Here is a 57,671-nt window from a genome sequence, read left to right on the forward strand (position 1 = left end):
CCGGGGGTGAAAAAAAATCGTCGCGGTTTTTTTTGGCCGGGCGGCGTTCGGTGGGCCCGCGCGGGGTGGAATCCGGATCGGACGCGGCCAGCCCTTTACGTTTGTATCCTTTTTGAGATCTGGGACCCGCTGATTTTTGATTGCATGAATCCTCCTAGGGGAAACACTGGGTATCGATTTTTCTTCCGCAGAGGACTAAACGAGCATGGCAAAAAGTTTCAAACAATTAGACGCCCAGCTCTCCGAATACATCCTCAGCCGCTCCCGCATCTCCGTTCAATCTTCCAGAATGAATTCCAAATTGGAAAAATACGTTCTTCGTATTCTAACAGAAGTTCTGGAAAAATTAGGCCAATCAAGATACATCGAAATGTTGTATACGATCACCAAAGAAATGGCGATCAACGGCGTTAAAGCCAACCAAAAGCGGGTTTTCTTCGAAGACCTGGGTTTGGATATTCGGAATCTTGATCATTATGACCAAGGTCTGGCCCAGTTCAAACAGAACTTCTCCGAGAAAATGGCTGACGAATACGGGAAGCGTTGTCTTGCCAGAGGCGTTTTTGTCAAAATTACAGTAACCTACACTATCGAAGGTTTGGTAGTCGAAGTAGTGAATAATACTCCTGTGATCGAGATCGAGGAATCTCGTATGAGGGAGAAAATGAAGAAGGCGATGGAATACAATGATATCGCCGAGTTCTATATGGATAATATGGACAATACAGAAGGAGCAGGTCTTGGGATCGCTCTTATCATGATCCTTCTCAAAAGTGAGAATATTGATCCGAACTTATTCAGAATCCAAACGGACGTCGGTGAAACTACAGCAAGGGTAGAAATCCCTTTCACCGACAATTACGTAACCATTAGAAGTAAGGAAATCAACCAAGTTGGAAATAACAAATAAGACTGCCGTAATCACCGGTTCCGCCGGAGGTTTAGGCAAAGAGATGGCCCTTCATTTTGCAAAATTGGGAGCCAATATCGTTCTATCGGATATCTCTGCAGACAAACTTGCAGAAGCCAAAAAAGACATCGAAGCACTCGGCACTAAGGTAATCGCAGTTCCTACAGACGTTTCTAAGGAAAAAGACGCTGTTGCACTTATGGAACAAGCGGTTTCCGCCTTCGGTTCCGTGAATATCGCAGTTTTGAACGCAGGGATCTTAAGAGATGGTCTCTTAATCAAGGCGGATAAACAAACTGGTAAAGTTGCCTCCAAGATGTCTTTGGCAGAATGGCAGGCTGTGATCGACGTTAACCTAACTGGAGTATTCTTAACAGGTAGAGAAGCAGCGGTCCAAATGGTAAATAACGGTACCAAAGGGGTAATCATCCCTATCGCTTCGGTTTCTATGCACGGTAACCCTGGTCAGACCAATTATTCCGCTGCAAAAGCGGGAGTAGCAGCTATGACCAGACTTTGGGCCAAAGAGCTCAGTCGTTATGGCATCCGAGTTGCGGGTATTGCACCTGGATTCATCGCTACAGAAATGGTAATGAAAGACATGAATCCGGAAGCTCTCAAAAAATGGGAGTCCCAAATCCCGATCGGCAGATTGGGTAGACCGGATGAAATTGCAAACACTGCGGTATTCATCGCTCAAAACGATCTGGTAGACGGAGTCGTTTTGGAAATTTCAGGAGGGGTCAAAATTTGACCCCTTTGTTTCTTCTATTCCCTTCTTCAGTCCATTAGTTTTCCTTAATTCTTCCACACTTTTGCCTTCAATACTTCCATTTCGCCTATCTTGGTTAAGCTGAAAGTTTGCCTATTCTTCTACACGTTTTCTTGAATTAGAATTCCGGCAAATTCGAAGTTTATAATAGTACGTTTTTCGTTTATTGTTAAATTCGAATATTGAGTTTTTGGGATCTTCTAAACGTAAGAGGGTTCTAATATTCGAAGGATTGAAAGTTATAATATTCAATATATATAAGCTTTAGAGGTTAATAATTCTACAATTGGTAATAAATTATTTTCCATTTTATTTACATAATTATATCATAATTTACACGAATTATAATTTTACAAAAAATAGAGATAGTTTTCGGAAATCCTTGTAAATTTCAAAGGTTATGTTAGAGTGGATTCAAATACAACAGAAGGCAGATTATGGCAGCCCAAAAGTTAGACATTAAAAAAACTCATCTGGATTCTACGATCCGCGGACTTAAAGCAGTAGCTCATCCTGATAGATTAAAAATCCTTCTCCATCTTTCTAAAAAAGAACACAGCGTGGGAGAACTTGTAGACGCACTTGGTATCAGCCAATCAGCTGCTTCCCAACACTTAAGCAAAATGAAAGAAGCAGGATACTTAGGAAGCAAAAAAGTTTCCAATCAAGTATTCTACTCTATCAAAGACGCAAAATTTAAAGCATTCGCAAAATCTTTACTTCAGATCTTTTCTAAGTAATTAATAGCTGTGGGGGGTTCTTAGGGGCCCCTTTTATTGTTCTTCTTTTTTAATCAAATCCACGTAATCCGCAATCGCAGTTTCCAAATCAGTAAATCCTTCTTTGTAACCGCTGGAGATCAATTTCTGGGTCTCAGCTTTTGTGTAATATTGGTATTTTGCCTTTAAACTCTCAGGCATTTCCATATATTCTATGTTTTCGGGTTTTCCCATCGCTTTGAACAATGCGGAAGCAAGTGCTTTCCATGTCTCTGCCTGTCCCCTGCCCACATTATATAAACCGAATTTACGATTTTCTAACAGATATAGGCTGATCTTGGCCGCGTCCTTAACATAGAGGAAGTCTCTCTTTTGTTCTCCATCCTTATAGTCAGGACGGTAGGATTTGAATAATTTTAATTTTCCTTCGGAAGAAATCTGTTCGTATCCTTTTAATACTACCGATCTCATATCTTCCTTATGAGCCTCTCCGAATCCGAAGATATTGAAATATTTTACTCCAGTGATCTTATCCAAGAACCCTTTTTTTAAGGCATATAGATCAAACATATGTTTTGAATATCCGTACATATTCAAAGGTTTGAGAGAATGGATCGGGGCCTTATCGTCATATCCGAATTGCCCGTCTCCATAAGTAGCTGCAGAAGATGCGTATAAGAATTGAATCTTTCTACGCAAAGACTCTTCCGCTAAGATCTTAGTATATTCATAATTGTTTCGAATTAAATAAGAAGCATCCGTCTCCGTTGTAGAAGAACAAGCGCCCAAATGAAAGATATGAGAATAATCTTTTAATATGTCAGTGGTTTGAACATTTTTCAGGAAGTCCTCTTTTTCGGAATAATCCGTATATTCCAATCCCCTTAGGTTTTTCCATTTGGAAGAAGTACCCAAATGGTCTACGACTAGGATATCTGAAATCCCTTGTTCGTTTAAAAGTCTAACTATATTACTTCCGATCAGTCCGGCCCCGCCGGTAACGATTACTCGTTTCATTCCCATTCTTCCATTCGATTATAACGAATCCAAAAGTCTACCAAATCTATTCTCCACTTGTTTAGAGATTTTAGGATCTTCTTCCAGAACAGGAGGATACCAAGTTTTTAATCTAGCATCCACGAGTATCGGGCCTTGGAAAGAGATATGATTTCGGATCACTGTAGAATCACCATGAATATCAGCTGCAGGTTCGAATCGAGTGAATACATTCCAAATAAAATCGTGATCGGATTTAGTTGCTTCTTCCGAGTTATCCACTAGGAATACGAATAAAAATCCTTGGGCAATCACCTCTTTACGAAGTAACTCTAAGGCTCCGTCTCCTTTTTTATATTTTGGTCCGGAAACCACTAATACTCCGGGACAATATACTTTCGGATTTTTGAATTTAGAATTTTTAATATTAGAAGTGATCTTTGGTTTTAGTTTTTGGGTTTTAGGTCCAACTCCAAGTAAAACCGCCTTACTTCCTTCGTTTACTTTTGGTCCCGTATAATCCAATGTATCCTGGGAAATATTAGAAAAGATATGTAAGTCTGTCTCCGGTTTGAATCTTTCTAGTGCGGCGATGAAAGTAGTTTTAAAATCCATCAAAGGAATATCTTGGTCAGTTACGATCAGGAATTTGGTAAGAGATAATTGTCCTTCTCCCAAAATTCGAAGAGCTCCCATAAATGCTTCTTTTTTGTATCTTTCTTTTACGATGGCTGCCGCTAAAGAATGAACTCCGGATTCTTCATAGGCCCAAATTCCCTTCACCTGAGGCATAACGATTGGGAACATGGGAGATAATAGATGTTGTAAATATTCTGCGATCCAATGATCTTCTTGTGGAGGACGTCCAACTACTGTTGCAGGCCAAATAGCGTCTTTACGAGTATAAATTTTATCCACTTCGAATACTGGATAATCATGTTTTAAAGCATAATATCCATAATGATCTCCGAAAGGTCCTTCCGGCTTTCTGATCCTTGGAGGAATTTTCCCGATCAATGCAAAATCTGCATCCGCAACAATAGGAAGAGGACTGATCTTTTTGTTTTTTAGTACCTTTAATCTTTCGCCAAGCAAAAGTGATGCGAGAAGAAATTCACTGATCTCTTCCGGTAAAGGAGCCACCGCAGAAATTGTAAGTGCAGGCGGACCTCCTACATAGATATGCGCTGGCAGCGCATTCCCCTCCGCTTCCGCCTCGGAATAATGAAAACCTCCACCTCTATGGATCTGTATATGCATCCCAGTAAGTTTAGGTTCGTGGAATTGGATACGATACATTCCCAAATTCCCTTTCCCGGTTTTGGGACTTTCGGTATATACCAAGGGTAATGTGATAAATCTTCCGGCGTCTTTAGGCCATGATTTTAAGGCAGGCAATTCATCTAAACTTTGCAATTCAGAATCTAAAACAGGAGCCTTGGTTACTTTTCTAAGACCTACTTTTAATGCGGTCCAGGCAAGAGATCTCGCTTCCCATACTTTTTTGGGAGTGGGAGGCATAAGATGTTTTGCAGTATATGCTATTTTTTGAATAAACTTTACCGGATCTTCTCCGAATGCGATCTTGATCCTGTTCTCCGAACCGTATAAATTGGTCGCAACTGAAAATTTGGATCCTTTTACATTCGAAAACAAAAGTGCGGGGCCTCTTTTAGCGACTACCCTTCTCTGGATCTCTGCTATCTCCAGGATAGGATCCACTTCTTCTTTGATCTCCAAAAGTTCTCCTTTTTTAGAAAGTTCTTTTACGAATTCTGAAGTGGATCGAATGTTCATGGCTTTCCTTTTGAATAAAAGTTTAATTTTCCAAACCCGGCAGGACAGTTCCGTCTTTAACGAAGGTTTGTTTGATCTTTTTTGCAATGGAAGAAGGGAATTCCGTCTCTAAATTTTTCCAATTGCAATATTTAATCTCTATAGAAGGACGAATCTTACGAAAATGATTCAGGATATTCTTTTCCGATTTTTGGTCCAGTTCCGTTTCAGAAACAAAACCTTGGATTTTATGATGAGTGATCGTATGTTTAAATTTGATTCCAAGGTCAGATGGTTTTAAATTCCAATCTAAAACAGGATCTGCATCATAAGGGTGTTTCCCTTCGAAAGAAAAAGGCAGGGAATAGATTGTTTTGAAAAATCTTCTCTCCGGATAACGAACAAGAAGTATACCTTGTTTAGTCTTTAGAATATAAAAACGGATATTTAAAGGGATTTCCTTTTTTTTCTTTTCCATCTCCGGAATACTTTCCTGTAATCCGTTCCGGTAAGCCAAACAATCATTTTGTAAAGGACATTCCGTACATAAAGGTTTTGGAATACAAATACGTGCGCCTAATTCCATAACCGCTTCATTATGATCTCCGGGAAATTCCAGATTTAAAAATAAATCCGCAATCCTTTGTAAAGCAGGGTCAGCTTTAGGTCCCGACTCTTTAAATAAGACCAAACGAGAAAGAACTCTTTTTGCATTTCCATCTAAAACAGCAAAAGATAAATTATAAGAAATAGAAAGAATTGCTCGTGCAGTATAAGGTCCTATACCTGGAAGTGAAAGAGCCTCATCCAAGGTTCTAGGAAATTTTCCGCCGAACTCGTTGACTAAGATCCGAACTCCAGCCAAAAGATTTTTTGCTCTGGAGTAATAGCCTAGTCCTTGCCAATAACGAAATACTTCCTCTTCTTCGGCATCCGCAAGATCCTCCGGTTTTGGAAATCTATCCATAAACTTTTCGTAAAGAGGAAGCATTGCTGCAACCCTAGTCTGTTGCAGCATGATCTCACTCACCCAAGTAGAATAAGGAGTTCTATTTTTTCGAAATGCCAGGTCTCTTTTTTCTTTTAGGAACCAATTTCTAAGCTTTAAATTCGTTTTAGGATCGAATTCATAACTTGATTGATCGGTTTCTTTTTGTTTCAGACCCGCGCGCATGTATCTGACTATCCAAGCCTCCGACTCCAGGGAGAAAAGGAGTATTTGTTGGAATTCCTACAAAATTGTTTAGAGCGCCCCACCCTTATTCTGGGTGGGGGCTGGTCGGTGGTACAAGATTCAAAACTTCGATCCAAGTTTTTCGGGATATTTCATCTATAATCTCGTTTGACCTTACGGTCACCGACTCGTCTAAAACGGTCGTCTTCTCACTCCCTACGGGTCGCTACGAAGGGGGGCTGGTCGGTGGTACAAGATTCAAAACTTCGATCCAATCGCCTTATCACAAAACATTTAAACCAACAAGCATATTCCCAACCACGGACTTTGTAGGAACTCCAACACGCGACAAGGATGCGAAGGGGAAGTCCGAAGTGACCGAAGCGCTAGCGTAGCCCGAAGCAGCCTGGTTTTCGCGAAGCGAAAAGTCGCCCCGCAAAACCTTTTAAAATCACTAAAGCAAAAATCCTCCCGAAACCTCCAAGTCCTGAGCGGTCACCCAAGAGAATTCGTCGGATAAAAGATTCACAATCACCTTGGCAATATCGTCGGGACTTCCGATCCTTCCAAGAGCAGTCTGGTCCGCTAACGGTTGGATATATTCTGGATATTTATCAAATGCGCCTCCTCCCAGGTTCGTGTGAGTTGGACCAGGAGAGACTGCATTCACTCTGATCTTTCTAGGAGAAAGTTCTTTTGCCAAATACTTTGTCCACGAAGTCAACGCCGCTTTCGAAGCCCCATACGCTGAATATCCTACAAAAGATCCGTGACTGGAAGAACTGGATGTATTCACGATCCTTCCGTTATCTTCCATAAATTTAACGAGTTGTTGAGTTATGAAGAACGGACCTTTAAAATTCGTATTCAATATCTGATCGAAATATTCTTCCGTGATTTCAGCGAATGGCATTCCTCCGCCAATACCTCCGTTGTTCACCAGATAATCGAAAGTTTTTCTCTTCCAAATTTCTTCCAGATTCCTTTTTGCAAGTTCGGCAAAACTTTCAAAAGAAGATTTTTGGCTTAGGTCTAATTTAAGGCAAACAGCCTTTGAACCATTCTTCTCAACTTCCTTTACTACCTCTTCGGCACCTTTTTTATCCGAATGATAAGTAAGGATTACGCCGACTCCTTTTTTTCCCAATTCGATCGCGGTATTTTTCCCGATCCCATTACTTGCTCCTGTGACGATTGCTATTTTCATAACGTCCTCCAATAGATTGATAGTAGAGGATTTTATAAATATCGTAAAGATCGGATCATGCCGATTGATTGCCTAATCCTACCTCACCATTATTAATTTGAAATATTCTTCGGATTTTTCTTTTTAAAATACAGTTCTATTGTATTATGTTATAAAATGAAGGAAATCCTAAAAGAGATTGCGGAACTTACAATTCAAGCAACAACAAAACCGACTAAAACGGAACTTCCCAAAGTATTGCTCATAAAGGGAGAAGTATCCGAACATCAACTTGCGGCAGTATATGAGCCTATGATCGGATTAGTTGTTCAAGGAGGTAAAATAATCTCGATAGGAGATCAAACTATTCACTTAAAAGCTCCTTCTTACTTCGTAATTTCCGCAGATATCCCTGCCACAGGAAAGGTAAAACAAGGTAAAACCGGACCGTATATTTCATTAGGACTAGAACTGGATCAAGATTCCATTTTAGATTTATTAAATGACCTTCCGAAAGATCCTTCGGAAGAAAATACGAATAATGAATTCATAGCTTGCGAAGCTTCTACTGAATTTCTGGAAGCTTGGATCAGAATGCTTCGACTTCTGAAAACTCCGGAGCATATACCTGCACTTGCGCCTATTTACGAGAGAGAAATATTATATAGAGTCCTTCTCGGTCCGCAAGGATGGCGTTTGAGAAAATTCTGCCAGACCCAAGGAAAAGGACCGACTATTTATCCTGCAATTCGTTGGATCAGAGAAAATTACACAGCTTCCATGGAAATAAAACGTTTAGCCGATAAATCTAGATTAGGTGTTACCACATTTCATAGACAATTTAAACAGATCACTGGACTTAGTCCTATCCAATTTCAAAAGCAACTTAGATTGCTCGAAGCAAGAAAACTTCTGGTCTATAGTGCCTACTCCGCTTCCCGTGCTGCATTTGAAGTCGGATACGAAAGTGTAACTCAGTTCAATCGAGAATATTCCAGATTTTTCGGAGATTCTCCTGCGCGAGATGCTTCTAACGTGAGAGAAAAAATAGCATTGACGAACTCCTAAAACTTATAAGAATCCAGCGGATCTATTTTGGTGAAGAGAAAAAAAATCAAATGCAAACTTTCAAACTCAATCTTATTCTAGCCCGCTTAGTATTTGTATCTACCGCTCTGATTTGTTTTGTAGGTGTTCTATTAGAACTATGGTATGCCTACCATCATACATCTTCTCTTCCGCCAAACGCGGGTTTTACTCGAACATTCGGCCCTGGATTTGATAGTTTATTCAATCAATTTTCATTTTTTACGACCCAATCCAATTTGATCTTGGGGTTTACTACACTACTTCTTGCATTCAATTTGGATCGTAGTTCTTCTTCTTTTCATATTTGGCGTTTGATAGGAATCATAGATATCATAATCACTGGGATCGTTTTTAATTTCGTTCTGCAGACTGTGCCCAAGAATGATATCATTGCGGATACTGCCAGCCAATTAGAACATAATATTGCTCCTCTTATTGCAGTACTTGGTTGGATTATTTTCGGACCCGCTAAAACAGTTACTCTGCGCAGAATATTATTAGCGGCGATTCTTCCCGTCGCGTATGCAATATTCACGTTAACAAGAGGTGCTATTCAGGAATGGTATCCATATAATATTATGGATGTTCCTCGTTTAGGTTATTCCGGAGTGGCAATTAATATTGTAGGGATCTTTGTTCTATTTTTATTGATCGCGGGATTTTTGGCTTTGGTGGATAAACTTTTGTCTTCAAGATTTGGAAGAATCTCTTTCCCAAACAGTTAAGTTTCTTCTCATTTGTTTGTAGGAAATTCTACTGACTGCGGAATCCCGGAAATACGTTTTAAATTCTTTTTCATCCAGATCCGAGAGATTTTCTTTTTTGAAAAAATCTCGGATCTTAAATTCACCCATCTCTGTCTTCCAACCCTTCTTGCGAGCCTTTACTTGATTCCAAGGACAGATCTCCTGGCAAATATCACAACCATATACCCAGCCGTGTAAAGAATCCACATTCTCAGATCTATCTTCTATCGTTTTATAAGAAATACATTTTCGAGCATCAATTTTGTAAGGCTCTAATGCGCCAGTAGGACAAGAATCTATACAGGCTCTACATGTACCACATCTGTCCTTTGCTTGGACGGAAACGAAACTCAAAGGAAGATCCGTAAAAATCAAACTAATAAAGAAGAAGGATCCATATTCTTCATGGATCAAATTTGTATTTTTTCCGATCCATCCTAAACCGGCTTCTCTTGCTAAAATTTTTTCAGGAACAGGAAGAGAGTCTACTCCTTGTCTGAATTTCTGGTTCGGAAACTTCTTCTTTAGGAACTCTAGTAAACCGGAAGCTTTTTTACGAAGAACGGAATGATAATCTTCTCCCATCGCATACCTGGAAAAACGATAAGGTAGATCCAGATTTTCGTATTCAGGATCATTATATAAGGCGCCTAACGCGATTACCGATTCGGGTTTGAACCCGAGCCCTTCCAACTCCAATCGAAGGTTCATGTTTTTAGGATACCAATCCATATTTCCATGACGACCTTCCCCGACCCAATGAAGGATATTTTCCTTGTCTTCGGATGGAACAGAGGCCGGACCTACTCCGAATAACTGGAACCCATTCGTCTCCGTGATATCCTTTAGTTCATCCAGAAGTTCTTTACTTTCAAGAAGCATATCTTATTCTTTCATTATGCAGGAAGGAGAAGAAACATCCTTATATTCTATATCGGGAGGAATTCCTCTCCAGGAACTTTTAAGTGCGGCAAAAGAAGCCGGCTTGGATCTTCCTAAAGAAAGAACAAGACCCTTGGGTAGAATCTTACTCGCAGGACTTTTGGGAGCACTCCGAGGATTTGCAGAAAGAGGACTTTCTCCCTTCTTACCAACTCATAAATACATCTTTGCCGAGATCGTTTCGGATCTGACGGAAGCCTATTCTATCCTATCCCAAGAGTCGGATGAAAAAATGATTTTACAAGCAGCTTGTGACTTTGGGATCAAAAAAGTTTATCATCTGGAATGGAAATTATACTCTTCCAACGACTTATTCTAATTTCAAACCGCAAAAAATATAATAGCAGAGAAGGACACAAGCACAACCGCTTCCAAAAGCCCCGCTCCGAAATTTTGATCCCTTTCTATTTCTTCTTTCAATGTGGAACCGGGAAGAACAACCCAATCTGCAAAAAAATGTAAAATAGGAATGATCAAGAATGCAAGCCCCAGATCTAGAAGTAATAAGATTCCTGTTTGGAATAAGGATTCAAATTCTCTAAATAATGCTCTTGTGAGTAAGATCCCGATCGCAAGCAATGCACCTGCAAATGCGGTTCCAGCAGCAAGATTCTGTTTTTCTTCCAATTCGATTCGGAGTTTGTAAGGGATCCAAAGTTTATAATATACTGAAAATAAAATCATTCCGATCTGTCCTACAGAAAAGAATATCACGGAAATAATGGATCCAATGATCGTTTTTTCCACAAGTGGAGAAACTGCTATTCCCAAACCTTGAGGAAATACTTTTTCCCCTATATCTCCATTCAATGCGGCAGCGATAAAAAAGGAACTTGCGATTGTTCCTCCGAATAATACGGAAGCTACCGCTAGATTTCTTTTTTCATATATTTCTTCGATTGCATCAATCCCGCCTAGGATCAATCCATCGTTGATCTTTTGGGATAGAAGAAGAAGTATCACTCCTAAAATCGAAAAGGAAGACACTTGGAAAAGATCTCCGAGTAACTCTCCCTTTTCTCCAGGATGGGAAACTATAGTGATAAATAATATAATGACCCCGATATAATAGCCGGATAAGCTTAGGGCGAGCGCACTATTGTCGGATTTTACTAATTCCTCGTCTAACTTGCGAGGTTCCGTCCAGTCCTTAAGTTTTTTGCCGATGTAAAAGACTAGAAAGCCTAAAACGAAAAAGGCAAAATCCTTACCTAGTAAAGAAATATATTTCCAAACGAAATCCATGCACGACAGAATACTATGCTTGGGTTAAAATTTCATAGCCTTTTTCAGTGACTAGAATGGTATGTTCGAACTGAGCGGACCATTTTCCGTCCCTTGTGGTCACAGTCCATCCATCCTTTTTAGAAAATAGCACTTCCCAGGTTCCTAAATTCACCATCGGTTCTATAGTGAATGTCATTCCGGGCTCTAGTTTGGCTAGTTTACGGCCGGAGCGGTAATGAGGAATTTGAGGTTCTTCATGAAAACCCTTTCCTATTCCGTGACCCATTAGATCTCTAACGATTCCGTAACCTTTCGGAGTCAGGTAGTCATCGATTGCATTTGCAATATCGCTTACACGATTTCCTGGTTTTACCTGTTCTATCCCCACCCACATGGCACGTTCCGCATCTTTAACTAAACGTTCCACTTCGGGAGAAGTTTTACCGCCTACGATAAAAGTACGAGAACTATCCCCATGATATCCATCTACGATAGGAGTCACGTCTACGTTGACGATATCTCCTTCTTTCAGAACATCAATCGCCTTGGGAATCCCGTGGCAAACGACTTCGTTGATAGAAGTACAAACGGATTTCGGAAAACCCTTGTAACCAAGAGGCGCTGACTTGCCCCCATTTTTTTTAGTGAACTCTTCGCAGAGATCATTGATTGCAAGAGTACTAATACCGGGCTGAATAAACCCGGATATATAGTTCAGAAGCGCGGCGGCTAATTTGCCCGCCGCCCTCATTTTCTCGATTTCAGTCTTGTTCTTGATGTAGATCAAGAATGGATTAGAAGTCGGTTGGTCTAACCGTAGTGCGTTTGTTCGCCTCGGTACGTTTTAAAGCATCGTCGATCAGTCCGTACAACTTTTCATTCAAGCCATCGACCGCGTCTCCGGAAGTCATAAAGCCTTTAGATTTGATATAAGCTTTTACCTTGCTTGCGACGATGAGGGTATCCTTTTCAGCGCTTTGAGCCATGGAATTCTTCCTCTTAACAGTAGTTTTCTTTTTTTGTACCATACGAACGAGCTTTGGGAGCATCTCCTTAATTTCATCCCGAGACTTTGCCGGAACGTGTCAAATTACTGTGATACGTTTCCAGATGCCTCGAAAAAAGGAATCATTTTCGGAATGCTACCCTACAATTTCAGTTTTTTATTAAAAACAGAAGGTTCTCCCTATAGGATTTTTTGCATGTCGTATAATACAAGTGGGAACGAGACATATTGGGGGAAAACATTCGGGTCAAGAAAAAAATCATCCCTTTTTCACCGTCTCGTTTTGAATGATAGTCTGGACCAAAGAAGTTTCGAGCCCTAATTTCTCAGCGATCGTCTCTGGTTGCCAATGAAAATTATGAAATAAATTCAACACTGTTGCTTTCTTTCTAGCTACTAGGGGATCTTGGCCTTGGGTCTTACCGGATTTTCCCACTCCGGTCTTAGACATATTGGTTTGGACTACATCCATGAATGTAGAAAGTTTTTCAAAGGTATCTTCCGCTTCGGAAAGTAATCCTTCTAGGTCGTCCTTAACGGATAGAGCACCTTCTTTCATATCATCTAATCTTTGCTGGAGAGTACTGATCTGTTTATGACGCTCTCCTAACTCAGACATTAGGTCTTCTATCTTATCGAACTTAGCTTCTACTGAAAGTATTTCTTCTTTTCTACCGGCGAGAGTCTCTAGTCTGTCGTCGGTTTTCCTGAGAGTTTCTGCGACTTCTCTTTCTCTAGCTTCTATTACGGAGATCTCTTTTTCCATCTCACGTATCTTTTGAGCTAACTTGAAGGAGTTTTCTTTATGACCTTGGCTATCTTGGTCTAATGATTTGATTTCTTCTCTAACCGATATGACTCTACCCAAACGATCTTCCAAATCCAAGAAGCGGGATTCCATTTCGAATGCCCTTTCTCCTGCTTCGACCAACTTGCGATGAGTATCGTTCCACTGAGAAGATTCTTCCATAATTCTTTCGAATTCTTCTTTTAAAACTTCTGCTTTTTCTTCTATGGAAAGAATCTCCGAACTTCTCTCTTCTGCCTGAGAAATACGGGTTTCTAGATCTTCTTGTACTTTTTTGATCCGAACTAAGTTTTGGTCCAGATCCTCATACGTTTTTTCTGTATGGTTTGCGTCTTCCAGAGCTTCTTTCATCTCTGAGACGAATTCTTCGGAACGTTCTATAATTTCTTTTACATCCAAGAAGAGTGCAGAACGTTTTTCTGCGTCCAGGATCCTTTCCGAAATCTCGTCTACGGAAGAACGTAATTTTTCCGCTTCTTCTTCCAATTCGGAGAATAGGGACCGTTTTGCATCTTGGATCTCTTCTAAATCTTTGCGAAGATCAATTTGTAGCACACGATATTCTTTTTGTGCCTTCTGGAATTCTTCTCTTCCGGTTTTTAGGAATTCTTCCGAAGATTCTTCGGTTTCTTTCAGCAGGTATTTTACCTGATTTTGAAATTCCTTCATCTGGCTTTCGCTTTCTTTGATCCCTGAATCTAAAGCATCTTCCAGATGTAGTTTTACGTCCGCTAAATGTTTCGCGATCCTTTCTTCCAATTGGCTGAGCTGGACCTGACCCTTATCTAAGAGTGCGGATAATTGTCTGTTGATCTTGGAATCGATTGTATCGTTTAGACGATCTATTTTTTCTTCCTGTCTTTCGAAGAAATCTTGTCCCGATTCTTTCAGTCTGTCCAGAACGACTCTTGCCTGTTCTCCCGCTTTTTCCAATTGAGATTCGGTAGAAGTACGGATCTTTTCCGCCTGCATTTCTAAAAGTTTTTCGTTCTTGCGCAGAAGATTTTCGAATCTTTCTCCGGCCGCAGAATATTCAACTTTTACGTTTTCAGCGCTTGTAAATGCTTCTGCTTTCAGATCTTTAAAACGAGAAACGAGTTCTTCTCTGACCTCTTCTCCCTCTTTCTGGAAGTTTGTCTTATATTTGGATACGAATTCTTCGATCTTATCTTTTTGTTCCGCATAAGATTTAGAGAATTCTTGTAAATATTCAGCGCCTTTAAAATGAATCTGTCCCAGTCTTTCTTCCAATCCACGGATCGCATCCATGGTATGATTTTTCTGGGATTGGACTTCTTCTTCCCAAGAACGAGAGAAGTGTTCGAATCTTCTGTCCATTTTGCGGAACTCGTCCTCGATAGACAGTCCTATCTCACTCACCTTGGATTCGGTTTCCGCTAAAATATCTCCGGCTGTTCCTTCTAAGGCTTCTCGGATATCTTTTACATAAGAATCCATTTCTTTCATCCGGGTAGAAACCTGGACGTCGAAAATTTTTACATTCTCTCGGATAGAATCCCATTCAGAACGGAAACGATCCGAATGAGAAGCATGTAATGCGCCTACTTCTTCTTCTAAAGAACCTTTTAGTTCTTTTACAGAAACTTCTATCTCTTTCATTCGAGTAGAAATTTGAGAAGAATATTCCTTAACGTTTTCCTTAATATTCTCCCAGTCTGCACGGAATTTTTCCGCCTGAGAAGATTGGAGAACTTTTAATTCTTCCTCTAAGGATTCTCTGATCTGGTCCAGTTTCAGTTTGGATTTTCTTTCTTCTTCAGATCGAGAAGATTCTAGAGCGGAATGGAATTCTTTTAGTCCGGAAAGGATTTCCTTTCTCAGATCTTCTGCTTCTATTCTTAGGCTGCTGGAGATACGATTGAATTCATCTTCGAAAGAATCTATCTGACGCATCAGATCCGCTTTACGAGAATCCGCCTGCTTGAGTAATTTGTTCTCTGCTTCCAGATATTTTTCTTGGAAAATATTGATAGAGTCGTTGATCCCTTCTGCCTGGCGTCTGGTCTCGTTTAAGATCTCGTCACGTCTAGTCAGTGTTTCCAGGCTCATTCCTTCTATTTCTTTACGAATTGCCTCGATCTCTATTCGAACTCCGTTTAAGAATGCTTCTTTAGAATGAACTACTTGTTCTAATACTTGGTCGTATTTTTGACGAATGACTGATTCATTACGGGAGAAGGTTTCTTCTAATTTACGATCCGCAAGTTCCGCCTTCTCATCTACTCTAGTTTCTAAACGATCTATTTTTTCGGAAACGGATAAGAATGCAGTCTGCATACGATCCGTTCTGGCATCCAGGTCTTCTTCTTTTACTTTTACGGATTCCAGAAGAGATTGAACTTCTTCGCGAGCGTTATCTACTTTGCCCACGGTTTCATGATATAATGATTTGGTTTGGGCTTCTAGTCTTTGGCGGAATGCTTCTCCCAATTCTTCCAGACCAGATTCGATACGGTCCGCTTTCACTTCTAATAATCCTTCTAACTCTACAATTTTAGAAGCGAGAGACTGTAAAATATCATCTGAACGGAAATTTAATTTTTCCTGGAATGCTTCGAGTAGAACTTCTGCCTCGGAACGAAGTTCTTGGATACGATTTCCGATCCCGTAGACTTCTTTTTTGCCCAACTCCAATCTTTGCAATCCATCCTGGATAGACTGGGATTCTTGGCGAATATCGGAAGAAAGATGGACCACTTCTTTTAGATCCAAAGTAACCGCGTTCAAAAAATCCCGATTGGAACGAATTGTTTCCAATAACTGTTTGGATTCTTCGTTGAGACCTCTTACCTCTTCCGCGAGTTTTCTGGTCTGCTTTAAACTGATCTCTAATTCGATTCCGGAATCTTTTACAGACTGGATTTTTTCTAAAGCAATCTCTTGTAATTCTTCCTGGAGTTTGCCAGTATATCTTTTGATCTGACTGAGCTTATAATTCGACTTGTCCATCCTGCGAAGGAGGATAGTAATGCCTACACTGGCTAAAAAGGGTAAAAGTAGTTCTAGGCCCATACTTAGAGTTTCACGAAGATTCGTTGAAGAAAACCCTTCAAAGAATTATGTCGCATCAAATGGATAGGAATACTCGCGAGCAGGGGAATAAATCAAGAATTATTTCTCCAATCCCCAAAAAAAGGCCTTATACTGCGTTTGCAGGCATTTATGACGGGGTCATGAAACGGGCCCCTTATTCCGACTGGGCCAAGATGATTTTGGAATCTTACCAAATCGGAACCCAAAAAATCCATCCAAAACTTGCCTTGGATTTGGGCTGCGGCACCTGTAAAATTTGGAAATTTCTACCTTCTTCTACGGAGCTTTGGGGAATCGATAATTCTCCTGAAATGCTTCAAATCGCCGATTCTCAGCAGATTAAAGGGGTTCGAAAATTAGGGGACCTTCTATCCTTCCCCCCACTTGGTAAATCATTTGATCTGGTTTTTTCGGTTCATGACACACTAAATTATTTCCAAAGAGAAGAAGAACTCTCTCAGGTGTTTTTACAGGTTTCAGGTGTTTTGGAGAAGAAAGGAGTCTTCTTTTTCGATGTAAGCACTGCCGAAAATTTTCGAAAAAATTTTCAGAACAAGGTCCTAAAAGAGACCCACGGGAAGACAAAACTCCTCTGGAAGAATGAATTTGATCCAAAAACTTCCGTGCTCAAGACCAGTTTGGAATTTTCAGGACCCGGAATTTCAGAGTTAGAGGAGCACTATCACAGAGCTTACCCTCTCGAAACTTGGTCGAAGCTACTACAAAATTCGGGCTTGGAAATCCTAGGAATTGGGTCGGATTATGAGGCCTGGGAAATTTTTCCCAAGGCAAATTATTGGAATTTTATGTGCCGAAAAATGTAGGTGGCTTGTTTTGAAAATAGCGGGCACCCTAGGAATGTTTTATTTGTTGGGATGGCCTGGTTTTAGGAGTCTATTTCAGTAAACAAGCTTGTTACTTATGGCCAAATTAACGATACAAAATAAACACGGAATCGTTCGTTTCGAAAATCAACTTCTGGACGGATACGAAAAAGTTTTCGATGAAATTTCGGAACAGGCTTCTAGGGCTCATATTCAAAATCTGACCCTGGACATGACCCCAACCAAAAAAATCACTTCTAGCGGCGTTGCTAAATTACTCACTCTTAGAAACCTTTTGGATCATTTCGGAGTAAAACTAGAGGTGGTAAATCTTCAACCCACTCTAATGGATGTTCTTCGCAAGTTCAAAGTGGATACTATGCTTCGTATCAAAGCGTAATCTCCGGGGAAAAGAAGTTGCATAGGTCTTTAGGCCCGAAAGAATAACTTTCGTGGCCTCTCTCCAGGTATCCGATCTTTCTAAATCCTATTTCGGGAAGGTTGCGATTTCCAATTTAAATTTTTCCATTCCTAAAAATAGGATTACCGGTTTACTCGGACCGAATGGTGCAGGTAAAACAACCGTGCTTAGAATACTTACCGGATTCGTGCAACCGGATCAAGGTTCCGTTCTTTTAGACGGAGTATCTTTAAAAAAAGATCCTCAAACTATAAAACAGAGATTAGGTTATCTTCCTGAATCTTCCGCAATCTATCCGGAAATGACTGCGGGAGAATATTTGGATTTCCTTGGAAACGCAAGAGGAATGGAATCTTCCTTCTTTAAAAAAAGAAAAAAAGAAGTATTAGATATTTGTGATCTAAAATCCCAAACTTTCTCATTAACGGGAATTTTATCCAAAGGTACAAGACAAAGATTGGCTTTGGCTGGCGCACTATTACACGATCCTGATTGGGTCGTTTTAGACGAGCCTAGCTCGGGCTTAGATCCCATCCAAATTTCTCATTTTAGAGAAATAGTCCGTAATTTAGGAAAAGATAAAATAGTTTTATTATCCACTCATATACTTTCGGAAGTGGAAGAAACCTGCGATCATGCCTTGGTTCTGCATAAAGGAAATTTAGTTGCAGATCTTCCCGTTTCGGAATTCAAACGATCCGATTCGGTTCTTTTAAGCGCAAAAACGGAAAAAGAAACCTTGGAAAAAATTTTTGAAGGTAAGAATATTCGAATTCTTTCTTCGGAAAAAGAAGGAGAATATTCGAAGTTCAGATTGGAATCTTCTTCTTTGAAACCTGAAGAAATTTTTGAGATCGTCCGAAAGGAGCCTTTTCCGATCTTAGAATTTAAAATTTCCCAAAAATCATTGGAATCCGTTTTTCAGGACCTGGTTTCCCGTTAAGATATGAAACTTCTCACCTTACCTCCCGGACTTGTCGCTGTTTTTAAAAAAGAATGGGCCAGTTATTTTAATACTCCGATTGGTTACGTTTTCTCAATCCTTTACTTATTCTTATCTTCCTTCTTATTCTTCTACGGATTGGGAGAAGGTTCTTTCTGGGATAGAAAGGTAGCCGGGATGGAAGAATACTTCGTATGGACCCCACTTCTATTCGTTGTATTTGTTCCTGCGATCACAATGAGGCTTTGGTCCGAAGAAAAAAGATCCGGAAGTTTAGAGATCTTATTCACTTTGCCAATCTCTAAATGGGAAATTGTCGGTGCGAAATTTTTAGCTGCTTGGGTATTTTTAGGATTCACTGTTTGTTTAAGTGCCTCCATCCCGTTTTTTATCTGGGCATTCGGAGATCTGGATCTAGGGATCGTATTTGCAGGATACTTAGGTTGTATATTGCTTGGCGGAGCTTATATCAGTCTCGGGATCTTTCTTTCTTCTTTTGGCAGAGATCAGATCAGTTCTTATATTCTAACAGTCCTTGTTTGCCTTTTCTTTTTTCTATTAGGGACTCAACCCGTTCTGAAATTTTTCGGGAGCAGCCCTTCTGGATTCGCGTATTTATTCGCTCTATCTTCCCATTTTGAATCCTTTCGTTTAGGAATTTTAGATCTTTCGGATACACTTTACTTTTTTAGTTTTATCTCAGGAAATCTTGCAGGAAACGTTTTTTTTCTCAGGAGAAATTATCCATGAGAGAATTATTCCGTCCTCTATTAGAAATTTCTAAATCTCCTTGGTTTGGACTCACAAACGGGATTTTACTTTTTATTTTGTTGAACGGAATTTTCTCCACAATTCCTTGTAAGTCGGATCTTTCTAGGTCCGGAAGATTTCAAATCACATCCAGCGCAATAAAAGTCCTAAAAGAATTGGATGATCCTCTCTATATAGATGCTTTTTATTCTTCGGAAATCCCTGGAGAATACAAGGCAAGAGCCGAACTCAGTAAAGAACTCTTGAAAGAGATTTCTAAGATCGGAAAGGAAAATGTTTCTCTGAGGTTTTATGATCCTTCTTCCTCGGAAGAAGACGCAAGAAAAGCTATGGAGTTAGGATTAGAACCTCAGATCTTACAACAAACTTCTAGGGACTCCGCCTCGGTCAAACAAGCGTTTATGGGAGTCGTTCTGACCTTAGGCCATAAAACGGAAATTTTATCTTTTGCATTCTTCACAGAAGACTTAGAATACCAGATCTTAAATTCAATTCGTAAGATGCAAAGACAGGATAAGGACTCGGGTATTGTTCTTTTAAAATCAGAAGGAAATCTTTCCTTCCAAGAACAGGTTCCCCCGAAAGATAGGATAGAAATTTTTGCTAAAAGAGTTCTAAGAGGCGAATACGGTCCGATCTTAGAATTGGATCTGGAAACAGAAGATCTTCCTCCCGAAACTGAAATTGTGCTCTCGATAGGCGGTGGCCTTCTTCCTAAAAACGCAGAGAGAAAGTTAGACAAGTTTATTACAGAAGGAGGAAGTTTACTCCTTCTCGCCAAAACAATGGAATTCAAAACAAACTCGGAAAGAGGAAGTTTTGGTCTTCTCTCTGGTGATCTTGGAGCAGGACTTGCTCAGAAAAATCCTGACTCAGAAGAGATGATCCGATTTTTAGAACATTATGGAATTCGAATAAATCATGATATTGTTTTAGAACCGGATCATTCTCTTCCAATGGGCTCTGTAATCGAAATTGAGCCTGGAGTTTTAGGAAAATATCCTTACCCACCTTGGATTGTTCCAGACCAAAAATCCGGAAGTTTAGATCCAAATAGCCCCTTTACTAAAAACCAAGAGAGTCTTTTAATTCCTTGGTCTTCTAGTCTGAACGTTCTACCCGAAAAACAGAAAGACGTACAATTTACCATATTAGCGAAAAGTGGCCCGGACGCAGAATCCAGGACGGAGCCGATTTCCTTAGGAGAAAAACAAATCCTTTCTACTCCGATCCAACCGAACGGTGGACCATTTCTTTTAGGAGTTATTGCAGAAGGAAAATTTACTTCTTATTTCTCTGATCAAAAAGTAGGGTTTAAAAACTCAAATGTACCTGCCAAAAACAGACCAGCTAAAACCGGCAGAATTTTAGTATTCGGTTCTCCTTATCTAGTTTCCGATCTTTTGGCATTTCCTGAATTTTCGGAAATTCTAAAAAACTCCAATATTCCATTTTTATTAAATTCGATCGATATACTCAGAGGAGAGACTGACCTTTTAGAAGTTCGTTCCAAACAGTCTGCTGTCCTAAAGCTGAAACCTTTGCCCTTCTTCTTAGAGACTACAATCAGCTTATTTCATTTATTCCTGGTTCCGGGTTTATTAGCTCTTTATGCTTTTCGAAGATTAAAAAGAAGGAACGGATGATGGATTTTTCAAAATATTCGAACCTTCTCCGCAACACCCACAAAGAAAATCCGCAAATCCTATTATTTTTCGGGAATATATTACTAGCCATTCTACTTTTGATCGCAAAGGATCCTTGGGATTGGTTCAAAAAGACTTATCAAAATTCAGAAAGTTTCTACAAGATCAAATCGGAAGAGATCCAGACGATTATCAGCGGAAGAAAAGGACAAGAAAGTATCCTGAACCGAAATCTGGACGGATGGACTGTTCAGTTACCTTCTCAGTTAGTACTGCCGGGAGATTCCGCAAGAATTGAAGAATTGATCCAAACTTGTTTACATTTACGTAAATTTACTTTGCTCTCCGAATCCAATTCAGTCTCTAAAGAAGAATTCGGATTAGGTGGAGATGAACCCATATTAGAACTTAAAGATGTTTCCGGAAATTCTCTAGGAAAAATTTTAGTAGGCGCTCCAGTCAGAAAAGGTTCCGGGACCTATGTTTTGGATGACAAGAACCAAATTTGGTTGGTAAAGGAAAATTTAAAATCGGTTACAGGAGGAGGAAAATTAGATTTTTTCCTGAGTAGATCCTTAGTTCCGCCCTTCCCTATGAGAGAGAAAGTTTCAGAGATACGAATCTCAGGACTTTCTTCCATAAATTTCACATTAAGTAAACAAGCTGAAAATTGGATCTTAAAAACTTCCGGTGGGCAGATTATAGCGTCTTCAGAAGAAGTAGAAAACTATTTAGAAGAGATCAAAAAACTAAGCGCAGACGAAGTTCTTTTGGGGAGGTCGGAAGAATATTCTGCAGTTCCAAAAGATCGGAATTTTAAAATAGAGATCGTTACCGTAACGGATCGTTACGTAGTTTCTCCCATTGGACTGACCAAATTAGGAAGTTATGTTTTTCAGAGAGAAGGTTTAAGTTACAGATTGGTCTTGGATCCCTGGAATCTGGAAAGGATCCTACAAAAAGATCTTGCCGACTTTTCTAGCAGGTTTCCTTCTCCCTAATCACCTCTGAATCAATGGTTGACACTCCGAGGGGATAAAAGTTTCCTTCCTTAATACTATAACCTATAAGGAATTCGTATGGCATTAATCGAAGAATTGGATCAGCAGGGGAATTTTCTATTTCGCTGGAGATCTTATATACCGGGATTTATTCTTCTTCTTTGTCTATACTCCTTAAGCAAATTCGAATTTTTAGAAGATTCTTACGAGACTAACCTATACTATGCAGCGGCTTGTTTCGTGGTAAGTTTACTCGGTCTAGCGGTTCGTTGTTTTGTGATCGGTTACGCTCCAGCCCGCACTTCCGGTAGAAATACCAAAGAACAAGTAGCGGATGTGGTCAACCAAGAGGGAATTTATTCTCTCGTTCGCCACCCTCTTTACTTAGGAAATTTCCTAATGTATTTAGGACCGGTCCTGTACTTCAGAGATGTACCTTTACTTATAGTTTTCTCTTTATTTTTCGGATTCTATTATGAAAGAATAATGTTCGCAGAAGAAAAATTCTTAAGAGATAAGTTCGGACAGGATTATCTTAATTGGGCAGATAAGATCCCTGCATTCATTCCTAAATTTTCAGGTTATGTAAAACCTAAACTTGGTTTTTCTTTCAGAAACATTCTAAAAAGAGAATATCCGAGCTTATTCGGAATTTTAGTGATCTTCGTTATATTCGACTATGCTGCAAGTTTCAAAATTGGATTCGGAGATTGGAAAGAGCCTTGGGCAGTGATTACTGAGCCTCAGATCTGGGCATTCGGCATAGGGGCAGCATTCTATACAATTGTTAGAATTATAGTAAAGACCACCAAGTGGCTCGTGGTAGAAGGCAGATAATTTACTACCTTCTCTTCTTCTTAAGCGTTAGAAGTATATTCCAGATAAGATTTGAATTTTTCCCCGTCCTTGGTCAAAAAGATCGGGGTCGGGTATTCTCTTTTTAAAGGAAGTAATGCAAAACCTTGGTCGTAAAAAACGATCTTCTCCACTTCATTCAGTTTATAACTAAATTCTGAATTTCTAGCCTGGAAAGTAAATCCACCTGGAATTTCTCTAATACTTCCCTTTCCCATTCTTCTAAAACCTTTTAAAGTTTCTGGACGGATCTTTTCTTGTAATGCCTCGTAAGGTAATCTTCCGGAAAGGTCTAGGAATAATACTCCTTCCATAGACCATTCTTCTTCTTTAGGGATTCTAGGTTGGGTGCGCTCAGGTTCGGTTACCATTTCCAAAATTTCTCCCCTTTTTGTTTCTTCCCAAATTTCAGTTCCTGATTCTTCTTGCTCGAAAGTCTCTGGCTCCGCCTTTTCAGCTTCCATTCTTTGTCTTTCGGAAAGAGGACGAATTTTTCTTTCTTCTGCGAATGCAGAATCCATTTGAGAATAGGATTCCGAACGCCCTTGTCTTTTCAGAGAAGCTAAAGATCCTTCAGAAATTTTTTTCTCTCTTACAGGAGGAAGGTTTCCTTTGGGATATGAGCCAGCACTAAACTCTTTTTTAGAATTTGGCTGGAAGGAAACATAAATAAAGCAGAGGATTCCTACTAAAATAAGTGCTAAGGCGATATAGAGCATCATTATATGTATCTATCGGATTCGTCCGTTTCTGAAGCATTTTTCGGGCGGTTTTTCTCCTTTACAGATTCCAGGCGCGGCCCAGTCTTCCTTGTGAACGTAGTTTTATGACAAATCCAGACGGAATTTCAATTAGAGATATTTTATTCAAAGTCGGATCGGCAGTTTTTTTAGGAATTCTTGTCCTGATGCTGATCATCATGCTTTTAAAGCCGGATGTGGAACAAGTAGGTATAGATATGCTCGCCGGAAAGGCAAGCATCACCATGGGAAGTATTGACGACCAAAGTGTCCCAATAGACTCATTCAATGCAGCTAAAAGATTTTGTATCCAGATGTACCAAGGACAAGGCTCCGAGGCACTTTGGGCAGACTGTGCCTTCCAATCTTTAAAAGGCCAATATATCTTCCGCAAGATTGGAAATGCGGTAGGTTTCACGATTACTGAAGAATCCGAACGCACGGCTCTATGGGAAGAAGCTAAAAAAGTTTCTAAAAATTCTCTCCAAGGCGCAGGATATTCCGAAGAAGACCTGAAAAAACCGGAAGAAATTTATCGTCAGTTCCTCCAGCAGGCACCTCTACGCTTTAGGATTGATTATAAAGTGTCCCAGGCTCTTTTCCAAAACTTTCTTCCGACTGAGATCCGACGCACGGACGGAGAATTAAATATACTCTCCGAAACTTCCGGTGCCAGAGTGGACCTGGACGCAGTTTTATATACTGAAGAAGACCTAGTCAAAGCTTCCGAAAGAAATCTGGAACCTACAGACGTACAACTAAAAGAGTTGTACGATAAAGAATCCTCGGATCCGAACACCCTAAAAGGAAAAGACGGCAAACCGGTTCCGTTTGAAGAAAGAAAAACCGTTTTAAGAAGTAAGTTTTTATTAGAAGCACGCAAAAACTCTTTAGAGTCATTAAAATCAAAACTAGTCGCTCTACAAAACGAGCCTGACGGTTTACAAAAGATCGCTACACTTTTAGGAAGACAAACTGTTTCACTTAGAAACAAGTCTCTTTCCGATCTGAAAAAAATCAGCGTTGGTAAAGATGTATTCTCTTTGAGTTCCGACAAAAAATTCTTACAGGATTTGAGCCTTCCAGGTTTGACCCAAAAGAAAAACATCGGACCATACAGAGAGGGAGAAAAATACGCGATTGTTTCCTTCTCCGGAGTCAAATTAGGAACTCCTGATCCAACATTCCTGAGAACCAGGGACAGTGGACCAATACTTACTGCAATACTCATGGAAATTCCACAATCCCTAGAGGAAAGTATCAAAGTCGAACGAGCATCCGTTAGATCCGTTTCGGAGGAATAATGCAAATCCGCGCCGAGTTAGTAAACCCTTTCCTGGAAGCAGCTACAATCGTCTTCCGGGATATATTACAGACCGACCTGATCCGTGGAAAGATCGGGATCAAAGACACTCCGGAAACCAATCTGGAACTTGCGATCATCATTGGAGTTTTAGGAACGTTTAACGGAGAAGTGATCTACGGTTTAAACTACGACGCGGCTTATAAAATTTCCAAAAAGCTGATGCCCGGTATGAGTGACGACGATATCAAAAATGAATATAAAGATATCTTAGGTGAGATCGCAAACATGACCACAGGTAACGCGATGAATATTTTCGCAACCGCAGGTCAGTCTATTGAAATCACCGCTCCGAATATCGTGGATGCAAAAAATGAAACGATCAAGATCCCTAAAAAACAAGCTCTTGGGATCAGTCTATTTTCCAAATTCGGAAAATTAGAAGTAAACGTAGCCTTAACTTAAAGATCGCTTTTCGCGAAAGATTCCATTTCCGTTCTCAAGGGGGAAAACACTCCTTGGGATTCGGAATGTGACTTATCCAAATATTTTTTCAAAAAACGTTTAGCCCATTCCCCTTCCCCCGCCTTATAGCTGGATTTAAAGAGTAAATAAGCTCCCAGTTCCTTTTCTTCTCTTTGTCTTTTGAATTCCCTGGAGTTTGCATCTTCCGCATTCGGAAAAGTTTTACCAAAACGATTCCAAAAATCCATAAGATAACCACGAGCATCCGAATATCTTCCCATCCTAAAAAGCATATCACCTAATTGTAATAACGCCCGGGATTTATATTCTCCTTCACCTTCTGTTGCGGTTCTGAGCAGAATAGACTCTGCTTCCGAATTTTTTCCCTGAGCCCTAAGCGATCTTGCAGTCTCTAGAGAAGTTTTCCATCTGGAATCGTCTTCTGCCGGAGCTTCCGCATTCGACTCGAGAGCCTTTGTATTTTCTAATTTAGATAATTCTAATTTTGCCTGAGAGCTTGCAGTTCCTTCTGTAGAAGCAGCCTTTCCGAATTCTTCTTTGGCTGCGTCTTTTTGTCCGTTTCTAAGACGTAAAAGTCCTCTTTCATAAGCAGCACGACTCGGATCGCTGACTTCCTTCTTCTTGCCGTTCTTTTTATCTTTTTTCTCTGTAAGATTCGGAAGTTTTGTTTTCCTTTCTTTTGCAGGTTCAGTAAAAATTTGTTTTGTTTCTGCGACCTTTGGCTCTTCACCTGCAACAGTCATATTTTCAGAAACTATTTCTGGTCCAGTCGTTTGTTCCGATTTTTCTTCCGAGACTACGGAACTCGCATCAATCGGAGGAAGTGGTTCGTCCGGAGAAGTTCTGCTAGAGGAAAAACTTCCCTCAGCCGGTTCTGGGATGGGCAGAGGAAAATCCGCTGCCAGATTTCCCGCGAAAAGTAGAATACTTAAAGAAATTAGAATATATTTCATCTCATTCTCCCCTAGGCCTTTGTTCTTTTCTTGGAGGGCGACTGAGTCTGGATTCTTCCTTTTCTGCAGGAAGCTCTCTATTAGGCTGTTTTGTACTCGGTTCCAAACGAGGAGAATCAGATCCTTTATCATTCGGAGCAACATCCTCTCGAGCAGGTCTTTCGTTTTCTGTTGGGAAGAAAACTCTCGAATCTCCATCTTTCATTTTAGAATTACGGATCGTGTCCGACTCTTCTAATTCAGGTTTCGGGGAAGAAGGTTCCGTCTTCGGTTTATCCAAAGAATATCTTTCAATGTCTAGAGAAGAACTCCCAGTCTCTGAATAAGAAGGATCGCTCCATCTTACGTCCTTTCTTTTCCGATTATATTCTCTTTCTATATCTTCTAAAAATAATGCCTTACGATCCAGTTCTTTGGCCTGGTCCTCTTCTCCCGCCATCGCCAAACCTTTTTGGAAACTAAACCAAGCTAAGACGACTCCAACGAGGACTGCCAAAGCAAGCGCTGCATTACCGATCGTCTTTACCACTTTTGGAGGAAGATTTCCCAGAACCTGGTCTATAGATACCCTGATATTGGTTAAAATGGAGAATGGGTTGAATGCCATAGTATTACCCTAGGATCATCGGTCGTTTCGCCCGGTTTTTCAAGGACATAATTTTTGAAAAAAGGAAGGGAAATTTGAAGTTTGTAGTAACTTCGACAAACCTGAGCTGGTCTGAAAATAAGCCAATTTAGGAGTTTTTTTCATCCTCAGGCATTAAGTCTTTTTACAGGTTTTCGATTGTAAAAAATAGGATGGGACTTACTCTCCAACAACGGCCCCCCAGGATGAGCGACTCAATCCGCAATTATACAGAATCCCTAATAAAAGATTTAGAAGAGAACGAAAACGGGTTTTTCAAAGTAGAAAATCTGGACGGTCTCGCCTATCTTACCCTCTTTCCCGCCGGAAAAAAGGGAAAGGAAGTAGAATATCGCGAAATTCTAAAACGATTGGATGTATTTAAAATTTCAGGAGTCTCGGAAGAAGAAGTAAAACGTATCTTAAAGTCCAAAGACTCAGAACCTCATCTGATCGGAAAATGGCCAGGTAAACCGGAGGCCTCTAGTCTGGACCTAAAAATTTCAGAAGATAAAATGGCAGTCCATGGGATACTGCATCCTCCAAAATTCGGCGGAAAATTATTAACTAGGGATGAGATACTTTCCCAGCTGCAGTCCAACGGAATCGTTTTCGGGATTATAGAAGAATCAATACTCAAACTTTCCCAGGCCGAAGATTACGGAAAAAGAATATTAGTTTCTCAAGGAGAATCCCCTGTCCCAGGAAAAGACGGAGATATACGTATTTTATTCCAACATCCCGGTATGCCTACCTTAGAAGAAGATGAATTCGGAAGAGTGGACTTTAAGAATATACAGATCATCCAAAGTGTGAAGAAGAACCAGAAACTTGCCGAAAAAGTTTCTCCATCACCAGGCAAACCTGGCAAAAACGTAAAAGGAGAAGTCCTAGCATTTGAAGAAGGAAAAATTGCCGAATGGAAACTAGGTCCTAACGTTAAAATTTCCGAAGATGGAAATTTAGTACAGTCTCTGATAGACGGCCGACCTCTAATCGATCGTTTCGGTACCATTCGTGTGGACGAGGTTTGTTTATTGGAGAATGTAGACTTCTCCACAGGGAACATCAATTTTCCGGGCACAATTATCGTAGAAGAATCCATCGCGGACGGTTTTACTCTGGAAACAGACGGATCCATTATAGTAAAAAAATCCGTAGGTAAAGTTTTCCTAAAAGCAAAAGGAGATATCGTTCTTTCCGGAGGATTTATGGGAAGAAACGGCGGAATGATAGAATCAGGCTCCGATATCTACGCAAAATTCGTAGAACAAGGAAAGATGATCGCTAAAAATTCGATCTTCATCGAGGAAGCAGCGATGCATTCGGAGCTGATCGCTGGAGAATCCGTCGTTGTTAGAGGAGGAAGAGGAGAAATTATAGGCGGTCAATCTGTAGCAGGAAAAATGATTACTTGCACTAAGTTAGGCGCCATCGTAGAAACCAGAACGATACTGAGCTGCGGTATGCCTCCCGAACTTCTTTCCGAATTAGAAGGTTTAAAGAACGAGATCCGTAAAAACCAAGATATATTAAAAAAAGTAGATACTAGTATCCAAAAATTAAGCGACGATTCCCAAAGAAGAAGTCTTAGTCCGGAAGAAAAAGATAGTTTACCGAAACTACAGGCGATCCGTCAAAAATACAGTTCAATTCTGGAAAACCTATTTGCTCAGGAACAGTCCGCAATCTTATCCTTCGATCCGGATAAAAATTCTTTCGTGGAAGTAGAGAGAGAAATTTTCCCGGGGGTAGAAGTAAACCTGGGCAGAAATAAAAAATTCAGCGTAAAATTAAAAGAGATCCCTGGACCTTCTTTCTTATACTTAGGAGGAGATGGACAGATCGCCCATTCTAAGGTAAAACCGAAACGACTAGGACTTTTACAGGAAGAATCTTCGGACTCCGAATCTTCTGGAGATTAAAGATTTAGGATATGCCTATACAGGCGGCCTTCAACCGATATTTTTTTAACCCCCATCCGGGAACAAATCCCTACAAGATGGGATTCCGCCTGCCTGCTCCATTTCGGAACAAGGAGTCTTGAGAAGATCGTCCATACATCTTTTGATTTTTTCGATCTGCTGATCGGTGATTTTTTCATAATCGTCGGTAAGAATGGACTGGTTACTTTGTTCCGCCATACATTGGTCCAAGGAAGAGAATCCGGACTTTGCGGCGTTCTGCTCTCCGGTAGGAAGAGATTCCAGATATTGGGCGGAACATTCTAAATTCTTTTTACACAACTCTTTAATATAGTTTTGACTGAGTCCTTTTACTTCCTCTTTGGACAAGGAAGGCCCCTTTCTACACGAAAGAATAAAGACTGAAAATACTAGGATAGAGATAAATTTCATTTGGATCACTGAAAGCATATGCTCGAATTATACAGAATAGACGGACAATTCTACTATTCTGCAAGCCGTTCTTTTTAATTATTTCATTTTTGTGAGAATCAACCGATTCCCTTTTCCGGACTGGTCTATATAAAAATGGTCCGTCAATTTTCGAACTAGGTAGAGCCCGATCCCTTCTTCTCTATAATCTCCAGGATCATACCCTCTGATTTCGGAAATGTTTTTTTGAACTCCGAAATCCCGGATGCGCACTTCCATACGATTTTCAAGAGTGGTAACTTCCAGAAAAATGGGATAATTCGTTTTTCCTAGATACGCGTGTTTGATCACGTTCAAAAGACATTCCCCCACTGCCAATTTTAGATCGGCAGCATCGTAAAGTGAAAATCCAGATTCTCTTGCTAGGTTATAAACGAAGTTCCGCGCTACAGTCACGTAACGCGGATGGGAAGGAACTTGTATCCGAAATTGATTCGAATAGTCGTTTTTTTTGATCTCGGCCAAAATTCGGTCCGGCGAAATTATCCTCTAGGATGGAATTTCTTATGAACTTCCTTTAGAGTCTTATTTGCCATATGAGTATAGATCTGAGTGGTTGAAATATCGATATGTCCCAAAAGTTCCTGAACCGATTTCAAATCTGCATGGTTTTCCAAAAGATGTGTCGCGAAAGAGTGTCTCAGAGTGTGAGGAGTCACTTTTTTCTTGATACTGGTTCTTTTGATATAATGGTTCAGAAGTCTCCAAACCGATTTTCTGTTGATGAAAGATCCTTTTTTGGAAACGAAAAGATAATCACAATTTCTGTTTTTCAGAATATAAGGTCTGCTTTGTTTTAAGTAACGATTTAGAATATCCAATGACTTTTCGCCGAACGGAACTAGTCTTTGGCGGCCGCCCTTACCTTCTACAGTTAGGGTCATTCCTGACATATCCATGTCAGTCAATCTTAGGTTACATGCTTCCGAAATTCTAAGTCCGGAGGAATACAAAAGTTCAAAAATACATTTGTCTCTGAGTTCGTAGAGATTATCCTCTTTGATCACAGTGAATAATTCTTCTATCTCTTCCTGAGTCAAATAATCAGGAATGGATCTCATCACTTCAGGAGTTTCAATCTTCTCCGTCGGATTGGAATCCAGCTTCTTTTCATCTTTTAGAAATTTATAAAATTGGCGAATGGCAACCACTTCGCGAGCGATCGTCTTTGCAGAAATTTTACGATTCCTTTCTTCATTCAAGAAACGAACTATGTCGTTCGCCTGGACTTCCAAGAAGTCGATATGTTCTTTTTCGAGGAAGTTCTTAAACTTGTTCAGATCGTATCCGTACGAGTAAATGGAATTGTCGCTCAGACCCTTCTCAACCGAGAGGTATTCTTGAAAATTTTGGAGTAGATTCTTATGAGAAGATGTCACTTTCTTAGTCCCGCTTCCGATTATTACAGTACTAAATCCTTCGGACAAATTCTCCCTCGAGATTGAAACTTTTTTAAGATTGCGGCGCGAGGTGGCCCGTAAATTGTACAAATTCGACGGGCCGACATAACAAAAAACTGCCCTTTTTCTTATCCCCTAAGGGAAAAAAAACTGTGGAAATGAGACAGAAGTTCCGATACGCCATAATTTTGCTTATGTCCCAAATTGCTTTGAATTGCGATTCCTCGGGTGAGTTAGCAAGTAAAGCTAGAGAAAAAGAAGCACAAGGTAACACTGCAGAGGCTTTATATTATTACGATTTAGCTCTTCGAGAAAATCCTGAAAATTTTACTGCAAATAAAAATTTAGGAATTCTTTTAGCGGAAAGCGGAGAAGCACCCGGATCGGCCGCTTTATATTTAGAAAAAGCTCTCAAAAAAGATCCTAAAAACCCTGAAATCCTTTTGTATCTTTTGGAAATTTATTTATTAGCTGGGTCCAGAGACGAGACCGAAACCGTTTTGAAAGGATTTTCCGAAAGTTGGGATAAGGACAGAGAGAGTTTGGCCAGATTCCTAAGCTCTTGTATCTTAGATTCTAAGAAGAATGTTTCCGAAAGAAAACGTTTTGTCGAAAATCGGATCCCAGAGTCCAATCCTGCATCCAAAAGATTATTTGTAGTTTGTGAGAAAAAACTTTATGAGGAAACTTCAGGTAAATGAGAGAAGTTACCTATTCTAGAAAGATCCGTTTTCAATTTTTATTATATTCTGTTTTTCTATTTTTTCTTTTAGAAGTTCTACTTAGACTTCCCGCCTTTCCTTCCGTTCGTTTCAGATTAGAAGATAAAAAACTACATTGCCTACAAACTTCGGAAAATCTGCTTTCTATTCCTTGGATGAGACTTTGCCCGAGCCAAAGTTTAGATCTTTATCATCCCGAGAAGAATATCCGATACCATGTTTCTACGGATTCAAAAGGAGAAAGGTTTATATCCGACGGTAAAAGCACTGGGTTGAGTTCCTACAATGCCAATACGCCGGAAGTTTGGATTTTAGGGGATTCTGTGGCTCTAGGATATTTGGTTTCCGACCAAGAAAGTCTTCCTTGGGCTTTACAAAATGAATTTATAAAAGATAAAAAACCTGAGGTTGTTCGAAATTTGGGAATAGATGCACTCGGGAGTTTTGGTATCCAGGAAAGATTAGCCCAAGTTTTAGAAAATTCTCCTCCTCCTATTGCCGCCTACTGGGTTTATCATATTTCCGATTTTACGGATTCTTATAGAGAACTAGAATTACAAAATTCTGTTAAGAAAAGAATACTCGTCCGAGTTTCTTATCTTCTTTCTAAGTATAGCGCTGTATTCAATGCATTCAAAATTATTTATGAGAAATACAAGCCTGAGTCTGCAGAAAACCTAGTAATTCCTTCTAGTGGTTCCGTTTTAGGACCGGATCATCCTCATAAAAAAGCAGCTCTTTCCTTGTTTACATTTGTAAAAGAAAAGAAGATTCCGCTTATTCTGGTATTTCTCCCGGAACCGAACGAAAAATATGAGCCTGTAGTGAATTCCGCCTTAGTGAAGGAAGTCCGACAGATCGCAATCGATTCTAAAATCACAGTGTTGGATCTCCAACAACCGATCTTTGATTTTTGGAAGAAGAGCCATCAGGATATTTTTCTTCCGAAAGACGGGCATCCGAATCCAGCATTGTATCGTTTTATTGCAGAAGAATTAGCGAAAGATATTCGTTAAAAACCCTTCGCGATCTTTGTGCCTTTGCGTGAACAAGTTTTAAAATTGAAAATACAAGAAAGGCGCGCTTACAGTCACACTATATAAGATAAAACAGATGGAGATCAGAATGCCGGAGATCCCATAGACCCAGATCCGATTCTCGAAAAGTTTTTTGGCCCAAGGAGTTTCTTTTTCCATTAGGTAATCCCCGAGCATTAGTATAAATACAGTAGAAAGAACGGATAACGGTACTGGCAAAAAATCACCTTCAACTCCGGAGAACATTCTACTTACCATGGCCCAACCTACTTGGACACTATTGCCGATCCCTTCGACCGGTCTTGCTCGGAAGAAATACATGGAAATTCCAAAGATGGTGAATGGGTATGCGACCTTGATCGTACTTGGGATCTTGTCCCAATAGTTTTTGATCCTTTCGAAAGAGAATGCGAATCTTTCAATCACCATTAAACTCGCATGCACGAATCCCCAGACAACAAAATTCCAATCCGCTCCATGCCAAATCCCGCTTACGAATGTGGTGAGGAATAAGTTTATGTAAGTTCTGGAAACCCCTTTTTTATTCCCGCCTAAGAAGATATATACGTATTCTTTCAACCAAGAGCTGAACGAAATATGCCAACGCCTCCAAAATTCGGAAACTGTTTGAGAAAGGAACGGTTGTCGGAAGTTGACAGGGATATGAAATCCCATGATCCTTCCTGTTCCGATGGCTACGTCCGAATATCCGGAAAAGTCGCAGTACATTTGGATGATGTATAAGGACCCTGTCACCGCTAAAGAGAACCAACCATAATGAAGAGGGTCCGCAAATACCGGATCGATAACAGCTGCAATCGGATCCGCTACGAATGTCTTTTTAAAAAGTCCCCAGGCAAGTTGTCTAATTCCGGGCAGCAAATTTTCTTTTTTGAATGTATATGTGTCCAGAAATTGGTGGAGCATATCCTGGGCACGAATAATCGGTCCCGCTACCAATTGTGGAAAGAAACTTAAAAATAACCCGAACTGAAATAGACTTTCTGCACGTTTAACTTTTTTATGATACACATCCACCGCGTAAGCGATCGCCTGCAGGGTGAAGAATGAAATCCCCATCGGCAATAATATGCCGGATGGATATGCATAATATGATTCACATGGAACAAGTCCCAGGATCGTATTCCAAACAGCAAAAGAGAAATCTAAATATTTAAAGAAATAAAGTAGAGATAAGTTTCCCCAAATAGCTATATTCAGGAAAAATAATTTTCCGAATCTGGACTGGGACTTATCCATCCAGAGTGTGCAAAAATATGTGATCGCAATGGAATAGATCAGTAAGAGGATGAATGGAACGCGAAAAACCGCATAAAAATATAAGCTTGTGACTAATAGCCAAAGTTTCTGAAATCTGGAAGGTACCAGAAAATAAACTAAGATGACTATGGGCGCGAAAAATAAATAATGAAGGGAATTAAAGAGCAAGATCAGTCTCCTTCAACTTGGTCTTGAGAGAATCCGCCGCCCAAATATTTCCTCTTTTGGTAAAATGTCCGTCTTCCGGAATATAATGATCTAAGATCCCAAATTTTTTGCCATTCTGATCGAAACCGCACATGGAAGCGGTTTCTTTTTTAAAACGTAAAACTTTCACTCCACGTTTTTCAAAAAATGTAGAGGCACGAGTTGCGTAATTTTCCAGAGGATGGTATTTTCCATTATTATAACAATAGATCTCTTCTATTTGGATAGGAAGAATAACCGGAACCAATTTAAACCCTCTTTCCTTTGCAAGATCTATCATCTTTTGGTAATATTCTTGTGTAAGCTCCGGTAAGGCAGGAAGAGTTTCAAAAGAAGGAGCCGAATCCACGCAAGAAACATGAGAAGGAACCGTCTCAGGGCACATTGCCCCAAATACTGCCGAAGTCGGCGTAATATCCGTATCACAGTTCGGTCTTTTAACCGTTCTGAAAAAGGAAGATTCGAAATAAGAAACTAGATTTCCGGAAGGTTTTTTAGGTTCTGCGGAAACTTCGTCCCCGTCCAAACGTCGGCATCTATAAAGTCCTACGGAATCCAATTCTTTACATACCGAAAGTTTAGTGACTGCGAATGTAACTTGAATCTGCTCGTAAGCAAGTTTAAGAGACTGGAGTGTATAAGAAATTCTTGTTAAAATAAATTGTAATTTAAAATTTCTAGCGTAATTCGGGTCTTTTTCCCGGATCGCATCCGTTTGGTCGTCCGGTAATATTCCTTTTTTTGCAAGCGCTTCGGGCATATCGAAATCGTTGGGAGAAATAAAGAATAGAACTTCTTTTACGTTATCTAGTTTGGACGAAATATCTTTTAGTCTGAAATATGATCCTCTGGATCCGTATGCATCGACTCCTAGGTTCAAAGCTTGTCTTGCTTCTCCCTTTAATTGGATTCCGTCCAAGAGTTGGCAGAATGTGTCTGAGTCGCCCACTCCAAATCCCATTACCAAACTATCTCCTAAACAGAGAAGTTTCGGTTTTCCTGGGATGGGTTCTTCCTTTCCTCGGAGGCCAAGTGAATTGATGCTGAACTGACCTTCCCATTTTCCAGCGAAATGGCTGACATATTTGGATTGGCCTGGCTCCAGCGCCACGTAATAATCCGGATGAAAACTATGGATGAGTTTGAGGTCTCTATAATATTGGAGAGAAGGACTGCGTAATAGAACCAAACCGGCTTCGGTTCCGAGGAAGATCAGTATCAAAAAAACTAGGCCGAAAAACGATTTTTTGGCGAAATCCATGAATACTGGATAGCATTTGGATTCCTACCCGGATGACAAGACAATTCATCTAGGAAAGGGACTGTTGGAATTCCGACTCTTTCTTCTGGAAAAAAAAGATCTACTTTACAATTCCCCAGTCTAAAAATAAAATCAATTTAGAATCATTCTAAATCATTAGAGGAAATGAGATGCCCCATAAAGTAGTCATCATTGGATCCGGTCCTGCGGGTCATACGGCAGCAATTTACGCAGCCAGAGCGAATTTGAATCCTGTTATGTACGAAGGATTTATGGCGGGGGGGATCGCCGCAGGCGGCCAGCTTACCACCACCACTGAGGTGGAAAATTTTCCAGGATTTCCGGAAGGAATCGACGGAACCCAACTCACGAATTTGTTCCGAGCTCAGTCCGAAAAATATGGCACTAAAATTATCACCCAAACCATCACCAAAGTGGACTTCTCCAAGAGACCTTTCCGTATTTGGTCCGACGATGAATTGATAGAAGCTGAAACTGTGATCATCGCGACAGGCGCTACAGCTAAAAGAATGTTCATCCCAGGTGAAGATTCTTATTGGCAAAAAGGAATTTCCGCCTGTGCAGTTTGTGACGGAGCACTTCCAATCTACAGAAACAAAGAATTAGCGGTTGTAGGTGGGGGAGATTCCGCGGTTGAAGAAGCGGCTCACCTGACTAAATTCGCTTCTAAAGTGTATTTGATCCATAGAAGAGATTCTTTAAGAGCTTCTAAGATCATGCAGAAAAGAGCAACCACTCATCCTAAGATAGAAATTATCTGGAACACTGCCGTAGAAGGTGCACAAGGAAATGGAAACCAACTCACTTCCCTTTCCGTGAAAGAATTAACTACAGGAAAAACAAAAGAACTTCCTGTTGGTGGTCTTTTCTATGCGATCGGTCATAAACCAAATACTGAAATTTTCGAAGGCCAATTGGATCTAGACGAAACAGGTTATATCAAAACTGTTCCAGGTACGACTCGCACAAGTGTGGATGGCGTGTTTGCTGCAGGAGATGTTCAGGATAAAACATATCGCCAAGCGATCACCGCTGCGGGCTCCGGATGTATGGCAGCTCTAGAAGCAGAAAGATGGTTAGAAGCTCAGGGAGAATGATGCGGCAGTGATGCGCAGACCTTTAGTCTGGGCAAAGCCCAGATGAGCGCGAATGCGCGAAGTCGGAGCAGCACGGTCCGAGCGAAGTGAGGAGCCGCCCAAACTTTTTTAAGGGCGCTCTATCATCTGTCCTCTTTTTTGAAGAGTATCATAAATATATAATGTAGGAAGGTTCGGCTTCTTTTTGTTGGGGCTGGACTCTTCTTCCCTTTTTACGATCATAACCAGTTTGTTTTCAGGAGTGTCCGGTAAAATTTTCTCCAGGTAGAATTTTTTGGGAAGAATGGGAAGTAATTCGTCGGAATTCGGATCGTATACAAAAACTTTTTTAGAATCCTTTTGGTTCAAATACCCATCTTTGTTTGTATCCTCAGGCATTCCTACGATCACAAATTTTTTGCCCGTTTTTAAACTAGGAAATACGTCCTCCGAAACCTCTTGTGTTTCAGAATCGGAACTTAACTTCTCAGGTTCCCCCCCGTAAAAATAGTCCCAGATATATACACTTTTATTGAATACCTTGCGGTTTCGTCCGGTTTGAAGGTCCACGAATACAAGGTTTTGAGCATGATTCAAAGTTTTACGGGGACCGAAGTTTTCTCTGTCCCTGTTTAAGCCCAATGGATAGTATAAAAATTTTCCCCAAACTACGGAAGAATGCTCCACCAGATCATCATCCGGTTCCACATATACCGTTTGGATACTGTTAGATGGATGTTTTGCAAGTTCTATCCCTCGGTCGTATACAAACCAACTTTTTAAGAGGGTAAATACGATCAGGATAATGATGATCCCGATCACAAAATATACGGAGAGACGTAACTTTTCCATAGAACGGATCTAAACAATCCGTTCTTATGCCTTAGGGGTCAATCTTCTTTCTTTCCAAAACTCCTGTTCTGGTGGGAACTAATAATGCGGAAGAGATCTCTCCAGTATCTTCTCTTAACACAGTAAGAGGATTATAAGTATCCACTACGATCTTTCCATCTACTAAGAAATTGTATTGGTATTCACCCGGTTTTAACTTCTTTACAACTCTAAAAGTTCCATTTCTTTCTTTGATCAAAAAATCAGATTCTGGATCCCAATGATTAAAATCTCCGATCAGGCTAACTGATTCAGCTTGTGGTTGGTAAATTCTAAATTCTACAGTTCTAAATTCTTTTTCTTCGTAAGGAGAATCTTCTAAAACCCTGGTACTTGTTTGTTTATTTGGTCCACCTTCTCTGAATGCGATCCTGGATATTAAAGAGCCTTCTCCATCTTCTACCGTATCAGGATTTTCAGGATCATGTGTGAAGATCCCGTCTACCTTGAACTTGTATTCGTAGGCAGGTTTTGGTTCATAGAGTTGGTCTCCGTGAATGTCCACGACTCCGTAAAAAATTCCCTTATCGTTCTTCTGTAGGGAAACACATTGCCAATGACTGAATTCTCCACAAACGCTTACCTCGTCGTTTGCAAGACCTTCATAGCTGAACAAGACCCCGCGATTCAATAGTTTCCCAGTTTTTAAAGCGGAGAAAGTATCCACAAATCGGATAAATCTAGGCGGGACCGCCTTTCTCAAATTTTCCAATTGCCAGAAATAATAAATTTTTTCCTCAGGAAGGGCTTCTTCCCCTTCCTCATAATCCACAGATCGGAAGGCTCCGATCCAATCTTCCGCCTCCTCCGCAGCAAGGGCGAAGGTTAATATCAAGGTAAGTAAGGCAACCGCCTTGGCTTTATGCACCATAAACCGATTGTCGTAGGTTTTCCCGGAAACCCTAAGCGTATTTCCGGGCCTCGTACTAGATCCGACATAAGGAAAAAATCTTTGCTCTTTCAAAGACCAGCCGATACTATTGGAAGGACTTTATGGCTGATTATTCAGAACAGGAACTGGATCAGATCCGCTCCATCTTGGATCCGTTGAACAAGAATCCGGAATCCTCCGAAGATTTGAATCCTATGCTTTCCACTTTTCGTGAAAAGATGGGATACGGCGTTCCTATATCTATCGGGGACGACGATGAGGACCAAGCGGAAGAAGGATCCGAAGAAAGTTTCGATCTAGGTGATGAGGACGAAGCTCCTACACCTATCCAAAAGCCAAAGCCATTATCCTTCTCCGAAGACGATGATATCGATCTTGATGAACTATTAACCGAGCCTTCTCAGGGAGGCGAACCGAGTGCAGATGCCGGAGAAGATCCATTTGGTGGATTTGACGAAGCTCCTACAGCATCCGACGATTTTGGTGATTTTGCAACACCTGAGCCTGAATCGGACCCATTTGGTGATTCCGGCCTGGACGATTTCGGGGCAGCTCCTGAAACAGAGGAACCTTCCGAGAGTTTGGAAGATTTCGGAGCTCCTACAAACGAAGATCCATTCGGTGGATTTGATTCTGCTCCTGACCTAGATACTCCTTTTGAAACTTCCCCTAACGAAGACTTCGGTTCTACTCCTAGCGCTGATCCATTTGCGGATTCTGATCTTGGAATGGATGATTTCGGTGCTGGAACTTCAGATTCTTCAGAAGATCCGTTCGCAGGAATGGGTGGAGAAGAAACTGGAGGTTCCGGTTTAGAAGATTTTGATGCTCCTGCTTCTTCCGGTGGCGACGATCCATTTGCAGCATTCGACGCATCCGGAATGGAAGATACTCCTGGAGACGAATTCGGTTTAGAAGAAGGTGACCCGTTCGGCGCCTCCCCTGCCGGCGATTCCGACTTCGGAGATCTGGGTGGTTTCGATTCGGAACCTTCCGATTCTGGAGACTTTGGAGACGGTGATAATTTTGCCGAAGCTCCTACAGACTCAGACCCATTCGCGGACTTCGCACCTGTTTCCGGAGGAGATCATGATCCATTTTCCGATCTTTCCGGAGCAACCTCCGTTCCAGAATCGGATCCATTCGCTGATTTTGCAGCAGAACCAGCTTCGGCCATGGAAATGGAATCCGTTCCTGAATCTTCCGATTTTACAAGCTTCTCCCCTGACCTGGATTCGGACTCCGGCGATGATGATCTAGGAGCTGCATCATTCGAAGAAGATTTACGTTCTTTGGGTGGAGAAGATAAGGATGAGATAGATAAGTCTCTTACTGACGAAGAACTCGCAATCATCCAAAGAGAAATACTTCGTTATCCTCCTCTTTTACGCAGAACGGTCATTGAGTCCATAGTCCAAGACCGTCTTTCCAAAAAGGCACAAAGAGATCTATTAGAACTTATTAAAATAGAAAGTAGCCCCGAGGATATCGCTGCATTCTTATCCTCCGCGTTAGGGATTACAGTTGCCCTTACGGATAGAAGTGGCGCTTACTCTGCAGACGGTGTTCCTATCATTTCTTCTGACCCTATCTATACAAGAGAAGGTGTATTAGAAAGAAGGAAGAAGATCCGCAGGACATTCTTCGCTGCGGCCGCAGCAATTTTGATCGGTTTCGGAAGTTATTTTACTTACAAACATATCATTCTTCCTAGGCAAGCTGCTCAAAATTATGAAGCCGGTCTGGAACAGATCCGTGAAATGGGTGCCAAAAGATTCGCAGGAACTTTAGGCGAAGAAGATAGAAAAAAATATCTGATCAGTATAGAAGATTCTTATGATAAAGGATTCGATATAGATCCTTATAATCTGAAATATATGAACCTGTACGGAGTGGAATATAGCCGAGCAGGAGAATACGAGTATTCCTTCCAAAAATTATTCGGAAAAATTGAACCGGATCTTGGAATGGGAACATTAGATTCTTGGAATAAAAGAGAACAATCTCCTATGGTCCGATTAGCCCAGGGAGAATCTTGGAATGATAAAAAACTAAAAAACAGTGCAGGAGTAAACCAAGGAAAAGAAGGGATCAAATTCCTTTTAGACCAGGAAAAAACTCCAAGAAAGGTGCTAATCGCCGGTGCGTTCCTCGCAATGAGGCTGAAAGAAAGAACTCATGATAATAATACCTACAGAAACCTAGGTTGGTTCCATTCTCAGATCATGCCTGATTTTGCTGAGCCATCAGAAGGCAAAAAAGGAAGATATAAAAACGACGCGTTAGCTGTTGATTATTATTCCAAGGTATTCACCGATGGAGAAAGCCCTTATGACGAGGATTCTACCGCAGGTATTGCTAAAATATATTATAATAGAAGAGAATTCGGAAAAGCAGCTTCCTTCTACAATAGGATCGTAGAAGCGAATCCTAAAAGTATTCCCGGACAATCCGGACTTGTTTCCACCTACTTAGAAATGTGGAAAGAAAGTGGGGATCCTCAATTCGTTTTAAATCATCATCGTCTGCTTAGGAACAATCTGGATATGGAGTCGGAACTCCCCTTCTACACTCTAGCAAAACTTGCATCTTTTTACGCTGCAATCGATCCGGAAGAACTTAGAATCAAATATAATATCAATCCTGTAGACCAAGTTTCCGGCATTGAAATAGAAGAAAGTGCAATCCGACTTTTAGATACGATCTATAGAAAGTCCATGGAAGACGAAAGAACTGGAGTTGAGATAGAAGGAAAAGATTACGCAGAAGGATATTACCAACGCGGACAATATTATCTTTCTCAAAAGGAAAATAGCCAAGCGAGAAGATTTTTCGAAAAAGCAGCGACTCTAGATCCCAAACATTGGCTGGCCGTTCTAGAACTTGCAGAACATTCTATCCGCGTAGGAAATTTTGAAGAAGCAAAAGATCTTTTAAAAGAAGCAGAATCACGTTATGAGACAAGTGAGCGTTGGTTCGGCTCTAAGGACGAAGATGAAACATTATTCGAAGGAAATCCTGCACGTATCCATTTCGATCTTGGAAAGATCAGATATTTATTGTCTGCAGGACTTTCCGACAAGGATTCTTTAAAAGAATTTCCAGGTAGAAAAATTTATCCATTCCGTTCCCGTTCTGAATCTGATGGAAAAAGTCTTTCTGTCTTAAAAGAAGAAGAAGAAAAAAGAAATCGTAGGAACGAACTTAGAAACTCCCTCCAAGAATTTGCAAAAGTAGATTCGGAAGAGCCTAAGTTTGAACTCGTCCGCAAATGGAGAAGAGAACTTCCTGCATCTATGCTAAGAGAAATGAAATTTTTCAAAGGCTGGGTGGAATATATGGATTCTGACTTCGACAAGTCTTTGGCGGATTGGACAGGCTTTGAGGACCGAGACGAATATTATAATCCTACTCTTCTGATGGCAAAAGGAAATGCTTTCTTTTATACCGGTCAGACAAAAACCGCTCTGGGGTATTTCCTAAGAGTTAAAGATGATATGGAAGAAAAACTTCCTCAGATGAGTTCTCCTAAAACGGAAGATCCATATCACCAAGAAGTATATCAAACTCTGACCGCTGCTTATAATAATATTGGCGCTTGTTACGAAACTCTTTCTAAAAAAGCGAATGCGCAAGAATCCGAGAATTATACCGCTCAGGCACTGCAGAATTATTGGAAGGCGATCGAAACTGCACGTAAGATCAATGAAGCTAGCGAAATTTCACTTTCAAACAAAGATCTTTTATTCAAAAAAGAAGCACTCAAAAGAGAACCTCTCTTAGAAGATTGGGTTTCTCCGACCTTAGATTCGATTAAAGATTTGGTTCGTAAGTAGAACTTTTTTAACTGCTCACTTCTTCTTTTTTACAAAAAGAGATTTAATAGCTATTACGATAAAAAATCCGAACATTCTGCTCAGGCGAATTAGTCTCCAAGGGCGGACCATAATTCTCCAGAGCCAAGTTAGACCTTTGAGTTTGAAAACATTCGGAGCCTTTTTTACTTTTCCGGAAAGAATGTCCATCGCTGGGCCGACTCCGATTACGACTGCATGACCAAAAAATGCTGTATTGTTTTCGACCCAGATCTCTTGGTCCGGAAAATCCATTGCAAGAAATATAATATTCGGACTTGTTTTACGAATGGATTCTTTTACAAGCAACTCACGTTGTGTGTTTAAATATCCCGCATGACGTCCTACGATCCGAACTCCCGGAAAATGTCTGGAAAGATTGAAATACACTTTTTCAACGATCTCTTCTTTTCCGCCTAAAAGAAAAATAGAATAATTTCTAAGCTCACAAAGACGGACTAAGTCCATCATGAGTGCAATTGTGGGAATTCTCTCTTTTAATTCTCCGCCTAATTTTTTAGCGGCCCATTGTAAACCCGCACCTTCCGCTAAGATCAGGCTAGCTTTTTGCGCGATCCTATGTAACTTCTTCCCTTTACGAAGAGCCATTGTCTTGATCGGATCTAAAAGAAGAACATGATGGAATTTATCCTTCTCTTCCATGAGATGATAAATTTTTGCCACAGCCTCGTCTAGGCTGGCGTTATCGAAAGGTACTCCTAAAATAGGAGCCTTTTCCAGATCATCCACATTCAGGGTCTGATAATCTAGTAAGTAGTCGCGATCATCCTTTGCGGATAGATGGCGTATTTCCCCTGGCTGTTTCATAGGGATCATCTTATTGGACATAATTTATGAGTCAATTGAAACTTAGGATTCCGAGCCTTCAAAAACCAGGAAACCAGTCTCAGGTCCTTTACGGATTCTTTATCTCCTTAAGGATACGAATGCAATCGTAAAAGGAATCCTTTTCCGATGCCGAAGCAATCATTGCATAGGATAATGGACCTAACTCCGATAACTCTGTAATCTGTTTAGGACCTATCCCTCCGATTGGAGTCACAGGTATTTTAGCAATTTGTAAGGCTTCTCGCAAGCCAGAAAGACCTACTGGAACATCTTCTGTGTCTTTGGAGCTTGTTGCGTATACCGGCCCAAGTCCGGTATAGTCCCAAACTCCAGGTTCTAAACCTGCAATATCTTCAGAATTATGACAGGAAGTGCCTAGGTATAATCCACTGGAGCGAATCTTCTTCTTATCCTCTAAAGAAAGAGAAGCGTAATCTTCCTTTCCTATATGAAGTCCGAAACATTTCCATTCTAAGGCTTCTTTCCAATGGTCATTCAAAATGATCGGAAAATCAGGAAATGTATCTATCAGACTTTTATAAACCTTCTTTAAAGTTTCAGGGGTCTCTTTTTTAGCGCGTATCTGATAGAATGGGATCCATTCTCTCTGGTAATTCCAAAGTTCCACAATCTGGACAGGGTCCTTGGAAAACTTGGAACAATATTCTAGATCTAAGATTGGATAAATACCGGGTGCTTTCCAGATACTATGTCTGGGTCTAAGTGGGAATTCCAAAAATGATTCAACCCCCGCCTACAAATTTCAGGATCTCTATTTTGTCCCCTTCCTCTAAGGAAGAATTCTTCCAACTGTCCCTTTTTATGATCTCTCCATTCTTCTGGATCGCTACCGTTTCCGGTTTTAATTTTAAGGATTCTAATAGAGAAAATAAATCCGGAGAAGAAAGTTCCCGAAGGAAGAATTCCTTACCGTTTACGATCATTCCATGCACCTCGGTCTAGATACTTCATTCCTTCCGATTCTCCGCTAACGTCGAATGTTTTTTAGTTTACCGTTCTGTCCGGGCCGAAAACGATTTACTTATATGACCCGATTTCTTCCGTTTTTTCTAGCAATCGCACTCTTAGGCTTTTTGTCATGTAATAGCGGAGAGAGAGATATCAAGGGAAATGCCTTGGCGACTTTCTACGCAAACTGCACCGGCGGGTCATATCCAGCCTGTAAGAATGCCTGCGAAAATAAGTATGGAACTACGGTTACTACGACTAATTTAGCGGGTTTAAATACATGTCTTTCCGGTTGTAATACAAGCTGCAATATTTCTACTCTTTGCTTCCAATTGTCCCAAAGTTGTAAGAGCGATTGTGATAATTACCTGAATACCTGTGTTCTAGTTCTAGGCGCATCAGGATTCGGACAATAATTAGGATAGATTTCCTAATCTAAATAGTGAGGCCGCAAAAACTCCTGCGGTCTCTATTCTCAAAATAGATTCTCCCACATTCACAGAGTTAATTCGATACTGAACAATCAGTTCTAATTCCTCTTTTCTAAATCCTCCTTCCGGTCCTATCAAAATGATTTTGTTTTGTATGTTTTCAGGATTGATCTGTATCTCAGATCTTGGATCTAAAAGAAGAAGCTCCTCTTTTTTAGATTTGGATTCTTCTAAAAATTTGGAAAGAGAGATCGGTCCTTTGATCTCAGGCAAAAAATCCTGACCGGATTGAGAAGAAGCTTCCGCAGCGACCTTTAGAAGTCTTTCCGGATTTAAATCCTTTCTATCGGAATGGGAAAAAACTAAAAAATAAAATTCAGTGATCCCAAGTTCTGTTCCTTTTTGGATGAGCCACTCTAGTCTGTTTCCTTTCGGAATCGCAGTGGCAATCTTTGCAGAAGTTTTAGGTCTTTCTTTTTTTTCGGAACGTACCAAACTTCCAATTTTAGAAGAAGAAGGTACACTATAAGTAAAACTTGCTCCCGCACCATCCTTAATGATGACCATTTTTTCTTCTGAAAAAACTCGGAACGCTTTTAGATGTGAAATTTCTTCTCCCTCTAACTTCAGTTCCGGAGAAGAAGAAAACCCTGGTCGAAAAAAAACAATCTCTTCCGAGGACATTAGAGTCTGTTTAGATTATCCAATTCAAATAAGGAGGGATCCGGTTTTACATCCCGGTCTACTTCAGTATATTCCAATACGCTGATTGCACCTGTATTCAGGTCCAACATTTCCAATCTACTGACTATATCTTCTTTTGTGACCTTTTGTTTTGCTTTTACTTTAACCGGACCATACTTTATATTCATGGTTTTGTAAAGTACCCCGTCCTTATCATGGAAATCCAAACGAATAGGTCTTAATGTATCTGGTTCCAAAAGTAAAATAAGTTTGGAATAAAAATAAGGAACGATCGGTCTTAAAGCCACTCGTTTCATTTTTTTACCTGCGATATCCAGATCGCTTTGAACAATAGGATTATAATTTGCCTGGTAAGAAGTTCCTGCCAGATCCACAAAACTGAATCCGGTATTGAGATGATTCTCGTATTTTTCTTCGTCGTTCTTTTTGAAAATTTTCCTGGAAAGCGCATTAAAGGCGAAGATCAATTCTCCGTCTTCCTTAAATAGGATCTTATATTCTAAACCACGGCCTTTGCTTTCGAATAGGGAGAGAGAATCTTCTCCCTTTCTAAAAATGCTCATATCCCAGGTCCAGGAATCCCCCGTCTTTTTGATCAGGATCAGATTTGCTTTGACTAAACCGTCCGTCTTCAAGAGTGCCTGGTCTAGTCTCGCGACTAGCTCCTGAGCGACTCTTGCCTTATCCGGCGGGGCCTGAGCATGGGAAATTTCCCCAGCCATCAGAATCGGGAATATTAGGATTATCGAAATAAGATGAAACTTTTTCAAAACCTTTCCTTCCCGAAAAATCTAAGGATTCTATTATTCTGCTCTTAAACTAGGTGCACTATAAGAGTAAAGACTATGAACAGAACCTTGGGCTTGAGCGGATTCACTCCTTCTTTCGAATCTGAGTTTTCCTTCTCTAAGTCCCTGATGTAAGTCTTGGACGGAACGGAATCCCATATCCTGAAAAGAAAGTCTCAGTCCAAGGCTTAAATATGGAATAAAGTTCAGGATTGAACCTCTATCCACTACGGAACCGCTGACTCCCTGAGCCACTTTTACTTTTTGGCCTTCGTTAAAATAACGTTTGTCTCCACCGGCTTTCATGGCTTCGATACTTGCCATCCCGCGATACTTCTTGAGACGTATTCCATTCTCGTAAAAATACTCTCCGGGTGCCTCAGTGGTTCCTGCGAACATAAATCCCATCATACATGCAGAGGCTCCGATTGCCAAAGCATTTGCGATATCTCCAATATTGGAAATTCCACCGTCTGCAATAACCGGAACATCATGTTTTGCTGCATGAGCTGCAGTTTGGTATACCGCAGTTGCTTGGGCTCTTCCCACGGCCATGGTGTCCTGAGTAATACAGATGGATCCAGGTCCCATTCCAATCCTAAGTCCGTCCGCTCCTGCACCGATCAGATTTTCGGCCTGGCCACGAGTGACCACGTTTCCACCGATCACTTCCAGATTTTTGAAATTGGATTTAATGAACTGGAGCATCTCTATCTGGTAGATTGAGTTTCCTTGGGCTGAATCGATGATGATAACATCCACGCCTGCCTCATACAATGCAGCGACCCTGTCCCTGGATTCAGGTAAGGTAGAAACCGCAGCCCCACATCTGAGCCTTTTGTTCTCATCCTTAGAAGAATCTGGGAATTCTTTATTCTTTTTCAGGTCGGAACGACTCACTAAAGAGACAAGTTTTCCGTCTTTGTCAATGATCGGAAGTTTTCCGATCTTCTCTTTTTTGATAATATCGTTTGCTTCCTTTAAAGTGATCCCTGCTTTCCCGGTAATCACATCAGTGGTCATTACCTTTTCCACAGGAATAGAACGATCTCTTTCAAAATCGATATCTCTATTGGTCACAATCCCGACCAGCTTAGAATTTCTGGTCCCGTCCGCAGTGATCGGAATTCCTGTGAATCCCAAAGTCTCTTTGATCCTGTCCAGATCATGGATCGTATTCTTTGGCCCTAGTACCACAGGGTCAGAAATGAATCCGTTCTCGAAACGTTTCACTTTGCTGACTTCAGCTACCTGTTCTTCTACAGAATTATTATAGTGAATAATTCCGATCCCTCCCATAAGGGCCTGTGCAATAGCCATAGAAGACTCAGTTACAGTGTCCATTGGGGAACTTACGAATGGTCTTTTGAGTTTGATCTTTTTTGTTAATCTAGTCTCTAGTTCTACTTCGGAAGGATTAAAATCGATAAAACCGGGCAGGACTAAAAAGTCCCGATAGGTAAGCCCGATTTGCATGCTGAAAAGTTCTTCGCCGGATAGGCCGTCTAAAAATTGGGAGTCTCGGTAAGATTGGTTTGACATTAGTGTACCTTACCTATTACATCAAAACGAAGCCAAAGGCTGGAATCAAGATAATTTTCCGCCGGAATCCGATCGACCTAGGAATTTAATGGAAAAGGTTCAAAGGAAACAAAGAGACAAAGAGTTCATCACAGATCCTGGTAAAAGACTCCATATCATTGGAAAATTTCTACTCAAAACAGATCTACTCGTAAGGGATACGGAAACACACGAGTCCGTTCAACTTCTCTCCGTCAATAAAGACGCCACAAAAATTTTAGTACAAGGTCGGATGGCCGAACAATTTAAGCTGAATGCCCATATTGTTTTGTACAAACTCCTCGCGAGATACGTCGAACTAGAATGCGAGGTCCTGGAAGAAAAACCCAATAATCAATACATCATGCAGGTGGAGCATGTTTCCATCGCAAGCAGAGAGAGAAAATTCACCAGGATCAAACCGGCGGACGGAAGCGTTTGGATCACGAATCTGCGTACTAGTAGAACCACAATCGATGCGAACTTATTCAATATACCTACGTCCGTAAAAGTGAATTTTGCTGATACGGAACGGACCCTAAAACCTAAATTCGATATAGTCAAAATTGACGTTTTCAATTCTATCGGAGATAAATTCGATATAGTTAAAAAGACCGGAAAAATATTATATATTCCGAATACACAAAAGCCGGACTCTTTTAAATCTTCCGACCCGAGCGGGTTTATAGATTACGAACATGAACTAGGTGACGAAGACGATGTTCGCAAAAAGATCATAGAATACGCCAACCAAAAGATCAGATCCGAACTGATCGTTCCAGTTATATATATCAACCACGATGAGCAGGCGATCCCGATCGGATATGTACATGCCCAAAATAGAAATAGAGAAATAGATATCTCCGAAGTAATGGAGATAAAAACCCTCACATTCGATATGGTGGACCGGATCAGAGAATCCAATACCATTCTAGTAAAGGAAAGATTTGCAGTCATAGATCTTTCCACAGGTGGTTTGAGAGTAAAGATCAATCATCCGGATCTAAATAGCGAGCTACCTAGAAGAAAAGGATTTACATTCGATATATTTTTTAAAATGCAATCTCCTATCACTGCGTACGGAGTTGTGCGTTCGATTGCAAGAGATACGGACGGGAACCTATATGTAGGACTTTCTCTGGAAGGAAATTCTGCAAGACCTGGAGAGAAAAAACGTTTTATAGACAATGTAAATCGTATGCTTTCTGACTCCGGTGTAAAAGTTGGCTAAATTTGAAAAAAATTTCCAAAATGAAATTTTAATTTTGGCTTCATCAACTTTTAAATAGGTATATAATATAGAGTGAAGCGGGTAACGCCTAAATCCTCTTAGAGCGCCGCTTATGGAGGCTCTATGATATATTCTCCAGAAATCAAAACTTTAGATCCTTGCGACGGCAAGATCACTTGGGCGCCGACCAAATCCATTTTATTCCTAACATGTTTAACCGTTTTCCTGATCTTCGGTTATTCCACCTACTCTCCTACAAATACGATTATTTCTTTCTCTTTAACCATCATCACACTTAGCTTCGGTCACTCCGTCGGTCTACATAGAGGAATGATCCATGACTCATTCTCTTCTTCCATTCAATTAAAAAGATTTTTAATTTATCTAGGAGTTCTGACCGGTTTAGGCGGACCTCTATCTTTAAGATATTTTCATGATCTGAGGGACTGGGCCCAAAGAAGTAAGGCGTGTCATCCCTACTTCTGTCATTACAATAACGTATTTCAAGATTTCATAATACAGAATAATTGTACGATAAAGATGAAAGAAAAGCAAGTCTTCCGTTATTCCAATGGCTATGCAGAAGATAAAGTCATCCAATTTCTGGAAAAAACCTGGTTATGGCAGCAAGTTCCGATTATAGCTATTTTCGGTTATTTGGGAGGTATAGGTTTGGTAGTATGGGGAATATTCGGAAGGCTTTTTACTTGTATATTAGGCCACTGGTTAGTCGGACACTACGCCCATAAGAAAGGAGACTTGGTCCGAATCGTTCCAAACGCATGCACCCAAGGTTATAATGTTCCTTTCATTTCACTTTTAACCATGGGAGAATCCCTTCATAATAACCACCATGCGTTTCCCGAATCCAGTAAGTTCTCTATTCAAAAGGGAGAGTTAGATCCAGGTTGGTGGTGTATCCAACTGTTAAGTTTATTCGGCTGGATCAAAACTGCAAACGTAACGACCGCAGAGGGAAATTAAGGGAAATCCCACATTCTAACATCTACGAATAGTACGTTTCCTTCTTCCATACTTTTGGAATAAGTTACCAAGAGTAAATTGCTTTCCAGGTCATAGTATGGGTTGCTCGCAATCCAACCACCGGAAGAATCTTTTGCATTCTTATAAAATTGTTCTAAGAAGTATGGTCTCCAACTCCAGTTCCTTCCCACAAAGGAATTGTCTTCCAACATTCCGGAATCTGATATTCCAGAATAATTAGGAGAAAGTTGTCTTCCTTCATGATTGGTCACATACATTCTAAAGACAGATTTTTCCAGAAGGTAAGAATTTCTGAGTCTAATAGTCGCAATACCGTTAGAAGTAATCACTTCGATGCCGGAAGATTCTAAACGATCTTCCAGTTCCTTCTCCTTTTTAATCCTTCGTAATAATTGGTATTTTTTAAAATTAAAGAATAATTCATGTAGCTGCGAGAATCGGATGCTCAGACCGTTAATATCGATCAACTCGGGAGCCGGCTCTGCAAAATAGAAACCTTGTAAAAACCTGGCTCCATAAGTAAGAGCATTATACAATTCAGTTTCAGTTTCTAAACCTTCGAACAAAAGAGAACAGCCTAAACTTTCAGCTAGTCTAGACAGAGTGAATAAGATCTCTTGAAAATTCCTGGATGCGACTGAGCTACGAATAAGCCCCAGATCCACTTTAATAATATCAGGATGTAATGCACCGATCCGATCCAAGTTAGAAGACTTAGATCCTAGGTCGTCTATCGCTACTAAAAATCCAGATCGTTTATATAAATTAATCAGAGGTTTTAGCTGGTCTATCTCTCCAGAAAAATGTTCCTCTACAATTTCGATCACGATCCTTTTAGGATCCAAACCGCCACTTTTTGCAATTTGTAAAGTATAAGGATCCTCATCCGTTTTGGAGGAGAGATAATCTTGCATAAAAGAAGGAGAAATATTCAGAAAAAGTTTTGCTTTAGGATCAAGACCTGGAGTATTGCTGATCTTCTCTACCGCTTTTTTGCGGATGGTTCTATCTATTTCTAATTTAAGATTTTTGAATTCTTCTCTTTCTGAAACGGAAAAAGAATGAGGAATATCGGCCAAGAAGAATGGCCCGAGACTATGTACAATACCTTCTTTATCTATAAAACGAGCGAGGGCTTCATAACCGAAGATAGAGTCTTTTTCTACCGACAAGATGGGCTGGAAGTACGGAACAATCTCACCTTCGGAAAACCATTCCCGCCATTTGGATGCGTTCCAAGAAGCTCGTCCTTCGCTCATTCTTAACAATAAAATGAAAACCCTGTGGGAAGGATCAAGAATTTAAAATCAAAAGTTCCGATCTGAAGATAAAAGAAGAATGAAGACTACTTAAATTAGTAACCGACTCCCAGTCCACAAGCGAAACCATCGGGAATGCCCACCCAAGGACTTCTTGGGTCAGAATTTCGGATCAAATTTCTATTCTCGCCTAAGTTTTCTCGGAGAATTTCCATAAATCTCTCTTTTGTGAAAAGATCTTCTGATTCGGTTAACAATTTCAATCGATCATAGTATACTTTTAGATTTGGATCTTGGATCTTATTTTGTCCGGAAGAAACGGATTCTAAGTATCCCGGAGGAATATTTCGAGTAAAATGCCCTACTCTCCAGTTAGAAATTGATTTCAATTTACTTAATAAAGGGTCTGTTAAAGCATTTGCGTCCACAATCTTACGATTCTGCCCGGCAAAATAACCATAAAAGCCTACATTGATCGTGGCACAGGCTATCTCTGCATCTTTAGGAGCCTTTTTGAACTTTCTACCTGCAACCGCCCAGCCATGAGTCGGGAATTCTTGGAATTGGACGGAGCGTAGAAAGTTTGTGCTTCTAAAATAAGCACCTTTCTCGTCCTGGATCTCTCCGTCATTTCTAAGTCTAGTATAGTCTTTTGTAATATACAAATTGGAGTTTTGGTTTAACAAGAATAAGGCGACAAAGAGTAGAACACTTACTCTAGGGAGCCAAGAAGGAGAAAGTTCCGAAAATAAGAAAACACTGGCCAAAAAAGGAAGAGCAAAAAATCTTCCCGCCATAAAATCTCCTCCGATTGAGCAGATATATAGAATATAAAGCCCTATACCTGCAGAAAGCGCCGCCTCCAAAAACTTCTTTTTCCAGACAAAATAAGGCAAAAGTAAAATCGCAAGAACGATCGTTATTGAAGTAAAAACATCCCAGCGAAAACTATTCTCCAAATAATCCAAACCATAAGGCCATAAATGAGAAACGGTAAGACCCGTGTTCAATTTTGCATACGCAGTATTTGGAAATAGGTATCCGTAATAAACCAATGAAAATGTGGACCAAAGAAGAATTGGCAGCAGCCCCAATACTGCAGCACCTATAAATCTACTCCAGAGTTTTCTCTCTTTTAAAGGTTTGTATAAATATAGAAGAAATGGGATTCCAAAAAGAACAGTGTCTTGTCTGTTTAGATAAGATAATGAAAGATAAAAAAAGAAAAGAAGAAGATCCGCAAAATCACATCTTTTTTCCAGATCAAACGCCTTACCTAAAAACAAAACGATCAGAAGATAAGAAAGAGGGTTTTCCAAACCGGAACTAGAAAAATCTACAAATGCTCTGGAGATAAGCAATATCAAAAGAATCCAAGAGGCTTGAAACAGATTTTCTTTTCTTTTCCCAAAACGAAAAATAAGGAGATATGCAGTCGCTCCTACACAAATCCAGGAAAGAATTAAAGAAGAATAATATACAGGGATCGTCCAAAATGAAAAAAAGATCAGACCGAATAACCAAAGAGGATGGGTATATACTTGAACTCTTTCGTAAGTATTCCATCTCAAGCCCTGTCCGTTTAAAAAATTATCAACAGTCCTAAAACTGATATAAGCGTCTTCCGTGACCCAGGAATTCACGATCACCACATATATAAATACGATGCAGGAAATCGGAAAAACGAATTTAGGAAGAGGCCTTTGAAAAAAGGATCGGATCGTTTTTAAGAAGGAATACACTTTTCCAAAGAAACATTCGGAATCCAAGTGTCATTCAGAATTCGAATGGCAAAGAATGATCCAAAACTTTCTTTCGGGATTTCTTCTTGACCCTGTATTTTCCCAGGGCTTCTTAGCAGAATGTTCAATCGCCTTCTTTCTCGGGTTTCTTCTATTACAGGCAAACCTTCCGGCTTTCTGATTTTCGGAGCGGTATTCTTATCCTTATTTCTGGCATGGCAGTACCAAACCGGGATACGGGTCGGGGACGGGGCAATCAAACAACAACAACTTGCGGACCTTCTACAAAACGGTTTTCCGGATTTTTCCTGTAAATACTCAGGAAAAGAAATCGATCCGGAATTTAGATTTTTGCCATTAGATCTTAAAAAAGGGTCAACCATGACCCATGTGTATAACGGAAAATGTTATTATATTTTTCCTTTTTATTATACTGCAATCCAATATCCATTTGCATATTTTTCCGGAAGATTCGGTAGCTTTCTTTTATCTCTTATCTTTGGAGTTTTAACATTAAGAGCGTTATTTCAAATCTCGGAACTTTTGAGGCTAAAGGAAAGGTCTAGGTTTTTCTTTTTGATCTTATTACTTTTCGGTTCTGCATTCAGCTTATTCTCCACAGATCTATCTGAAACAATTCTGGCAATCTACGGAGTAACCCAAGGGATTTATTTTTTACTTAAAGAAGATGAATCTTCCAAATCCATCGATTTAGTGTTGGCAGGTGGATTTTTCGGATTTGCAGCGTTCTTTCGACAAGAGACAATTTTATTAGCCGCAAGTCTTTCCTTAGTTTACATTTTCAGAATATTCAGAAATCCAAAAACCGCATTATTCCCATTTACCTTCGGAACTTTTTTGATCATCCAAGCCGTGATAAATTATTCTGTAGTCGGACACCCGTTAGGATCCAGAGGTTATTTGCAAGAATCTTCTTCTTATCAATTAGTTTCTCAGATATACTATCTAGGGCAATTGGTGTTTTTAGGAAAAGGTTCTTTAGGACTATTCGGGGCCTATCCTGCCTTAGCATTTATAATTTTATGGAAACCGAAGTCGGATGCATTAACTCGGATCTTATACGGATTAGGAATTTTTATACTTCTCTCAGGGTTTTTAACCTCTACCAGATTTTGGCAAGGGGTACTATTCGGGCCTAGGTTTTTAATGACCATTCTTCCATTTTTACTTTTATTTCTATTTTCTATCTTAGAAAATAATTGGGAGAAACTGAGTAAACCATTCAGAATAACAGCTATTCTTCTTCTTTCCTATTCTATCGTAGGCGGAATTATATTCGACAGGCTATATTATAAATTTACTAAATCTGTTGTAACCGAACAAAAAGAACTAAGCGAGCATACTTCCAAAACGATAATTTATAGAAAAGGTTCCGTATTTCTACCTCCCAATTCTTTCCGAGAAGAAAGAGAAGTATATGAAATAGATTCTATTGAATCTTTCGATGTACTTTTAGAAAAATTAGGGGGGCTTGGAAAAACCCAAGTAACCGTAGTCGGCTTTAAGGATTCTTATCCGAAAGAAGTTTTGGTACCGAAATCAGAACATTTTGAATTCAAGAATAGGGTTTTCTACCAAAGTCCGTCGATCAATATGGAGACTTTAGAATTTTATAAAAAGTGAAGTTATCTAATTTCGCACAGAGTCCACGAAGCACACAGAGATGAAAATAAGTAAAATTAACCTCTGTGATCTCGGTGCCCTCCGTGTGAACGAAAATGCGCTAGTTTGGATTTATAAACAGAGTCAGAGAGGTTTTATTTTCCCCAGACCCTTCTAAACAGATCCGACTCTAATAGATTTTTAGGATCTAGTTTTTTCTTCATGGCTCTGAACTTTTCCAAATTCTGCTTAGGCATAGATCTTCTATAAACTTCGGGGCGAAGAGTACTATCTTTTGCAAAATAGAATCTTCCTCCATTTTTCACAACGATCTCATCCATTTCTTTGGCGAGTTCCCAAAGTTTAGATTTATTTCTTTTGGTAGCAGGAAAGTCCATAGCCATAGAATAGCCGTCCACCGCATGAGTGAGTAAAAACTTATCCGGTCTATGCTTCTTGAACACCGCAAGCCAGTTTACAATCCCTCTTTTTTGGCAAAGACTCAGAATCTCTTCGAAACCTTTAACTGCGTTTTCTTTCGGAATAAAACTTTGGTATTGTATCATGGCACCGGGCTTATACATAAATTTCCAATTCGGAACATAGTCCAAAAGAAAAGCGTATTCCGCATGTCCTTGCTGATACGGTTTATTATTATTTAAAAATCCGGAGATCCATTTTCCGAAGTTTACAAATCTCATTCCAAAATTATTGCTGAACGGATACATGAACAACCACATCCAAGACTTAGGAATGATTCCTAAAAATGTGCTTGGTAAAATTTGGTTTTCTAATTTGCAATTTTCTGGAAAGTCAGGATCTTCTCCCGCTTTTAGATGAACTGCTTTATGAATCTGACCTCTTCCAATCCCTTTTCCGGAAGCAAATGAATCCACCCAACCCACTAAATAATCGGATTGTTTGTATTCTCTTTCGAAATAATCATACATCTCTTGTAGGTTTGCAGTATTCACCGGCCAAACCTTCATCTTACCTGAGTAGATTTTTTTGAGTTTTATGGTTACTGTTAGAAAAGCTCCGAGCATTCCGAATCCGGAAATCGCGGAATAAAAGAGATCCGAATTCTTCTTAGGAGAACAAACGGATTCCTTTCCATCAGGACTTAAAAAAGTAAATTCTTGGATATGGTCGCCGATCGGTCCGACTGCAAAGTTATTCTTTCCATGAATATTCATGGAAAGTGCCCCACCTAAAGTTGGGAACATTGTTCCACTTACAACAGGCGGCCAGAATCCTTTTTCGATACCGAATTCCCAAAGTTGTTTGATGGTAACTCCGGACTCCGCAACCAAGATCCCAGTTTTAGGATCAAAGGATAATATCTTATTAAAACTACGGATATCAACTACGATCCCTTTCTCGTTTGTAGCTGCGTCACCGTAACTGCAACCGCCGCCTCTAAATGCAATTTTTGTATTCGTATCTCTTGCATAGGAAAATAGGTCTTTAAAGTCCTGGATGGATGTAGGTAAAAAAACCTTACTATTGGAGAAATGGTTCATTCCCCAAGCTTCCACCTTTTGGACAGGACTTAATCGGGACTCAAATTCTTTCGGATCGAATCCTGCTTTTTTAGATTTGGGAGATACACTTTTTTTAACTGTCTTTTTCTTAGAGGCGGTTGCCATTTTTAGATCACCTTTTCCTTAAACGGAAAGTCTTCTGAAAATAAAAGATGGGATAAGTCTAATAATCAAAGAGACCAAAGCCCAACGAGCAGGCACATAGAAATTCTCTTTTCCTGCATTCACTTTTTCTAATATAACTTGAGCAGCTTCTTTGGCTGTGATGAGCCACATAAGTCCTTGCAAACCCTCGGTCATTGGAGTTTGGATCATACCGGGTTTTACAGTGACTACTTGCACACCTTTCACTGCTAAACGATTGCGTAAAGCTTCTAGATAAGTAGACATCCCAGCTTTAGAAGCATTGTATACCGGATTTCCTCTGCGACCTCTGTCGCCCGCGATGGAAGAAATACCTATAATTTTGCCTGCCTTCTTCTCTTGGAAATACGCAGCTGCGGAATTCAACCAAGCAACACAACCTAAAAGATTTACTTCTAACATTTCCAGATCTTTATCGACTGGAAATTCTTCTGCACCAACTCTATGCATCACACCGGATGCGTAATAAATTTCGTCCAAGCCGCCTAGAACTTTTACTGCTTTAGCAAATTCTCCCGGGACCTTGGAGTATTCTGTAACGTCATGTTTGACGAGTAAGTTTTTTGCTTTAGAGGAAGGAAGTTTTTTCAGTTCTTTTTCTCTTCTCGCAAAAGCAGCGACTTGATGTCCCTGTTCGATCAATTGAGATGCAATTTCTTTTCCGATACCGCTAGAAGCGCCTACTACGATGATCTTTTTAGCCATACCAACCTTTCTGGGACGCAAGGCCAGTCTGACAAGCCTGATTTGGGGGATTTTATAAGAAGAATGACCCGAGTTTATATGCCTGCTCGTTTATCTCCGTTAGGACCATTCTCCAAAATATAATCGGAAAGAAAAGATCCGCTTTCTTTCCAAACACCAGTATTACGATCCAAAATTTCGGAAGGTTTCCAATTCTTTTTATAATCCATCTTAGGATGACCCGGAAGAAAAAGACCCAATTGAAATTCTTTAAATCCGTTTTCCTTAGCCCAAAGGATAGAAGAAAGAATGAGAAAATTTCCCAAACTTCTTTTACTTTCTTCCGGATCGAAAACGGAATATACAGCAGAAACCGCTTCCTTTCCTAGATCCAATAAAATCCAACCGAGCAGCCTATCATTTAAGAATAAAAGAAGTTCTTTTGAATTTTCAGAACCCACATACATCTGGAACTTCATCGTTTCTAAAATTTCAAAGTCCGAGTCTCCATAACTTCCTTCATGTCTAGACTTCTGGTATTTGATATATAAATTCTCTTTTTCAGGATCGATTTGGGGAGAAGAAGTTTTAAAAGTCAGATCAGAATTATTTTTCTCTAATCTTTTATGAGTAGAAGTTTTACTAAAATCAGAAAGTGAAACCCTGTAACTGAGACAATGAGAACAACCGGCACAATTCGTTCTGTAATAGAAGTTACCCGATCTTCTGAAACCGAATCTAAATAGAACATCCAATCCTTCCGGCAAAATTTTCTCTCTTAAGATAAAACCTTTCACCTTGGACTTTCTATCCGGATAATAAGAACATTCCGATTCCGGAGTTTCCGGAAGGGAATTTAGAAATTCAAAATAATCTATCCTCATCTCGAATTGCCATTGTTCCAACTCGTTTTTACATTGCCAAACCAAAGCCTCCGAAGGATAGGACTATTGATGGTATTTGGTTTAATGATGGATCATCCGGCACGTTGGAACGCTTATAGATTGGCTTTCGGATTTACGATTCTCAGCTATCTTTTTTATTTTTTATCCCTACCTTTCGTTTTATTCGCCTTATTAGGAGCCGGACTTTTCTGCTTGATTGGTGGATTATTCTTCCCTCATAT

At 40.2% G+C, this 57,671-nt stretch carries 55 protein-coding genes and 1 pseudogene (1 of these 56 only partly in view); 25 read left to right on the forward strand and 31 right to left on the reverse strand.

All coding sequences use genetic code 11. The features are described 5' to 3' along the window. The first annotated feature begins 205 nt into the window (after positions 1–205). The 3 genes from CH365_RS14860 to CH365_RS14870 all read left to right on the forward strand — a co-directional run bounded on the left by CH365_RS14860 (position 206) and on the right by CH365_RS14870 (position 2,422). Positions 206–910 (forward strand): histidine kinase, encoded by a 705-nt coding sequence (locus tag CH365_RS14860; RefSeq protein WP_100769360.1) that lies wholly within the window; start codon positions 206–208, stop codon positions 908–910. Further along, positions 894–1,664, forward strand: a complete 771-nt coding sequence (locus CH365_RS14865) for an SDR family NAD(P)-dependent oxidoreductase (protein WP_100769361.1) — start codon at positions 894–896, stop codon at positions 1,662–1,664. Before CH365_RS14860 ends, CH365_RS14865 begins: the two co-directional genes overlap by 17 nt. Positions 1,665–2,119: 455 nt before the next feature. Next, positions 2,120–2,422 (forward strand): ArsR/SmtB family transcription factor, encoded by a 303-nt coding sequence (locus CH365_RS14870; protein ID WP_100769362.1) that lies wholly within the window; start codon positions 2,120–2,122, stop codon positions 2,420–2,422. A 33-nt stretch (positions 2,423–2,455) separates the two neighbouring features. On the opposite strand, the gene rfaD is transcribed toward CH365_RS14870, so the two are convergent. The 4 genes from rfaD to CH365_RS14895 all read right to left on the reverse strand — a co-directional run bounded on the left by rfaD (position 2,456) and on the right by CH365_RS14895 (position 7,554). Then, a complete protein-coding gene (gene rfaD / locus CH365_RS14875) occupies positions 2,456–3,424 on the reverse strand; it encodes an ADP-glyceromanno-heptose 6-epimerase (protein ID WP_165782615.1) in 969 nt (322 codons plus the stop codon). A 12-nt stretch (positions 3,425–3,436) separates the two neighbouring features. Next, positions 3,437–5,194 (reverse strand): UbiD family decarboxylase, encoded by a 1,758-nt coding sequence (locus CH365_RS14880; protein ID WP_100769363.1) that lies wholly within the window; start codon positions 5,192–5,194, stop codon positions 3,437–3,439. Between the two features lie 22 nt (positions 5,195–5,216). Continuing rightward, positions 5,217–6,347, reverse strand: a complete 1,131-nt coding sequence (locus CH365_RS14885) for an A/G-specific adenine glycosylase (protein ID WP_100769364.1) — start codon at positions 6,345–6,347, stop codon at positions 5,217–5,219. 454 nt (positions 6,348–6,801) lie between these two features. Beyond that, positions 6,802–7,554 (reverse strand): SDR family NAD(P)-dependent oxidoreductase, encoded by a 753-nt coding sequence (locus CH365_RS14895; RefSeq protein ID WP_100769366.1) that lies wholly within the window; start codon positions 7,552–7,554, stop codon positions 6,802–6,804. Between the two features lie 156 nt (positions 7,555–7,710). On the opposite strand from CH365_RS14895, the gene CH365_RS14900 reads away from it, so the two are divergent. Then, complete coding sequence (locus CH365_RS14900; RefSeq protein WP_100769367.1) at positions 7,711–8,601, forward strand: AraC family transcriptional regulator; 891 nt, start codon at positions 7,711–7,713, stop codon at positions 8,599–8,601. Between the two features lie 50 nt (positions 8,602–8,651). Next, entirely contained in the window at positions 8,652–9,347 is a 696-nt protein-coding gene (locus CH365_RS14905; protein ID WP_100769368.1) for a Pr6Pr family membrane protein, read from the forward strand. Here CH365_RS14905 and queG read toward each other — a convergent pair. Continuing rightward, a complete protein-coding gene (gene queG, locus CH365_RS14910) occupies positions 9,312–10,250 on the reverse strand; it encodes a tRNA epoxyqueuosine(34) reductase QueG (protein ID WP_100769369.1) in 939 nt (312 codons plus the stop codon). The genes CH365_RS14905 and queG overlap by 36 nt on opposite strands. 16 nt (positions 10,251–10,266) lie before the next feature. Between queG and CH365_RS14915 the strand changes: the two genes are divergently transcribed. After that, positions 10,267–10,629: an LIC_11502 family protein gene (locus tag CH365_RS14915; protein WP_100769370.1), complete on the forward strand. Its 363-nt coding sequence runs from the start codon at positions 10,267–10,269 to the stop codon at positions 10,627–10,629. 2 nt (positions 10,630–10,631) lie between these two features. On the opposite strand, the gene CH365_RS14920 is transcribed toward CH365_RS14915, so the two are convergent. The 5 genes and pseudogenes from CH365_RS14920 to CH365_RS20180 form a co-directional block, all read right to left on the reverse strand. Continuing rightward, positions 10,632–11,555 (reverse strand): DUF350 domain-containing protein, encoded by a 924-nt coding sequence (locus CH365_RS14920; protein WP_100769371.1) that lies wholly within the window; start codon positions 11,553–11,555, stop codon positions 10,632–10,634. Between the two features lie 13 nt (positions 11,556–11,568). After that, positions 11,569–12,324, reverse strand: coding sequence for a type I methionyl aminopeptidase (gene map, locus CH365_RS14925; RefSeq protein WP_100769372.1), 756 nt, complete (start codon positions 12,322–12,324; stop codon positions 11,569–11,571). Positions 12,325–12,331: 7 nt separating this feature from the next. Further along, positions 12,332–12,565 (reverse strand): hypothetical protein, encoded by a 234-nt coding sequence (locus CH365_RS14930; RefSeq protein ID WP_010515511.1) that lies wholly within the window; start codon positions 12,563–12,565, stop codon positions 12,332–12,334. A 237-nt stretch (positions 12,566–12,802) separates the two neighbouring features. Beyond that, positions 12,803–14,971 carry a SpiroCoCo family coiled-coil protein gene (locus CH365_RS20175; RefSeq protein WP_425268562.1) on the reverse strand — a complete coding sequence of 723 codons (2,169 nt, stop codon included), beginning with the start codon at positions 14,969–14,971 and terminating at the stop codon, positions 12,803–12,805. Between the two features lie 165 nt (positions 14,972–15,136). Then, positions 15,137–16,384, reverse strand: a pseudogene (locus CH365_RS20180) (SpiroCoCo family coiled-coil protein); the annotation flags it as partial. 59 nt (positions 16,385–16,443) lie between these two features. On the opposite strand from CH365_RS20180, the gene CH365_RS14940 reads away from it, so the two are divergent. From CH365_RS14940 to lmtA, 7 genes are all read left to right on the forward strand, one after another. Next, a complete protein-coding gene (locus CH365_RS14940) occupies positions 16,444–17,229 on the forward strand; it encodes a class I SAM-dependent DNA methyltransferase (RefSeq protein WP_100769513.1) in 786 nt (261 codons plus the stop codon). A 97-nt stretch (positions 17,230–17,326) separates the two neighbouring features. Then, a complete protein-coding gene (locus CH365_RS14945) occupies positions 17,327–17,629 on the forward strand; it encodes an STAS domain-containing protein (RefSeq protein ID WP_100707228.1) in 303 nt (100 codons plus the stop codon). 52 nt (positions 17,630–17,681) lie between these two features. Next, positions 17,682–18,593: an ABC transporter ATP-binding protein gene (locus CH365_RS14950; protein ID WP_100769374.1), complete on the forward strand. Its 912-nt coding sequence runs from the start codon at positions 17,682–17,684 to the stop codon at positions 18,591–18,593. Positions 18,594–18,596: 3 nt separating this feature from the next. Then, positions 18,597–19,343 carry an ABC transporter permease subunit gene (locus CH365_RS14955; RefSeq protein WP_100769375.1) on the forward strand — a complete coding sequence of 249 codons (747 nt, stop codon included), beginning with the start codon at positions 18,597–18,599 and terminating at the stop codon, positions 19,341–19,343. After that, on the forward strand, positions 19,340–21,010 hold the full coding sequence (locus CH365_RS14960; protein ID WP_100769376.1) for a GldG family protein: 1,671 nt from the start codon (positions 19,340–19,342) through the stop codon (positions 21,008–21,010). The genes CH365_RS14955 and CH365_RS14960 overlap by 4 nt, the downstream gene beginning before the upstream one ends. Continuing rightward, positions 21,007–22,011, forward strand: a complete 1,005-nt coding sequence (locus CH365_RS14965) for a DUF4340 domain-containing protein (protein ID WP_244283219.1) — start codon at positions 21,007–21,009, stop codon at positions 22,009–22,011. The genes CH365_RS14960 and CH365_RS14965 overlap by 4 nt, the downstream gene beginning before the upstream one ends. Before the next feature lie 78 nt (positions 22,012–22,089). Beyond that, positions 22,090–22,848 (forward strand): lipid A Kdo2 1-phosphate O-methyltransferase, encoded by a 759-nt coding sequence (lmtA, locus tag CH365_RS14970; RefSeq protein WP_100769378.1) that lies wholly within the window; start codon positions 22,090–22,092, stop codon positions 22,846–22,848. Between the two features lie 20 nt (positions 22,849–22,868). Here the strand turns inward: lmtA and CH365_RS14975 are convergent, their stop codons facing one another. Further along, positions 22,869–23,588, reverse strand: coding sequence for an LIC_11490 family protein (locus CH365_RS14975; protein ID WP_100769379.1), 720 nt, complete (start codon positions 23,586–23,588; stop codon positions 22,869–22,871). 104 nt (positions 23,589–23,692) lie between these two features. On the opposite strand from CH365_RS14975, the gene CH365_RS14980 reads away from it, so the two are divergent. Continuing rightward, positions 23,693–24,910 (forward strand): synaptonemal complex protein 1, encoded by a 1,218-nt coding sequence (locus CH365_RS14980; RefSeq protein ID WP_100769380.1) that lies wholly within the window; start codon positions 23,693–23,695, stop codon positions 24,908–24,910. Then, on the forward strand, positions 24,910–25,374 hold the full coding sequence (locus tag CH365_RS14985) for a chemotaxis protein CheX (protein ID WP_100769381.1): 465 nt from the start codon (positions 24,910–24,912) through the stop codon (positions 25,372–25,374). The genes CH365_RS14980 and CH365_RS14985 overlap by 1 nt, the downstream gene beginning before the upstream one ends. Here CH365_RS14985 and CH365_RS14990 read toward each other — a convergent pair. Both CH365_RS14990 and CH365_RS14995 read right to left on the reverse strand, forming a co-directional pair. Next, on the reverse strand, positions 25,371–26,348 hold the full coding sequence (locus tag CH365_RS14990) for a tetratricopeptide repeat protein (protein ID WP_100769382.1): 978 nt from the start codon (positions 26,346–26,348) through the stop codon (positions 25,371–25,373). The genes CH365_RS14985 and CH365_RS14990 overlap by 4 nt on opposite strands. A 1-nt stretch (position 26,349) precedes the next feature. Next, positions 26,350–26,955, reverse strand: coding sequence for an LIC_11485 family protein (locus CH365_RS14995; RefSeq protein ID WP_100769383.1), 606 nt, complete (start codon positions 26,953–26,955; stop codon positions 26,350–26,352). A gap of 224 nt (positions 26,956–27,179) precedes the next feature. Between CH365_RS14995 and CH365_RS15000 the strand changes: the two genes are divergently transcribed. After that, the gene (locus CH365_RS15000; RefSeq protein ID WP_100769384.1) at positions 27,180–28,898 is read left to right on the forward strand and encodes a DUF342 domain-containing protein; all 1,719 of its coding nucleotides are present in this window, start codon (positions 27,180–27,182) and stop codon (positions 28,896–28,898) included. 45 nt (positions 28,899–28,943) lie between these two features. Here the strand turns inward: CH365_RS15000 and CH365_RS15005 are convergent, their stop codons facing one another. Genes CH365_RS15005 through xerD form a run of 3 tightly spaced genes read right to left on the reverse strand, consistent with a single transcriptional unit; the run spans position 28,944 to position 30,748 of the window. Next, positions 28,944–29,348, reverse strand: coding sequence for an LA_2478/LA_2722/LA_4182 family protein (locus tag CH365_RS15005; RefSeq protein WP_100769385.1), 405 nt, complete (start codon positions 29,346–29,348; stop codon positions 28,944–28,946). Between the two features lie 60 nt (positions 29,349–29,408). Further along, a complete protein-coding gene (locus CH365_RS15010) occupies positions 29,409–29,834 on the reverse strand; it encodes an ATP-binding protein (protein ID WP_100769386.1) in 426 nt (141 codons plus the stop codon). A gap of 17 nt (positions 29,835–29,851) precedes the next feature. Next, entirely contained in the window at positions 29,852–30,748 is an 897-nt protein-coding gene (xerD, locus tag CH365_RS15015; RefSeq protein ID WP_100769514.1) for a site-specific tyrosine recombinase XerD, read from the reverse strand. Positions 30,749–30,921: 173 nt separating this feature from the next. Here xerD and CH365_RS15020 point away from each other — a divergent pair, with 173 nt between their 5' ends. Both CH365_RS15020 and CH365_RS15025 read left to right on the forward strand, forming a co-directional pair. Continuing rightward, positions 30,922–31,470 carry a tetratricopeptide repeat protein gene (locus tag CH365_RS15020; protein WP_100769387.1) on the forward strand — a complete coding sequence of 183 codons (549 nt, stop codon included), beginning with the start codon at positions 30,922–30,924 and terminating at the stop codon, positions 31,468–31,470. After that, positions 31,467–32,507 (forward strand): LA_2486 family SGNH/GDSL-type esterase, encoded by a 1,041-nt coding sequence (locus tag CH365_RS15025; RefSeq protein ID WP_100769388.1) that lies wholly within the window; start codon positions 31,467–31,469, stop codon positions 32,505–32,507. The genes CH365_RS15020 and CH365_RS15025 overlap by 4 nt, the downstream gene beginning before the upstream one ends. A 39-nt stretch (positions 32,508–32,546) precedes the next feature. On the opposite strand, the gene CH365_RS15030 is transcribed toward CH365_RS15025, so the two are convergent. Together CH365_RS15030 and CH365_RS15035 are read right to left on the reverse strand one after the other, a co-directional pair. Next, positions 32,547–33,977, reverse strand: coding sequence for an MBOAT family O-acyltransferase (locus tag CH365_RS15030; RefSeq protein WP_100769389.1), 1,431 nt, complete (start codon positions 33,975–33,977; stop codon positions 32,547–32,549). Further along, positions 33,967–35,277 (reverse strand): LA_2490 family SGNH/GDSL-type esterase, encoded by a 1,311-nt coding sequence (locus tag CH365_RS15035; protein ID WP_100769390.1) that lies wholly within the window; start codon positions 35,275–35,277, stop codon positions 33,967–33,969. Before CH365_RS15035 ends, CH365_RS15030 begins: the two co-directional genes overlap by 11 nt. Before the next feature lie 170 nt (positions 35,278–35,447). On the opposite strand from CH365_RS15035, the gene trxB reads away from it, so the two are divergent. Next, the gene (gene trxB / locus CH365_RS15040) at positions 35,448–36,395 is read left to right on the forward strand and encodes a thioredoxin-disulfide reductase (RefSeq protein ID WP_100769391.1); all 948 of its coding nucleotides are present in this window, start codon (positions 35,448–35,450) and stop codon (positions 36,393–36,395) included. A 108-nt stretch (positions 36,396–36,503) separates the two neighbouring features. Here the strand turns inward: trxB and CH365_RS15045 are convergent, their stop codons facing one another. Beyond that, on the reverse strand, positions 36,504–37,226 hold the full coding sequence (locus tag CH365_RS15045; RefSeq protein WP_100769392.1) for a hypothetical protein: 723 nt from the start codon (positions 37,224–37,226) through the stop codon (positions 36,504–36,506). Between the two features lie 31 nt (positions 37,227–37,257). Then, positions 37,258–38,136, reverse strand: a complete 879-nt coding sequence (locus CH365_RS15050; protein WP_086446446.1) for an early set domain-containing protein — start codon at positions 38,134–38,136, stop codon at positions 37,258–37,260. 122 nt (positions 38,137–38,258) lie between these two features. On the opposite strand from CH365_RS15050, the gene CH365_RS15055 reads away from it, so the two are divergent. Continuing rightward, positions 38,259–41,993, forward strand: coding sequence for a tetratricopeptide repeat protein (locus tag CH365_RS15055; RefSeq protein ID WP_100769393.1), 3,735 nt, complete (start codon positions 38,259–38,261; stop codon positions 41,991–41,993). 15 nt (positions 41,994–42,008) lie between these two features. On the opposite strand, the gene CH365_RS15060 is transcribed toward CH365_RS15055, so the two are convergent. The 3 genes from CH365_RS15060 to thiS all read right to left on the reverse strand — a co-directional run bounded on the left by CH365_RS15060 (position 42,009) and on the right by thiS (position 43,804). Further along, positions 42,009–42,839 carry a WecB/TagA/CpsF family glycosyltransferase gene (locus CH365_RS15060; protein WP_100769515.1) on the reverse strand — a complete coding sequence of 277 codons (831 nt, stop codon included), beginning with the start codon at positions 42,837–42,839 and terminating at the stop codon, positions 42,009–42,011. A gap of 88 nt (positions 42,840–42,927) precedes the next feature. Continuing rightward, entirely contained in the window at positions 42,928–43,596 is a 669-nt protein-coding gene (locus CH365_RS15065; RefSeq protein ID WP_100769394.1) for a thiamine phosphate synthase, read from the reverse strand. A 7-nt stretch (positions 43,597–43,603) separates the two neighbouring features. After that, positions 43,604–43,804: a sulfur carrier protein ThiS gene (gene thiS, locus CH365_RS15070; RefSeq protein ID WP_100769395.1), complete on the reverse strand. Its 201-nt coding sequence runs from the start codon at positions 43,802–43,804 to the stop codon at positions 43,604–43,606. A gap of 102 nt (positions 43,805–43,906) precedes the next feature. Between thiS and CH365_RS19905 the strand changes: the two genes are divergently transcribed. Beyond that, entirely contained in the window at positions 43,907–44,245 is a 339-nt protein-coding gene (locus CH365_RS19905) for a hypothetical protein (protein WP_125226325.1), read from the forward strand. Here CH365_RS19905 and CH365_RS15075 read toward each other — a convergent pair whose 3' ends face one another. From CH365_RS15075 to guaB, 3 genes are all read right to left on the reverse strand, one after another. Continuing rightward, a complete protein-coding gene (locus CH365_RS15075) occupies positions 44,246–44,944 on the reverse strand; it encodes a 16S rRNA (uracil(1498)-N(3))-methyltransferase (RefSeq protein WP_100769396.1) in 699 nt (232 codons plus the stop codon). Continuing rightward, positions 44,944–45,687 (reverse strand): outer membrane lipoprotein-sorting protein, encoded by a 744-nt coding sequence (locus CH365_RS15080; RefSeq protein ID WP_100769516.1) that lies wholly within the window; start codon positions 45,685–45,687, stop codon positions 44,944–44,946. Before CH365_RS15080 ends, CH365_RS15075 begins: the two co-directional genes overlap by 1 nt. A gap of 81 nt (positions 45,688–45,768) precedes the next feature. Further along, positions 45,769–47,295, reverse strand: a complete 1,527-nt coding sequence (gene guaB / locus CH365_RS15085; protein WP_100769397.1) for an IMP dehydrogenase — start codon at positions 47,293–47,295, stop codon at positions 45,769–45,771. Positions 47,296–47,383: 88 nt separating this feature from the next. Between guaB and CH365_RS15090 the strand changes: the two genes are divergently transcribed. Both CH365_RS15090 and CH365_RS15095 read left to right on the forward strand, forming a co-directional pair. Further along, a complete protein-coding gene (locus tag CH365_RS15090) occupies positions 47,384–48,544 on the forward strand; it encodes a DUF1577 domain-containing protein (RefSeq protein ID WP_100769398.1) in 1,161 nt (386 codons plus the stop codon). A gap of 123 nt (positions 48,545–48,667) precedes the next feature. Further along, positions 48,668–49,528: a fatty acid desaturase gene (locus CH365_RS15095; protein ID WP_100769399.1), complete on the forward strand. Its 861-nt coding sequence runs from the start codon at positions 48,668–48,670 to the stop codon at positions 49,526–49,528. Here the strand turns inward: CH365_RS15095 and CH365_RS15100 are convergent. Continuing rightward, positions 49,525–50,808: an EAL domain-containing protein gene (locus CH365_RS15100; RefSeq protein WP_165782616.1), complete on the reverse strand. Its 1,284-nt coding sequence runs from the start codon at positions 50,806–50,808 to the stop codon at positions 49,525–49,527. The two genes, CH365_RS15095 and CH365_RS15100, sit on opposite strands and share 4 nt — an antisense overlap. A gap of 95 nt (positions 50,809–50,903) precedes the next feature. After that, complete coding sequence (locus CH365_RS15105; RefSeq protein WP_244283221.1) at positions 50,904–52,577, reverse strand: hypothetical protein; 1,674 nt, start codon at positions 52,575–52,577, stop codon at positions 50,904–50,906. Between the two features lie 93 nt (positions 52,578–52,670). Here CH365_RS15105 and CH365_RS15110 point away from each other — a divergent pair, with 93 nt between their 5' ends. Next, complete coding sequence (locus CH365_RS15110; RefSeq protein ID WP_100769401.1) at positions 52,671–54,194, forward strand: LA_3751/LA_3752 family putative glycosyltransferase; 1,524 nt, start codon at positions 52,671–52,673, stop codon at positions 54,192–54,194. Between the two features lie 134 nt (positions 54,195–54,328). Here the strand turns inward: CH365_RS15110 and CH365_RS15115 are convergent, their stop codons facing one another. The 3 genes from CH365_RS15115 to CH365_RS15125 all read right to left on the reverse strand — a co-directional run bounded on the left by CH365_RS15115 (position 54,329) and on the right by CH365_RS15125 (position 57,429). Next, on the reverse strand, positions 54,329–55,822 hold the full coding sequence (locus CH365_RS15115; RefSeq protein ID WP_100769402.1) for an FAD-binding oxidoreductase: 1,494 nt from the start codon (positions 55,820–55,822) through the stop codon (positions 54,329–54,331). A gap of 18 nt (positions 55,823–55,840) precedes the next feature. Continuing rightward, positions 55,841–56,566 (reverse strand): SDR family NAD(P)-dependent oxidoreductase, encoded by a 726-nt coding sequence (locus CH365_RS15120; RefSeq protein WP_100769403.1) that lies wholly within the window; start codon positions 56,564–56,566, stop codon positions 55,841–55,843. Positions 56,567–56,640: 74 nt separating this feature from the next. Beyond that, positions 56,641–57,429, reverse strand: a complete 789-nt coding sequence (locus tag CH365_RS15125) for an arginyltransferase (RefSeq protein WP_100769518.1) — start codon at positions 57,427–57,429, stop codon at positions 56,641–56,643. Positions 57,430–57,498: 69 nt separating this feature from the next. Between CH365_RS15125 and CH365_RS15130 the strand changes: the two genes are divergently transcribed. Beyond that, positions 57,499–57,671 carry the 5' portion of a hypothetical protein gene (locus CH365_RS15130; protein WP_100769404.1) on the forward strand. It continues 139 nt past the right edge of the window, so only the first 173 of its 312 coding nucleotides appear in the window; it begins with the start codon at positions 57,499–57,501; its stop codon lies off the right edge, out of view.

The organism is Leptospira neocaledonica, from assembly GCF_002812205.1.
Classification (GTDB): domain Bacteria; phylum Spirochaetota; class Leptospiria; order Leptospirales; family Leptospiraceae; genus Leptospira_B; species Leptospira_B neocaledonica.

Coding starts and splice junctions, on each gene's coding strand:
- CH365_RS15090 (WP_100769398.1), top strand. CDS start 47,384: ATGGAAAAGGTTCAAAGGAAACAAAGAGACAAAGAGTTCATCACAGAT.
- thiS (WP_100769395.1), bottom strand. CDS start 43,804: ATGATCGTAAACGGTAAGGAATTCTTCCTTCGGGAACTTTCTTCTCCG.
- CH365_RS14915 (WP_100769370.1), top strand. CDS start 10,267: ATGCAGGAAGGAGAAGAAACATCCTTATATTCTATATCGGGAGGAATT.
- CH365_RS14905 (WP_100769368.1), top strand. CDS start 8,652: ATGCAAACTTTCAAACTCAATCTTATTCTAGCCCGCTTAGTATTTGTA.
- CH365_RS15120 (WP_100769403.1), bottom strand. CDS start 56,566: ATGGCTAAAAAGATCATCGTAGTAGGCGCTTCTAGCGGTATCGGAAAA.
- CH365_RS14945 (WP_100707228.1), top strand. CDS start 17,327: ATGGCCAAATTAACGATACAAAATAAACACGGAATCGTTCGTTTCGAA.
- CH365_RS15115 (WP_100769402.1), bottom strand. CDS start 55,822: ATGGCAACCGCCTCTAAGAAAAAGACAGTTAAAAAAAGTGTATCTCCC.
- CH365_RS20175 (WP_425268562.1), bottom strand. CDS start 14,971: ATGAAAGAGATAGAAGTTTCTGTAAAAGAACTAAAAGGTTCTTTAGAA.
- CH365_RS14920 (WP_100769371.1), bottom strand. CDS start 11,555: ATGGATTTCGTTTGGAAATATATTTCTTTACTAGGTAAGGATTTTGCC.
- CH365_RS15000 (WP_100769384.1), top strand. CDS start 27,180: ATGAGCGACTCAATCCGCAATTATACAGAATCCCTAATAAAAGATTTA.
- CH365_RS14870 (WP_100769362.1), top strand. CDS start 2,120: ATGGCAGCCCAAAAGTTAGACATTAAAAAAACTCATCTGGATTCTACG.
- CH365_RS14930 (WP_010515511.1), bottom strand. CDS start 12,565: ATGGTACAAAAAAAGAAAACTACTGTTAAGAGGAAGAATTCCATGGCT.
- CH365_RS14860 (WP_100769360.1), top strand. CDS start 206: ATGGCAAAAAGTTTCAAACAATTAGACGCCCAGCTCTCCGAATACATC.
- CH365_RS14965 (WP_244283219.1), top strand. CDS start 21,007: ATGATGGATTTTTCAAAATATTCGAACCTTCTCCGCAACACCCACAAA.
- CH365_RS14955 (WP_100769375.1), top strand. CDS start 18,597: ATGAAACTTCTCACCTTACCTCCCGGACTTGTCGCTGTTTTTAAAAAA.
- CH365_RS14975 (WP_100769379.1), bottom strand. CDS start 23,588: ATGATGCTCTATATCGCCTTAGCACTTATTTTAGTAGGAATCCTCTGC.
- lmtA (WP_100769378.1), top strand. CDS start 22,090: ATGGCATTAATCGAAGAATTGGATCAGCAGGGGAATTTTCTATTTCGC.
- queG (WP_100769369.1), bottom strand. CDS start 10,250: ATGCTTCTTGAAAGTAAAGAACTTCTGGATGAACTAAAGGATATCACG.
- CH365_RS14995 (WP_100769383.1), bottom strand. CDS start 26,955: ATGGCATTCAACCCATTCTCCATTTTAACCAATATCAGGGTATCTATA.
- CH365_RS15005 (WP_100769385.1), bottom strand. CDS start 29,348: ATGCTTTCAGTGATCCAAATGAAATTTATCTCTATCCTAGTATTTTCA.
- CH365_RS15100 (WP_165782616.1), bottom strand. CDS start 50,808: ATGAGCGAAGGACGAGCTTCTTGGAACGCATCCAAATGGCGGGAATGG.
- trxB (WP_100769391.1), top strand. CDS start 35,448: ATGCCCCATAAAGTAGTCATCATTGGATCCGGTCCTGCGGGTCATACG.
- CH365_RS15095 (WP_100769399.1), top strand. CDS start 48,668: ATGATATATTCTCCAGAAATCAAAACTTTAGATCCTTGCGACGGCAAG.
- CH365_RS14990 (WP_100769382.1), bottom strand. CDS start 26,348: ATGAAATATATTCTAATTTCTTTAAGTATTCTACTTTTCGCGGGAAAT.
- CH365_RS14880 (WP_100769363.1), bottom strand. CDS start 5,194: ATGAACATTCGATCCACTTCAGAATTCGTAAAAGAACTTTCTAAAAAA.
- CH365_RS14985 (WP_100769381.1), top strand. CDS start 24,910: ATGCAAATCCGCGCCGAGTTAGTAAACCCTTTCCTGGAAGCAGCTACA.
- CH365_RS14900 (WP_100769367.1), top strand. CDS start 7,711: ATGAAGGAAATCCTAAAAGAGATTGCGGAACTTACAATTCAAGCAACA.
- CH365_RS15060 (WP_100769515.1), bottom strand. CDS start 42,839: ATGAAACAGCCAGGGGAAATACGCCATCTATCCGCAAAGGATGATCGC.
- CH365_RS15055 (WP_100769393.1), top strand. CDS start 38,259: ATGGCTGATTATTCAGAACAGGAACTGGATCAGATCCGCTCCATCTTG.
- CH365_RS14895 (WP_100769366.1), bottom strand. CDS start 7,554: ATGAAAATAGCAATCGTCACAGGAGCAAGTAATGGGATCGGGAAAAAT.
- CH365_RS15050 (WP_086446446.1), bottom strand. CDS start 38,136: ATGGTGCATAAAGCCAAGGCGGTTGCCTTACTTACCTTGATATTAACC.
- CH365_RS15110 (WP_100769401.1), top strand. CDS start 52,671: ATGTTCAATCGCCTTCTTTCTCGGGTTTCTTCTATTACAGGCAAACCT.
- CH365_RS14980 (WP_100769380.1), top strand. CDS start 23,693: ATGACAAATCCAGACGGAATTTCAATTAGAGATATTTTATTCAAAGTC.
- CH365_RS15025 (WP_100769388.1), top strand. CDS start 31,467: ATGAGAGAAGTTACCTATTCTAGAAAGATCCGTTTTCAATTTTTATTA.
- CH365_RS19905 (WP_125226325.1), top strand. CDS start 43,907: ATGACCCGATTTCTTCCGTTTTTTCTAGCAATCGCACTCTTAGGCTTT.
- CH365_RS15125 (WP_100769518.1), bottom strand. CDS start 57,429: ATGAGGATAGATTATTTTGAATTTCTAAATTCCCTTCCGGAAACTCCG.
- CH365_RS14885 (WP_100769364.1), bottom strand. CDS start 6,347: ATGCGCGCGGGTCTGAAACAAAAAGAAACCGATCAATCAAGTTATGAA.
- guaB (WP_100769397.1), bottom strand. CDS start 47,295: ATGTCAAACCAATCTTACCGAGACTCCCAATTTTTAGACGGCCTATCC.
- CH365_RS15075 (WP_100769396.1), bottom strand. CDS start 44,944: ATGTCCTCGGAAGAGATTGTTTTTTTTCGACCAGGGTTTTCTTCTTCT.
- CH365_RS14960 (WP_100769376.1), top strand. CDS start 19,340: ATGAGAGAATTATTCCGTCCTCTATTAGAAATTTCTAAATCTCCTTGG.
- CH365_RS15035 (WP_100769390.1), bottom strand. CDS start 35,277: ATGGATTTCGCCAAAAAATCGTTTTTCGGCCTAGTTTTTTTGATACTG.
- rfaD (WP_165782615.1), bottom strand. CDS start 3,424: ATGGGAATGAAACGAGTAATCGTTACCGGCGGGGCCGGACTGATCGGA.
- CH365_RS15045 (WP_100769392.1), bottom strand. CDS start 37,226: ATGGAAAAGTTACGTCTCTCCGTATATTTTGTGATCGGGATCATCATT.
- CH365_RS15080 (WP_100769516.1), bottom strand. CDS start 45,687: ATGGCTGGGGAAATTTCCCATGCTCAGGCCCCGCCGGATAAGGCAAGA.
- CH365_RS14940 (WP_100769513.1), top strand. CDS start 16,444: ATGGATAGGAATACTCGCGAGCAGGGGAATAAATCAAGAATTATTTCT.